The organism is uncultured Tateyamaria sp., assembly GCF_947494755.1.
Taxonomy (GTDB): domain Bacteria; phylum Pseudomonadota; class Alphaproteobacteria; order Rhodobacterales; family Rhodobacteraceae; genus Tateyamaria.
On record NZ_CANLVZ010000005.1, the window covers coordinates 54,057 to 107,039 of the forward strand.

Annotated in this window: 65 protein-coding genes (2 of these 65 running past the window's edge); 39 read left to right on the forward strand and 26 right to left on the reverse strand. The window is 61.3% G+C overall.

The annotated features are described in order from the left end of the window. The 10 genes from Q0908_RS07630 to Q0908_RS07675 all read left to right on the forward strand — a co-directional run. On the forward strand, positions 1 to 358 hold the final stretch of the coding sequence (locus Q0908_RS07630; RefSeq protein ID WP_299282537.1) for an acyl-CoA carboxylase subunit beta. Its footprint begins 1,175 nt before the window's first position; only the last 358 of its 1,533 coding nucleotides appear in the window; the start codon falls outside the window, past its left edge; its stop codon occupies positions 356 to 358. A gap of 62 nt (positions 359 to 420) precedes the next feature. Continuing rightward, on the forward strand, positions 421 to 681 hold the full coding sequence (locus tag Q0908_RS07635) for a Rho termination factor N-terminal domain-containing protein (protein ID WP_299282540.1): 261 nt from the start codon (positions 421 to 423) through the stop codon (positions 679 to 681). 9 nt (positions 682 to 690) lie between these two features. After that, on the forward strand, positions 691 to 1,089 hold the full coding sequence (locus Q0908_RS07640) for a RidA family protein (protein WP_299282543.1): 399 nt from the start codon (positions 691 to 693) through the stop codon (positions 1,087 to 1,089). Beyond that, positions 1,086 to 1,424: a hypothetical protein gene (locus Q0908_RS07645; RefSeq protein ID WP_299282546.1), complete on the forward strand. Its 339-nt coding sequence runs from the start codon at positions 1,086 to 1,088 to the stop codon at positions 1,422 to 1,424. The genes Q0908_RS07640 and Q0908_RS07645 overlap by 4 nt, the downstream gene beginning before the upstream one ends. A 131-nt stretch (positions 1,425 to 1,555) precedes the next feature. Then, positions 1,556 to 1,927 carry a DUF6497 family protein gene (locus tag Q0908_RS07650; protein WP_299282549.1) on the forward strand — a complete coding sequence of 124 codons (372 nt, stop codon included), beginning with the start codon at positions 1,556 to 1,558 and terminating at the stop codon, positions 1,925 to 1,927. 190 nt (positions 1,928 to 2,117) lie between these two features. Continuing rightward, the gene (locus tag Q0908_RS07655) at positions 2,118 to 2,264 is read left to right on the forward strand and encodes a hypothetical protein (RefSeq protein WP_299150546.1); all 147 of its coding nucleotides are present in this window, start codon (positions 2,118 to 2,120) and stop codon (positions 2,262 to 2,264) included. Positions 2,265 to 2,321: 57 nt separating this feature from the next. Continuing rightward, positions 2,322 to 2,681: a hypothetical protein gene (locus Q0908_RS07660; protein WP_299282552.1), complete on the forward strand. Its 360-nt coding sequence runs from the start codon at positions 2,322 to 2,324 to the stop codon at positions 2,679 to 2,681. 352 nt (positions 2,682 to 3,033) lie between these two features. Then, positions 3,034 to 3,237 (forward strand): hypothetical protein, encoded by a 204-nt coding sequence (locus Q0908_RS07665; protein WP_299282554.1) that lies wholly within the window; start codon positions 3,034 to 3,036, stop codon positions 3,235 to 3,237. A 102-nt stretch (positions 3,238 to 3,339) separates the two neighbouring features. After that, positions 3,340 to 3,543, forward strand: coding sequence for a hypothetical protein (locus tag Q0908_RS07670; protein WP_299282556.1), 204 nt, complete (start codon positions 3,340 to 3,342; stop codon positions 3,541 to 3,543). Positions 3,544 to 3,660: 117 nt separating this feature from the next. Continuing rightward, on the forward strand, positions 3,661 to 5,706 hold the full coding sequence (locus Q0908_RS07675) for an acetyl/propionyl/methylcrotonyl-CoA carboxylase subunit alpha (protein ID WP_299282558.1): 2,046 nt from the start codon (positions 3,661 to 3,663) through the stop codon (positions 5,704 to 5,706). 45 nt (positions 5,707 to 5,751) lie between these two features. Here Q0908_RS07675 and Q0908_RS07680 read toward each other — a convergent pair whose 3' ends face one another. Continuing rightward, a complete protein-coding gene (locus Q0908_RS07680) occupies positions 5,752 to 6,096 on the reverse strand; it encodes a DUF4174 domain-containing protein (protein ID WP_366868874.1) in 345 nt (114 codons plus the stop codon). Positions 6,097 to 6,367: 271 nt separating this feature from the next. On the opposite strand from Q0908_RS07680, the gene Q0908_RS07685 reads away from it, so the two are divergent. From Q0908_RS07685 to Q0908_RS07715, 7 genes are all read left to right on the forward strand, one after another. Further along, positions 6,368 to 7,303: a hypothetical protein gene (locus Q0908_RS07685; RefSeq protein WP_299282566.1), complete on the forward strand. Its 936-nt coding sequence runs from the start codon at positions 6,368 to 6,370 to the stop codon at positions 7,301 to 7,303. Then, positions 7,266 to 9,389, forward strand: a complete 2,124-nt coding sequence (scpA, locus tag Q0908_RS07690) for a methylmalonyl-CoA mutase (protein ID WP_299282569.1) — start codon at positions 7,266 to 7,268, stop codon at positions 9,387 to 9,389. The genes Q0908_RS07685 and scpA overlap by 38 nt, the downstream gene beginning before the upstream one ends. A gap of 170 nt (positions 9,390 to 9,559) precedes the next feature. Further along, positions 9,560 to 10,168: a VOC family protein gene (locus Q0908_RS07695; RefSeq protein WP_299282572.1), complete on the forward strand. Its 609-nt coding sequence runs from the start codon at positions 9,560 to 9,562 to the stop codon at positions 10,166 to 10,168. Next, positions 10,165 to 10,668 carry a GNAT family N-acetyltransferase gene (locus tag Q0908_RS07700; RefSeq protein ID WP_299282574.1) on the forward strand — a complete coding sequence of 168 codons (504 nt, stop codon included), beginning with the start codon at positions 10,165 to 10,167 and terminating at the stop codon, positions 10,666 to 10,668. The genes Q0908_RS07695 and Q0908_RS07700 overlap by 4 nt, the downstream gene beginning before the upstream one ends. Positions 10,669 to 10,677: 9 nt before the next feature. Beyond that, positions 10,678 to 11,358: a molecular chaperone DjiA gene (locus tag Q0908_RS07705; protein WP_299282576.1), complete on the forward strand. Its 681-nt coding sequence runs from the start codon at positions 10,678 to 10,680 to the stop codon at positions 11,356 to 11,358. Further along, on the forward strand, positions 11,358 to 12,359 hold the full coding sequence (locus Q0908_RS07710; protein WP_299283146.1) for an endonuclease/exonuclease/phosphatase family protein: 1,002 nt from the start codon (positions 11,358 to 11,360) through the stop codon (positions 12,357 to 12,359). The genes Q0908_RS07705 and Q0908_RS07710 overlap by 1 nt, the downstream gene beginning before the upstream one ends. Before the next feature lie 17 nt (positions 12,360 to 12,376). After that, complete coding sequence (locus Q0908_RS07715) at positions 12,377 to 12,739, forward strand: hypothetical protein (RefSeq protein WP_299282578.1); 363 nt, start codon at positions 12,377 to 12,379, stop codon at positions 12,737 to 12,739. Here the strand turns inward: Q0908_RS07715 and Q0908_RS07720 are convergent. The 4 genes from Q0908_RS07720 to Q0908_RS07735 all read right to left on the reverse strand — a co-directional run bounded on the left by Q0908_RS07720 (position 12,736) and on the right by Q0908_RS07735 (position 18,395). Further along, a complete protein-coding gene (locus tag Q0908_RS07720) occupies positions 12,736 to 14,283 on the reverse strand; it encodes a Ppx/GppA family phosphatase (protein ID WP_299282581.1) in 1,548 nt (515 codons plus the stop codon). The genes Q0908_RS07715 and Q0908_RS07720 overlap by 4 nt on opposite strands. A 136-nt stretch (positions 14,284 to 14,419) precedes the next feature. Next, positions 14,420 to 16,588 (reverse strand): RNA degradosome polyphosphate kinase, encoded by a 2,169-nt coding sequence (locus Q0908_RS07725; RefSeq protein ID WP_299282584.1) that lies wholly within the window; start codon positions 16,586 to 16,588, stop codon positions 14,420 to 14,422. Between the two features lie 40 nt (positions 16,589 to 16,628). Next, the gene (locus Q0908_RS07730) at positions 16,629 to 17,312 is read right to left on the reverse strand and encodes a DnaA/Hda family protein (protein WP_299282587.1); all 684 of its coding nucleotides are present in this window, start codon (positions 17,310 to 17,312) and stop codon (positions 16,629 to 16,631) included. Between the two features lie 3 nt (positions 17,313 to 17,315). Next, positions 17,316 to 18,395 carry an AI-2E family transporter gene (locus Q0908_RS07735; protein ID WP_299283148.1) on the reverse strand — a complete coding sequence of 360 codons (1,080 nt, stop codon included), beginning with the start codon at positions 18,393 to 18,395 and terminating at the stop codon, positions 17,316 to 17,318. A 235-nt stretch (positions 18,396 to 18,630) separates the two neighbouring features. On the opposite strand from Q0908_RS07735, the gene proS reads away from it, so the two are divergent. The 6 genes from proS to Q0908_RS07765 all read left to right on the forward strand — a co-directional run bounded on the left by proS (position 18,631) and on the right by Q0908_RS07765 (position 25,002). Continuing rightward, entirely contained in the window at positions 18,631 to 19,968 is a 1,338-nt protein-coding gene (gene proS / locus Q0908_RS07740) for a proline--tRNA ligase (protein ID WP_299282590.1), read from the forward strand. Between the two features lie 13 nt (positions 19,969 to 19,981). Beyond that, positions 19,982 to 20,488 (forward strand): DUF2937 family protein, encoded by a 507-nt coding sequence (locus tag Q0908_RS07745; protein WP_299282593.1) that lies wholly within the window; start codon positions 19,982 to 19,984, stop codon positions 20,486 to 20,488. A gap of 52 nt (positions 20,489 to 20,540) precedes the next feature. Next, a complete protein-coding gene (locus Q0908_RS07750) occupies positions 20,541 to 21,827 on the forward strand; it encodes a lipoprotein-releasing ABC transporter permease subunit (RefSeq protein WP_299282596.1) in 1,287 nt (428 codons plus the stop codon). Then, on the forward strand, positions 21,820 to 22,509 hold the full coding sequence (locus tag Q0908_RS07755; protein WP_299282599.1) for an ABC transporter ATP-binding protein: 690 nt from the start codon (positions 21,820 to 21,822) through the stop codon (positions 22,507 to 22,509). Before Q0908_RS07750 ends, Q0908_RS07755 begins: the two co-directional genes overlap by 8 nt. Before the next feature lie 81 nt (positions 22,510 to 22,590). Beyond that, entirely contained in the window at positions 22,591 to 23,952 is a 1,362-nt protein-coding gene (locus tag Q0908_RS07760) for a calcium-binding protein (protein WP_299282602.1), read from the forward strand. Positions 23,953 to 24,015: 63 nt separating this feature from the next. Then, entirely contained in the window at positions 24,016 to 25,002 is a 987-nt protein-coding gene (locus Q0908_RS07765; protein WP_299282606.1) for an Ldh family oxidoreductase, read from the forward strand. 4 nt (positions 25,003 to 25,006) lie between these two features. Here Q0908_RS07765 and Q0908_RS07770 read toward each other — a convergent pair whose 3' ends face one another. From Q0908_RS07770 to Q0908_RS07780, 3 genes are read right to left on the reverse strand one after another with little or no spacing between them, the layout of a single operon-like run. Further along, positions 25,007 to 25,441 (reverse strand): DMT family transporter, encoded by a 435-nt coding sequence (locus Q0908_RS07770; RefSeq protein ID WP_299282609.1) that lies wholly within the window; start codon positions 25,439 to 25,441, stop codon positions 25,007 to 25,009. A gap of 48 nt (positions 25,442 to 25,489) precedes the next feature. Further along, positions 25,490 to 26,170: a hypothetical protein gene (locus Q0908_RS07775; protein WP_299282612.1), complete on the reverse strand. Its 681-nt coding sequence runs from the start codon at positions 26,168 to 26,170 to the stop codon at positions 25,490 to 25,492. A 52-nt stretch (positions 26,171 to 26,222) separates the two neighbouring features. Further along, positions 26,223 to 26,633, reverse strand: coding sequence for a PaaI family thioesterase (locus Q0908_RS07780; protein ID WP_299282613.1), 411 nt, complete (start codon positions 26,631 to 26,633; stop codon positions 26,223 to 26,225). 530 nt (positions 26,634 to 27,163) lie between these two features. Here Q0908_RS07780 and Q0908_RS07785 point away from each other — a divergent pair. After that, complete coding sequence (locus Q0908_RS07785) at positions 27,164 to 27,754, forward strand: hypothetical protein (protein ID WP_299282615.1); 591 nt, start codon at positions 27,164 to 27,166, stop codon at positions 27,752 to 27,754. Beyond that, positions 27,754 to 28,104: a hypothetical protein gene (locus tag Q0908_RS07790; protein WP_299282618.1), complete on the forward strand. Its 351-nt coding sequence runs from the start codon at positions 27,754 to 27,756 to the stop codon at positions 28,102 to 28,104. The genes Q0908_RS07785 and Q0908_RS07790 overlap by 1 nt, the downstream gene beginning before the upstream one ends. Here the strand turns inward: Q0908_RS07790 and Q0908_RS07795 are convergent, their stop codons facing one another. The 4 genes from Q0908_RS07795 to Q0908_RS07810 form a co-directional block, all read right to left on the reverse strand. Then, on the reverse strand, positions 28,105 to 30,060 hold the full coding sequence (locus Q0908_RS07795; RefSeq protein WP_299282621.1) for a DNA topoisomerase IV subunit B: 1,956 nt from the start codon (positions 30,058 to 30,060) through the stop codon (positions 28,105 to 28,107). Between the two features lie 75 nt (positions 30,061 to 30,135). Further along, positions 30,136 to 30,798, reverse strand: a complete 663-nt coding sequence (locus Q0908_RS07800) for a hypothetical protein (RefSeq protein WP_299282623.1) — start codon at positions 30,796 to 30,798, stop codon at positions 30,136 to 30,138. A 67-nt stretch (positions 30,799 to 30,865) separates the two neighbouring features. Further along, the gene (locus tag Q0908_RS07805) at positions 30,866 to 31,732 is read right to left on the reverse strand and encodes an alpha/beta fold hydrolase (RefSeq protein ID WP_299282626.1); all 867 of its coding nucleotides are present in this window, start codon (positions 31,730 to 31,732) and stop codon (positions 30,866 to 30,868) included. Further along, the gene (locus Q0908_RS07810; protein WP_299282628.1) at positions 31,729 to 33,018 is read right to left on the reverse strand and encodes a dienelactone hydrolase; all 1,290 of its coding nucleotides are present in this window, start codon (positions 33,016 to 33,018) and stop codon (positions 31,729 to 31,731) included. The genes Q0908_RS07805 and Q0908_RS07810 overlap by 4 nt, the downstream gene beginning before the upstream one ends. Here Q0908_RS07810 and Q0908_RS07815 point away from each other — a divergent pair. The 3 genes from Q0908_RS07815 to Q0908_RS07825 all read left to right on the forward strand — a co-directional run bounded on the left by Q0908_RS07815 (position 33,017) and on the right by Q0908_RS07825 (position 36,199). Next, the gene (locus tag Q0908_RS07815) at positions 33,017 to 33,847 is read left to right on the forward strand and encodes a DUF1007 family protein (protein WP_299282631.1); all 831 of its coding nucleotides are present in this window, start codon (positions 33,017 to 33,019) and stop codon (positions 33,845 to 33,847) included. The two genes, Q0908_RS07810 and Q0908_RS07815, sit on opposite strands and share 2 nt — an antisense overlap. Next, entirely contained in the window at positions 33,835 to 34,725 is an 891-nt protein-coding gene (locus tag Q0908_RS07820; RefSeq protein WP_299282634.1) for a hypothetical protein, read from the forward strand. Before Q0908_RS07815 ends, Q0908_RS07820 begins: the two co-directional genes overlap by 13 nt. An 85-nt stretch (positions 34,726 to 34,810) precedes the next feature. After that, a complete protein-coding gene (locus tag Q0908_RS07825) occupies positions 34,811 to 36,199 on the forward strand; it encodes an MATE family efflux transporter (RefSeq protein WP_299282636.1) in 1,389 nt (462 codons plus the stop codon). A 40-nt stretch (positions 36,200 to 36,239) separates the two neighbouring features. Here the strand turns inward: Q0908_RS07825 and Q0908_RS07830 are convergent, their stop codons facing one another. Both Q0908_RS07830 and Q0908_RS07835 read right to left on the reverse strand, forming a co-directional pair. Next, complete coding sequence (locus tag Q0908_RS07830) at positions 36,240 to 36,650, reverse strand: hypothetical protein (RefSeq protein ID WP_299282640.1); 411 nt, start codon at positions 36,648 to 36,650, stop codon at positions 36,240 to 36,242. Between the two features lie 11 nt (positions 36,651 to 36,661). Next, positions 36,662 to 37,864 (reverse strand): pyridoxal phosphate-dependent aminotransferase, encoded by a 1,203-nt coding sequence (locus Q0908_RS07835; RefSeq protein WP_299282642.1) that lies wholly within the window; start codon positions 37,862 to 37,864, stop codon positions 36,662 to 36,664. Positions 37,865 to 37,969: 105 nt separating this feature from the next. Between Q0908_RS07835 and Q0908_RS07840 the strand changes: the two genes are divergently transcribed. From Q0908_RS07840 to Q0908_RS07850, 3 genes are all read left to right on the forward strand, one after another. Next, positions 37,970 to 38,371 carry a helix-turn-helix domain-containing protein gene (locus tag Q0908_RS07840; protein WP_299282645.1) on the forward strand — a complete coding sequence of 134 codons (402 nt, stop codon included), beginning with the start codon at positions 37,970 to 37,972 and terminating at the stop codon, positions 38,369 to 38,371. Positions 38,372 to 38,405: 34 nt separating this feature from the next. Further along, entirely contained in the window at positions 38,406 to 38,624 is a 219-nt protein-coding gene (locus tag Q0908_RS07845; protein ID WP_299283149.1) for a succinate dehydrogenase assembly factor 2, read from the forward strand. 85 nt (positions 38,625 to 38,709) lie between these two features. Further along, complete coding sequence (locus tag Q0908_RS07850) at positions 38,710 to 39,231, forward strand: winged helix DNA-binding protein (protein WP_299150455.1); 522 nt, start codon at positions 38,710 to 38,712, stop codon at positions 39,229 to 39,231. On the opposite strand, the gene Q0908_RS07855 is transcribed toward Q0908_RS07850, so the two are convergent. Genes Q0908_RS07855 through Q0908_RS07865 form a run of 3 tightly spaced genes read right to left on the reverse strand, consistent with a single transcriptional unit; the run spans position 39,228 to position 41,064 of the window. After that, on the reverse strand, positions 39,228 to 39,944 hold the full coding sequence (locus Q0908_RS07855; RefSeq protein WP_299282647.1) for a DUF1194 domain-containing protein: 717 nt from the start codon (positions 39,942 to 39,944) through the stop codon (positions 39,228 to 39,230). The genes Q0908_RS07850 and Q0908_RS07855 overlap by 4 nt on opposite strands. Further along, complete coding sequence (locus Q0908_RS07860; RefSeq protein WP_299282648.1) at positions 39,941 to 40,642, reverse strand: DUF1194 domain-containing protein; 702 nt, start codon at positions 40,640 to 40,642, stop codon at positions 39,941 to 39,943. Before Q0908_RS07860 ends, Q0908_RS07855 begins: the two co-directional genes overlap by 4 nt. Then, positions 40,636 to 41,064 carry a VOC family protein gene (locus tag Q0908_RS07865; protein WP_299282649.1) on the reverse strand — a complete coding sequence of 143 codons (429 nt, stop codon included), beginning with the start codon at positions 41,062 to 41,064 and terminating at the stop codon, positions 40,636 to 40,638. Before Q0908_RS07865 ends, Q0908_RS07860 begins: the two co-directional genes overlap by 7 nt. 326 nt (positions 41,065 to 41,390) lie before the next feature. Here Q0908_RS07865 and thyX point away from each other — a divergent pair, with 326 nt between their 5' ends. Then, the gene (thyX, locus tag Q0908_RS07870) at positions 41,391 to 42,296 is read left to right on the forward strand and encodes an FAD-dependent thymidylate synthase (RefSeq protein ID WP_299282651.1); all 906 of its coding nucleotides are present in this window, start codon (positions 41,391 to 41,393) and stop codon (positions 42,294 to 42,296) included. Between the two features lie 174 nt (positions 42,297 to 42,470). Continuing rightward, positions 42,471 to 42,767 (forward strand): hypothetical protein, encoded by a 297-nt coding sequence (locus tag Q0908_RS07875; protein ID WP_299282653.1) that lies wholly within the window; start codon positions 42,471 to 42,473, stop codon positions 42,765 to 42,767. Positions 42,768 to 42,813: 46 nt separating this feature from the next. Here the strand turns inward: Q0908_RS07875 and Q0908_RS07880 are convergent, their stop codons facing one another. Continuing rightward, on the reverse strand, positions 42,814 to 43,020 hold the full coding sequence (locus Q0908_RS07880; protein WP_299282656.1) for a cold-shock protein: 207 nt from the start codon (positions 43,018 to 43,020) through the stop codon (positions 42,814 to 42,816). Positions 43,021 to 43,198: 178 nt separating this feature from the next. Between Q0908_RS07880 and Q0908_RS07885 the strand changes: the two genes are divergently transcribed. Beyond that, entirely contained in the window at positions 43,199 to 43,513 is a 315-nt protein-coding gene (locus tag Q0908_RS07885) for an ArsC/Spx/MgsR family protein (protein ID WP_299282659.1), read from the forward strand. Here Q0908_RS07885 and Q0908_RS07890 read toward each other — a convergent pair. From Q0908_RS07890 to thrS, 5 genes are all read right to left on the reverse strand, one after another. Further along, complete coding sequence (locus Q0908_RS07890) at positions 43,510 to 44,067, reverse strand: DoxX family protein (RefSeq protein WP_299282662.1); 558 nt, start codon at positions 44,065 to 44,067, stop codon at positions 43,510 to 43,512. The two genes, Q0908_RS07885 and Q0908_RS07890, sit on opposite strands and share 4 nt — an antisense overlap. A gap of 3 nt (positions 44,068 to 44,070) precedes the next feature. Continuing rightward, entirely contained in the window at positions 44,071 to 44,829 is a 759-nt protein-coding gene (locus tag Q0908_RS07895) for a DNA-binding domain-containing protein (RefSeq protein WP_299282663.1), read from the reverse strand. A gap of 1 nt (position 44,830) precedes the next feature. Continuing rightward, entirely contained in the window at positions 44,831 to 45,691 is an 861-nt protein-coding gene (locus Q0908_RS07900) for a DUF692 domain-containing protein (protein WP_299283150.1), read from the reverse strand. A gap of 63 nt (positions 45,692 to 45,754) precedes the next feature. Beyond that, on the reverse strand, positions 45,755 to 46,060 hold the full coding sequence (locus Q0908_RS07905) for a DUF2282 domain-containing protein (protein WP_299282665.1): 306 nt from the start codon (positions 46,058 to 46,060) through the stop codon (positions 45,755 to 45,757). Between the two features lie 190 nt (positions 46,061 to 46,250). Continuing rightward, complete coding sequence (gene thrS / locus Q0908_RS07910) at positions 46,251 to 48,197, reverse strand: threonine--tRNA ligase (RefSeq protein WP_299282667.1); 1,947 nt, start codon at positions 48,195 to 48,197, stop codon at positions 46,251 to 46,253. Between the two features lie 249 nt (positions 48,198 to 48,446). Here thrS and Q0908_RS07915 point away from each other — a divergent pair, with 249 nt between their 5' ends. Next, positions 48,447 to 48,659 carry a hypothetical protein gene (locus tag Q0908_RS07915; protein WP_299282670.1) on the forward strand — a complete coding sequence of 71 codons (213 nt, stop codon included), beginning with the start codon at positions 48,447 to 48,449 and terminating at the stop codon, positions 48,657 to 48,659. On the opposite strand, the gene Q0908_RS07920 is transcribed toward Q0908_RS07915, so the two are convergent. The 3 genes from Q0908_RS07920 to Q0908_RS07930 all read right to left on the reverse strand — a co-directional run bounded on the left by Q0908_RS07920 (position 48,644) and on the right by Q0908_RS07930 (position 50,544). Beyond that, positions 48,644 to 49,108, reverse strand: coding sequence for a GNAT family N-acetyltransferase (locus Q0908_RS07920; RefSeq protein WP_299282673.1), 465 nt, complete (start codon positions 49,106 to 49,108; stop codon positions 48,644 to 48,646). The two genes, Q0908_RS07915 and Q0908_RS07920, sit on opposite strands and share 16 nt — an antisense overlap. A 188-nt stretch (positions 49,109 to 49,296) precedes the next feature. Then, a complete protein-coding gene (locus Q0908_RS07925) occupies positions 49,297 to 49,698 on the reverse strand; it encodes an MAPEG family protein (protein WP_299282675.1) in 402 nt (133 codons plus the stop codon). Positions 49,699 to 49,788: 90 nt separating this feature from the next. Then, a complete protein-coding gene (locus Q0908_RS07930) occupies positions 49,789 to 50,544 on the reverse strand; it encodes a helix-turn-helix domain-containing protein (RefSeq protein ID WP_299282678.1) in 756 nt (251 codons plus the stop codon). Positions 50,545 to 50,667: 123 nt separating this feature from the next. On the opposite strand from Q0908_RS07930, the gene Q0908_RS07935 reads away from it, so the two are divergent. The 4 genes in view from Q0908_RS07935 to Q0908_RS07950 are tightly spaced (at most 17 nt apart) and all read left to right on the forward strand, a layout consistent with a single transcriptional unit that may run on beyond the window. Beyond that, on the forward strand, positions 50,668 to 51,420 hold the full coding sequence (locus Q0908_RS07935; protein ID WP_299282681.1) for an alpha/beta hydrolase: 753 nt from the start codon (positions 50,668 to 50,670) through the stop codon (positions 51,418 to 51,420). Then, positions 51,417 to 52,403, forward strand: a complete 987-nt coding sequence (locus Q0908_RS07940; protein WP_299282684.1) for an alpha/beta fold hydrolase — start codon at positions 51,417 to 51,419, stop codon at positions 52,401 to 52,403. The genes Q0908_RS07935 and Q0908_RS07940 overlap by 4 nt, the downstream gene beginning before the upstream one ends. Further along, positions 52,403 to 52,831 (forward strand): VOC family protein, encoded by a 429-nt coding sequence (locus Q0908_RS07945; protein ID WP_299283152.1) that lies wholly within the window; start codon positions 52,403 to 52,405, stop codon positions 52,829 to 52,831. The genes Q0908_RS07940 and Q0908_RS07945 overlap by 1 nt, the downstream gene beginning before the upstream one ends. A gap of 17 nt (positions 52,832 to 52,848) precedes the next feature. After that, positions 52,849 to 52,983, forward strand: the 5' portion of a protein-coding gene (locus tag Q0908_RS07950; RefSeq protein WP_299283154.1) for a hypothetical protein. The gene runs 480 nt beyond the window's last position; the window shows 135 of its 615 coding nt (coding positions 1–135); its start codon is at positions 52,849 to 52,851; its stop codon lies beyond the right edge, outside the window.

Sequence of the window (52,983 nt, forward strand, 5' to 3'; positions counted from 1 at the left end):
CAAGGTCACGCTGATCACCCGCAAGGCCTATGGGGGTGCCTATGTGGTGATGTCCTCGAAGCATCTGCGCGGTGATTTCAACTATGCCTGGCCCACGGCCGAGATTGCGGTGATGGGGGCCAAGGGTGCAACCGAGATCATCCACCGCGCCGACCTTGGCGATGCGGACAAGATCGCCCAGCACACTGCGGATTACGAGGCGCGCTTTGCCAATCCCTTTGTCGCCGCCGAGCGCGGGTTCATCGACGAAGTGATCCTGCCCCGCAACACCCGCAAACGGGTGAGCCGGGCCTTTGCCTCCTTGCGCAACAAGTCGGTTCAGACCCCTTGGAAGAAGCATGACAATATTCCGCTGTGATCAAGTGATGCGGGCGGGAACGCCTTGGGCACCCTTTGTGTTCGCTTTCGAAGGAGAGCGACATGGCCAAGGACAGACCCAGCATCAAGGACGAAGAAACATACGAGGCGCTGCGCAAGGATGGCGCCTCAAAACAGAAGGCTGCGCGGATCGCCAATGCGCAAGCCTCCGACGATCAGGACCCCTCCCGGAAGGGTGGCAAGGCCCCGCCATACGAGGAATGGACCAAGGACGAACTGTACGAACGCGCGCAGGAACTCGACGTCGAGGGTCGCTCGGACATGGACAAGTCAGAATTGATCGAGGCTCTTCGCAATACCTGATTGTGGCTTATGTCTGAGCGACAGTTTCATATGGTGTCTGAGGGCCCGCGCCCCGTCGCTCCTTTCTCTCACGCCGTCGAAACCGACGGTTGGGTGATCCTGACCGGTCAAATGCCCACGGACCCTGCCGCCCCGGATGCGCCCTTGCCCGAGGGCATTGAGGCGCAGACGCGGCGTGTGATGGACAATCTGAGCATTGTCTTGGGGGGTGTGGGTCTTGATCTGTCGCACGTGGTTCAATGCCGCTGCTATCTGACCGCATTCGATCGTGATTACGCGGCATTCAACAACATCTATCAGTCCTACTTTCCCGAAGACCGCCGCCCGGCGCGCACCACGGTTGGCGTCACGGCCCTCGCCGTGGGCGCGCTGGTCGAAATCGACTGCCTTGCGCGGCGCCCCTCATGAGCGCGGCGTGGCATATCCTGCGAGACGGCGAGGCGGTCACTCTGTGTCGCCATCTGCCACCGCGCTTTGATGTGTCGGCGGACACGACGATCGAGGCAGGACACCCGGTCCGGCTGGCCCATCAGATTCGCCAGGATATGTGGCGCGCTTTGCAAAAGGTGCGCGGGTTCTCTCCGGTGGTGGAACTGCGCCCGAGTGAGGTCGGGTGGGCTGTCACCGCCGGTGGGCGCATGTCAGGCAGGCCGAGCGCACGTGATATACGGCGCATCCAGGACACCTTGGCCAACCCCGCGAACCGGACGCGCTGGCTTCGTCACGCAGGAGGTGCGCAATGAGCCGCCGCAGCAGGCAAACACCAGAATGCAGCACAGTGCGGTGGCCTATGGCCGTACGCACAGCAACCCCGGAGGGAGGAGCCTTGCGCCGGATACGGTCAGGGGTCCGGGGTTGCGCTGCTGCGTGTCTGATGGCGTCGCCTGCGGTGGCGCAGGAGCAACCACAAGCCATCCGCGAGGTCCCCTCGGGGCAGTCATTGCGCCTGAGCGAGGTGCTGATCGACACGGTCGGCAGCGACAACTGGTTGCGGTTTCGCTTTCTGGCACCCCAGATCGCGCGGGATGGCGGCGATGTGAGCTACAGCGCGGCGGAACCCGACTTCATGCATCTCTGTAACCGTTTCGCACGGCAGTATATCGAAGAGTTCGAGCTTGAGGCCGATGTGATTGCGATCTCGATGATGGACCGGCCCGTGCCCTTCGGACAGTCGGACGCGCAGGCCACGCAGTTTTTCGAAGTGTTCCGCATTGCCGAAGACAGCTGCGTCTGGGATGGGTTTTGAGCATGGACGGCTGTGGCACAATTCCACCGTCATATGCGGCATTGCGGCCACAACCTGCGCAACCGTGTGCGGGGGCGTATCTTTTGTGTATTAAATCACGTATATCGGCCCGGAGGGAACTCCAAGGCTCCCTTACCTCGCATATGGTCCGCGCATTTGTGGGCCAAAACGTTGACTACAGGAGAGACAGATGTCGAAGAACATCAAAGTGTTGGGCATGGTTAGCCTCATGGTTCTGGTTGCCGCTTGCGGGCGCAACAACAACGATGAAGAGTTTGTGGTTGTGGAGCCTGAGCCCATCAGCCAGGAACCTGTGCAAACTGGCAAGTTCAAGTAATCGAGCAGGGCAGGCGGTTGCGCCTGCCCTCGCACCCCTCTCCGCGGAGGGCAGCGCATGCTGAAACATCGCGGCTTTCCCGGTCGGCTGACCGGCACAGATTTCCAGTTCACAATCCGCAGACCGAACCCCAAGGGCGTTACTCCGCTGACCCGCCGCGAGCGGTTTCCGGACCGTCGCCCCGCGGACAAGCGCGCTGACGCGGCCTTTATGGCAGCCCTTTGGGTGCAGTTCGGGGATGAACCGTTTGAGCGGGGCAATCTGGACGCAGGCCGCCTGTCATGGCTGTTTGGGCGTGAGGTTCTGCCTGCCACGGATCCGTTTGATGTCGCCGACTATGAGGCGCTGCTGGTGATCAACGAACCGGTGGCCCGCGCGGCCTTTCCGGACGCCTTTGAAACGGAGTGGAACGGATGATTTCACCCCAAAGTGGCGCATTCCCGCTGAAAGATTCCCGCATGCGGCGAAACTCGGCTTATTTTTGCCTGTGCGAAAAGGTAGGCTTGGCGCTTTGTATCGCTGCGTGCAAACGTGATTTCACAGTGGCGGTTCCCCAGTTTTATCCCGTCACTGTGTACCATTTCCGTACCCCTTCCCCTGGCGGGCAGCAGCCGTTTCACAACGACATGCTGCCCGCCTTTTTTTCGGCCCCCTGTTCCAAGTGTTTCAACGTCTCACGCAAACGCGTCGCTATGTTTCAGGCTTGGGGGTTTATTTTGGACCAAATGGTTTCTAATTCTGTTTCAGACAACAGAAAGGAACCAAACCCATGTCGTTCAAACTTGTATCCGTCGCTCTTGCCGCCACCCTCGGACTTGCCGCTTGCGGTGACACCATCGGTGAACAAGCCCTGTCCGGTGCTGTCATTGGCGCAGCCGGCACAGCCATCTTTAACGGTGACGCGGGCACCGGTGCCGTCGTGGGTGCCGTTGGCGGGGTCGCATATTGCCAGATCTCGGATCGCTGTAACTAAGCGGTCACGTACACGCGCGCCCCTTTTTTCAAATGACCGGGAACCAGATCAACATCTTCGCGTTCACTCGAAGACACTTCGAATAAACAAAGGAACGCACTCATGTCTTTCAAACCGGTCATTCTTGCCGCAGTCGCATCCCTTGGCCTCGCCGCCTGCGGTGACAGCGTCGGAGAGCAAGCCCTTATCGGTGGCGCTGTCGGCGGTGTCGGCACAGCAGCCCTTGGCGGTAACGCCGTTGCAGGTGCAGCCGTGGGTGCAGGCGCGAACGTCCTCTACTGCGATCAGAACCCCGCACGGTGCTGATGCACTGACGCGCTTAACGCGCCCCGTTTTCATTCACACGCAAACGTCGTTGTGCCCTTCGGCACAGCGGCGTTTTGCGTTTCTGCGCCCTGAATTACGTCCAACAAGTGAGGCCCCATGTTCAACAAGCTGCTGATTGCCAACCGGGGCGAGATTGCCTGCCGCGTCATCAAAACCGCGCGCAAGATGGGGATTACCACCGTCGCCATCTACTCCGATGCGGACGCCAAGGCGCTCCACGTCCAGATGGCGGATGAGGCGATCCATATCGGCCCCCCCCCCGCCAACCAATCCTATATCGTCATCGACAAGGTGATGGAGGCGATCAAGACCTCTGGTGCCGAGGCCGTCCACCCCGGCTATGGCTTTCTGTCCGAGAATGCCAAATTCGCCGAGGCCCTAGAGGCCGCCGGCGTTGCCTTTGTCGGGCCTCCCAAAGGAGCCATCGAAAAGATGGGGGACAAGATCACCTCCAAGAAGATCGCCAAGGAGGCGGGCGTCAGCACGGTGCCCGGAAATATGGGCCTGATCGCGGACGCTGATGAGGCAGTCAAGATTTCCAATGATGTCGGCTATCCCGTGATGCTCAAGGCGAGCGCCGGTGGCGGCGGCAAGGGCATGCGCATCGCCTGGAACGACGAAGAGGCCCGCGAGGGATTCCAGTCCTCCAAGAACGAGGCGGCCAATTCCTTTGGTGATGACCGCATTTTCATCGAGAAATTCGTGACTCAGCCCCGTCACATCGAAATTCAGGTCCTGTGTGACGCCCATGGCAACGGCATCTATCTGGGTGAGCGTGAGTGCTCGATCCAGCGCCGCAACCAAAAAGTCGTGGAAGAAGCGCCGAGCCCGTTTCTGGACGAGGCCACGCGCAAAGCGATGGGCGAACAGTCCGTCGCACTGGCCAAGGCGGTGGGCTATGCCAGCGCAGGCACCGTCGAATTCATCGTGGATGGGGACAAGAATTTCTACTTCCTCGAAATGAACACACGCCTTCAGGTCGAACACCCGGTGACGGAGTTGATCACCGGTGTCGATCTGGTCGAACAGATGATCCGGGTTGCGAACGGCGAGCCGCTCAGCATCACGCAAGATGATGTGACGCTGACCGGGTGGGCCATCGAAAACCGGCTGTATGCCGAAGACCCCTATCGCGGCTTCCTGCCCTCGATCGGGCGGCTGACCCGCTATCGTCCGCCCATGGAAGTGGCCGCTGGCCCGCTGCTTGAGACCGGGAAATGGCAGGGCGATGCGCCTTCTGGTGCAACAGCCGTGCGCAATGACACCGGCGTCTATGAGGGCGGTGAGATCAGCATGTATTACGACCCGATGATTGCCAAGCTGTGCACATGGGGTCCGGATCGCGCCACGGCGGTTGAGGCGATGCGCGTGGCCCTCGACAGTTTCGAGGTTGAAGGGATCGGGCACAACCTGCCCTTCCTGAGTGCGGTCATGGATCACCAGATCTTTGTCGATGGTACCATGACCACCGCCTTCATCGAAGAGCAGTACCCCGACGGGTTTCAGGGGGTCGAATTGCCCGAAGGCGATCTGCGCCGTGTCGCGGCGGCCTGCGCGGCCATGCACCGCGTTGCCGAAATCCGCAGGGCGCGTGTTTCGGGCCGGATGGACAATCACGAACGCAAAGTGGGCGCGGATTGGAACGTGGCAGTGCAGGGCCAATCCTATGATGTGGCAATCGACGCTGATCATGACGGGGCCACCGTGACCTTTGAGGGCGGTGAGGCTTTGCGCGTGTCCGGGCCGTGGACTCCCGGAGATCAACTGGCCGAGATGATCGTGGACGGCGCGCCCCTTGTGCTGAAGGTCGGCAAAGTGTCAGGGGGCTTCCGCATCCGCACGCGTGGGGCCGACCTCAAGGTGCATGTCCGCACGCCGCGTCAGGCCGAGCTAGCGCGGCTCATGCCCGAAAAGACACCGCCCGACACGTCCAAGATGCTGCTCTGCCCCATGCCCGGTCTGGTTGTCAAAATCGACGTGGCCGAAGGAGACGAAGTGCAGGAAGGTCAGGCGTTGTGCACCATCGAGGCGATGAAGATGGAAAACATCCTGCGCGCCGAGAAAAAGGGTGTGGTCGCAAAAATCAACGCGTCAGGCGGCGACAGTCTGGCCGTGGACGACGTGATCATGGAGTTCGAATAGGGTTCAGATGATTGCGTGCGCTGACATATCTGGATTTGGGCGCGCTCAGGAATCGTTGGCGCGCCGCTCGCGGATTTCACGCTGCCGCATTGGCATCTTGTCGATGGTCCGCGTGATTTCGCGCACATCCCGCGGGAACGGTTTGCGCAGTTTGACCCCACCGTCCTTGCCGATCAGCACAAGCATAAAGCCGCGCGGGCGCAGTTTTTCGCGCAGCGCACTGTCCACCGACGGGTCCGTATCCGTCAGCACGATGACGTCGCGATCCACCAGATCCCGCTCGCGGTTCTCAAGATATTCCATCTGCAACCGAAAGTTCGGGTCGTTTGGACTGTCGGCAAAGACGATGATGGGCCGCTTTTCCCAGACAAATTCGTTCAAATCTTTCATGGGCTCCTCCAGAAAGATCGAGGGTTCTCGGGATGTCTCGCCTTCGGCGGCTGCAAGTGAACCCCCTAAAAGGCTTGCAAAAACAATGGGTAGTACGTGTTTCATGCGGTCTCCTGTTGAGACCAATGTAGCGGCTTTTTCCCCGATTGCGACGTCTGGTACCATCAATTTTAGCTTTAATCGCTCCTCAAGCCCTTTGGGCGCACGCTCTGGCCATAACCGCGACGCATTTCGTCGTCGGGGACGCGCCACAGCATGTAAAGGGATCGCGATGAAAGTCATTTTGCACATCGGGGCACACCGCACCGGAACAACCAGCTTTCAGACCGTTATGCGCAAGCGGTGTCGATCGGGCGTTGATCCAAGTGTCGGGTTCTGGGGGCCGATGCGCACCCGAAAGGGTCTGTTCACCGGTATCCAACCCACGCCGGGACTTGGCAAATCTGCGTCGCGGCGTGCGCGGGGCCGTATCCTTTTGCAGATGGAAAAGGCTAGGCAGGCAGGCGTGAAGACCCTCATCGTCAGTGACGAGAATATGATGGGCATGCCTGGCCTGAACCTGCGCACGGGGCATCTCTATTCCGACGTGGGCGAGCGGCTTGCGCGCCACGTGGCCGCCTTTGACGGTCATGTGAACAAGGTGGTGCTGTCGGTGCGCGCGCAGGATCACTATTGGACCTCGCTGGCGGCGTTTGCGATCACGCGCGGCCACAACGTGCCGGACGCGGCGCAGGCAGGGCGTATGGTCCACAGCCCCCGCACGTGGCGCGATGTGATCGCCGATGTGGCCTGCGCCGCGCCCGATGCGAAAATCGAGGTGACCCCGTTTGAAACGACCATGGGTCGTGCGGATACGGTGCTGGGGGTCTGCCTTGGCCATCGCGTTGACGATGCCGGTGAGGGCGAATGGCTGAACCGCCGCCCCGAGACCGGCGCATTGCGCAACATTCTGGCGGATCGCGGCGAGAACCCGGATCAAATCCCCGCGGATGCGCTGCGGTGGAGCCCATTTGACGAAACGGCCCGCGCGACCCTGCGCGAGGTTTACGCCGACGACATGCACTGGCTGGTGGCCGGTGCAAATGGATTGGCAACCCTGACAGAGGAATTGGACCACACACGCGCGGGGCACACCCCGCCAATCGGTCCGCTGAACAGAGGACAAGGACATGACATCGAAGAAAGACGCATGGCGCACCCTCGCTGAGGCGGAACTGCGCGGCAAACCCGTCGACGATCTGACATGGAACACGCTCGAGGGGATCGACGTCGCCCCGATCTACACCGCCGATGATCTGGCGGATGTGACCCATCTGGGCTCCACCCCCGGTGAGGCCCCCTATACCCGCGGCGTGAAGGCGACAATGTATGCGGGCCGCCCGTGGACCATCCGCCAATACGCGGGTTTTTCCACGGCCGAGGAGTCCAACGCCTTTTACCGCCGCGCGCTGGATGCCGGTCAGCAGGGCGTGTCCGTCGCCTTTGATCTGGCCACGCATCGGGGCTATGACAGCGATCACGACCGCGTGCAGGGCGATGTGGGCAAGGCGGGCGTCGCCATCGACAGCGTTGAGGACATGAAAATCCTGTTCGACGGCATCCCGCTCGACAAGGTGTCGGTGTCGATGACCATGAACGGTGCTGTCATCCCGATCCTCGCCAATTTTATCGTCGCAGGTCAGGAGCAAGGCGTGGATACCGCAGCCCTTTCCGGCACGATCCAGAACGACATTCTCAAGGAATTCATGGTGCGCAACACCTATATCTATCCACCCGAACCGAGCATGCGCATTATTGCCGACATCATTGATTACACCTCAAACGAGATGCCGAAATTCAACTCGATCAGCATCTCGGGCTATCACATGCAAGAGGCGGGCGCGAATCTGGTGCAGGAACTCGCCTTTACCCTTGCGGACGGGCGCGAATACGTGCGCGCCGCCATCGCGCGTGGCATGGATGTGGACAAATTTGCGGGTCGTCTGTCTTTCTTTTTCGCCATAGGCATGAACTTTTTCATGGAGGCGGCCAAGCTGCGCGCGGCCCGCTTTCTGTGGCACCGGATCATGTCCGAATTCGAGCCGAAAAACCCCAAATCCTCAATGCTTCGCACCCATTGCCAGACCTCGGGCGTCAGCTTGCAGGAACAGGACCCTTACAACAACGTTGTGCGCACCGCGTTCGAGGCGATGAGCGCCGTTCTGGGCGGCACGCAATCGCTGCACACCAACTCGTTTGACGAGGCCATCGCGCTGCCCACGCAATTTTCATCCCGTATCGCACGCAACACGCAGTTGATCCTGCAGAATGAAACCGGCGTGACCAATGTGGTCGATCCGCTTGCGGGCTCTTATTACGTCGAAAAGCTGACCCATGATCTGGCCGAGGCCGCATGGGCGCTGATCGAAGAAGTCGAAGAGATGGGTGGTATGACCAAGGCCGTCGCTTCTGGCATGCCTAAGCTGCGCATTGAAGAGGCCGCCGCCACCCGGCAGGCCCTGATCGACAAGGGCGATGAGGTCATCGTGGGCGTGAACAAATTCCGCCTTGAGAAAGAAGACCCAATCGACATCCTCGACATTGACAACGCTGCCGTGCGCAAGAGCCAGATCACGCGTCTGGACCGCATCCGGGCCGAGCGGGACGAGGCTGCTTGTTCGGCGGCCCTCGCGGCGTTGACCGAAGCCGCCAGGTCAGATGGCAACCTGTTGGAAAAGGCGGTCGAGGCCGCCCGCGCCCGCGCAACTGTCGGAGAAATCAGTATGGCTATGGAAGAGGTATTCGGGCGCCACCGCGCCGAGGTCAAAACCCTCGCAGGTGTCTATGGGGCCGCCTATGAAGGCGACGCAGGCTTTGCCGCGATCCAGAAATCGGTCGAGGATTTTGCCGAGGCCGAGGGCCGCCGCCCACGCATGCTTGTCGTCAAGATGGGGCAGGACGGGCATGATCGTGGTGCCAAGGTGATCGCCACCGCCTTTGCCGATATCGGCTTTGATGTGGACGTGGGCCCCCTGTTTCAGACCCCGGCGGAGGCCGCGCAGGATGCGGTCGACAATGACGTGCATGTGGTTGGCATTTCGTCTCAGGCCGCAGGCCACAAGACGCTTGCGCCCCAACTGGTGCAGGCCCTCAAGGACGCAGGTGCCGAGGATATCATCGTGATCTGCGGTGGTGTGATCCCGCAGCAGGACTATCAGTTTCTTTATGATGCGGGCGTCAAGGCGATCTTTGGGCCCGGCACGAACATTCCCGATGCTGCACAGGAAATCCTGACGATCCTGCGCACCCCCTGACTGACAGGCGGGCGGGCGCGCGCGGTGCGGTCTCGGGTGCATAAGCATTCAGCACCGCCCCCGCGCGCCCGTGATCTCGGCCTATATCCCTCTTCTGTTTGGCGAAATGACCTGCGATAACTGGCGCAGGCGGCGCGCGCTGTCCATTGACCCCATGACAGGAGACGCCAGTGCAGTTTGATCATCTTGTGGTGGGCGCAACTGCGCTGGACGAAGCGCAGGCCCATGTCGAGGACGCCTTGGGCGTCAAGATGCAGCCGGGCGGTGCGCACGGCGTCTTTCAGACCCACAACGCGTTGTTGGGGTTGGAAGAGGGACTCTACCTCGAAGCGATTGCGCCCAATCCCGCGGTTACCGCCCCACCGCGTCCGCGCTGGTATGACCTTGATCGGTTCGATGGGCCTGCGCGGCTGTCAAACTGGGCTTGCGCGGTCAAAGACATGTCACGCGCGCTTGAGGACATGCCGGAGGGTGCCGGCACCCCCGTTGATGTCAGCCGCAGTGCCCTGATCTGGAAAATGGCGGTGAGCGAGGATGGCACCACGCCTTACGACAACCTGTGGCCCGCGCTGATCGAATGGCCCGAGGGTGTGCATCCGGCCAGTCAGCTTGAGCCGACGGGCATCCGACTCAAACGCTTTACCCTGGTGCATCCCGATGCTGACGCGCTGGCTCAGGCGCTGAGCGTGCATCTGACGGACGACCGGGTGATGATCGAGGAGGGCGCGCTGGACATGCAGGCCGAGTTTGACACGCCGGACGGGGTCCGCGTGTTGTGATCAAGCCTGCGACGCCAGAGGATGCCCAATGGATCGCCGATCTGTGGAACAGCATCATCACCGACACACTGGTGACGTTTACCACGATCCCGAAGACGTCCGCCGAAATGACCAGCCTGATCACCGATGGCCCCGTTCTGGTCCTGCCGGACGCGCAAGGCTTTGCCACGTTCGGCCCGTTTCGATCCGGCCCGGGCTATGCCCACACCGTAGAGCACAGTATTTTTCTGGTCCCACATGCGCGCGGCAAAGGGCAGGGGCGGGCGTTGATGCAGGCGTTGATGGATGAAGCGCGAACAAGGGGCGCGCATGTCATGGTCGGGGCCATCAGCGGTGCCAACCCGCGCGCAGTGGAGTTTCACACCCGCGTCGGTTTTGAACGGGTCGCGTTAATGCCGCAAGTCGGGCGCAAGGCGGGACAGTGGCTTGACCTGATCCTGGTGCAAAAGATGCTTGAGCGTCCCACGGGCGCTACAACATCGCCGGCCGATACCGTATAACCAGCGCTGATGTCTCTCTGGTCCCGCATATCCGATGCCATTGCCGCCTTGTCCACGGGCGAGGGGCTCACGGCTGTCTTTGACAAATTGCGCGCGCCACCCGAGCGCAGTGTGGCCTTTGCGATTGCGGTGATTGCGCTTGGGGCCAAGATGGCCAAGGCGGACGGGCAGGTCACCCGCGATGAGGTCACAGCCTTTCGCGAAGTGTTTCACATCGCCGCTCAGGACGAGGCGGGGGCGGCCCGTGTGTTCAATCTTGCCCGGCAGGACGTGGCAGGGTTCGAGGAGTATGCAACCCGTATCCACGCCATGTTTTCCGCTGAGCCCGAGACTCTGACCGATCTGTTGGAGGGCTTGTTCCATATCGCGATGGCGGACGGGTTTTATCACCCGAACGAGGATGCCTTCCTTGAGCAAGTGGCCCACATATTTGCGATTTCCGACACGGATTTTCAGGCATTGCGGGCGCGCTTTGTGCCCGATGCAGTGCCTGATCCTTACACTGTCTTGGGTGTCCGGCCCGACATGTCTTTGGAGGATATGCGCGCGGCGTGGCGCAAACTGGTCCGCGAAAATCACCCTGACGCGATGATGGCCCGCGGCGTTCCCGAAGAGGCCGTGCGTTTGGCCGAAAAACGCATGATCGACATCAACCGCGCATGGGAAGATATCCGCGCCAGCCACGGCTGATGCGCATTGCCACCTACAATATCGAGTGGATGAATGCCCTGTTCGATGATGCAGGCGCATTGCTGAACGATGATGGCTGGTCGGCGCGTTACGAGGTGACGCGGGCGGCGCAAACAGCCGCGTTGGTGACGGTGTTTCGCGCGCTTGATGCGGATGCGGTCATTGTGATTGAGGCCCCGGATGGCAGCCGCAAACGCGACACATGCGCCGCATTGGAACGGTTCGCGGCCCATGCCGGCATCCGTGCGCGCCGCGCGGTGGTTGGATTTGTGAATGAGACGCAGCAGGAAATTGCGCTGCTTTACGATCCCGACAGTCTCAGCGCGCGCCATGATCCGCAGGACCACGCTGGCGCGCCCCGCTTTGATGCGGCGTTCAAGATTGATCTGGATGTGGATGCAACCGAGGATTTGGTGGTGTTTTCCAAGCCGCCGCTCGAACTGGCGATCAAGACGGCCTCTGGGGTTGATCTGCATATCATCGGCGCGCATTTGAAATCCAAGGCCCCGCATGGTGCGCGCAACCGCGATGAGGTCATGCGCATCTCTATCGCCAATCGGCGCAAGCAATTGGCCCAGGCGATATGGTTAAGGGCGCGCATTGATGCCCATTTGGCGGCTGGCACATCATTGATGGTCATGGGCGACATGAATGATGGCCCGGGTCTGGATGAGTATGAGGACCTGTTTGGCCGCTCATCGGTCGAGATCATTTTGGGCGATGCGGACCGCGCCCTGTTTGATCCGCACGCGCGTCTCGGTTTGCAGCGCCGCCTTGGCGCGACGCCTACGACGGCACGCTTCTGGATCCGCCCCGAGCGGCGGTTTTTGCAGGCCTTGCTTGATTATATCATGGTGTCACCCGATCTGGCGGCGCGGGGGCCCCGCTGGCGCATCTGGCATCCGCTCGATGATCCGGAGTGCTGGGCGCAGCCTGCCTTGCGCGATGCGCTTGTTGTGGCCTCGGACCACTTTCCCGTCAGCTTGGATATTGATTTCTGAGCCCCCATATTAGGGTCATGAAACACGTGATCCTGTCCCTTTGCCTGATCGGTGCCACCCCTGCGTTGGCGCAGGAGGCTGACCCTGGCCCCTCGCTGATGGAGCGCGGCGTGCAGATGCTCATGGAAGGGTTGATGCGCGAAATGGAGCCTGCGCTGGAAGACCTGCAAGGGCTTGCCGAAGAATTTGGCCCGTCTTTGCAAGGGTTTATGCAGGAAATGGGGCCAGCTTTGCGCGACATTCTGAGCGATGTGCAGGACTGGAGCGTCTATGAAGCGCCCGAAATGCTCGACAATGGGGATATAGTCATCCGGCGCAAACCGAGCGAGGACGCACCTGTTGACCCGCCCATCGACCCAGACACGCAGATCGAAATCTAGCGGCGGCGCTGTTTGATCAGCACCTGCGCCTCAAGTGAGGCTGCCAGCGAATTCAACCGCGCCTCGGCCACCTCACCAAAGAGCGGCATCGCTTCGGCGGTGAGGTGCAATTCGAGGATTTTCTTTTTCGGGAACCAGCGGAATTCACCCCGCTCGGCATCCTTTTCCATCCACAGCATTGCGCCGAACCGCATCGCTTTGCCAACGATTTCCGCGTCTTTCTGCGTCCTTTCGTCAATTAGATCGTAAAGGTTTTCGAAATGGGTGCCTTCGCGCTTGTTCGTGTAACGGTGCAGCAGCGACAGGCCCAGAAAGATGCGTTCGGAGTGTTTCAGCCCGCCCAGGTTCGCCCGCGTGGCGTTGTCAAAACACACCTCGGCCCGGTAGTCGGGATGGGCGCGCCAGCTGACGTCATGCAGCAGACAGGCCGCCTTGATCAGCCGTTTGCGGTGGAACGGCGCAGATTTGAACAGCGGTTCGATGAATTGATACAGCAGCTTGCCAAAGCCCGGCACGCGCGCGTCTTTGGCCTCGGCAAAGCGGCAGGCTTCGATCAGGGGGTCGCGGTCGCGCAGGCGTTGGGGCATCTGTTCATAGAGCATCCCCTCGCGGATGCCGTAGCTCGATACCGCAATGTCCTTGGGGCTGAAGGATTTGACCAGCCGCGTCAGGACTTCGGTGGCCAAGGGCACCAGCGCCATCCGGGTCGAAGAGATGCCGCAAGCGCTGCGCAGGGCTTCGTGGTCTGGATGGTTGGCGATGAATTTTGCCGTCTGACGCACCGATTTGGGCGACATCCGGTATTCGTGCAGTACATGCAGCGGATATCCACGCCGGTGCATATCGACCCGTGCAATGGCCCGCCACGATCCGCCCACAAGGAACAGGCGGTCGCGCTGGACGCCCATTTGATCCTGGAGTTGCTGCATCGTCGCCTTGATATGCGCGGTGCGCCCCTTTTTGCCGCCTTTGAGTGTTTGCAGCTTGAGCGGGCCAAGGTCCGAAGTCTCGCGTCGCCCTACGATCCCGCCCGAGATTTCGGCCAGTTCCATGGACGATCCACCAATGTCGCAGACAAGGCCGTAAGAGCCCGGCCAGCCGAGCAATACGCCTTGCGCCGAAAGCCGCGCCTCTTCCCGCCCGTCGATCGTGCGCACATACAGCCCCGTTTCGCGTTTCACGTCGGCGCAGAATGCGGGTCCGTCGCTCGCGTCGCGCACGGCGGCGGTCGCAACGACAGTGAGGTCTGGCAGGCCCATCCCTTCGGCCAGCCGTTGAAAGCGGCGCAACGCGTTCAGCGCCCGCACGCGACCCTCGGGGTTGAGGTGCCCGGTGTCGGAGAGGCCCGCGCCCAAGGCGCACATGATCTTTTCGTTGTAAAAGTAGGCGGGGGACCGCGCCGCCCCGTTGAACACCACAAGCCGGACCGAGTTTGATCCCACATCGACGACCCCGACGCGGGCCAGCGCGCGCGCGGACGGGTCTTCAAACAGGGCACGCCCAAAGAGGCCCCCCTCGGCATGTGTCTCGACCAAAGCGTTCATGGACCCCCCGCGGTGCATGTCCCGCATCAGTGATGGACCAGCGGTGGGGTTGCGTCAATGCAGCTTCGTGCCGATGGGTGGCTCTGTTTCGGCGTTGCCGAAAGGCGCCCACCCGCCGACCCTTGGGGCTGCGCCCTTAATCTTCGGTATGGGTGAGTTTGGGCACATCCGAGGCCCCGGCTGATCCGCGCCCCGACAGCGAAGGGTTTTCCATGAAGAACCTATGGCAGTTGAAGGCGAACGTGCCTTCGGGCACGTCTGGCCGTGTAAAGGTGCCATCAGGTGCCATCACCCAGCTTTGGGCCACATCCGCGAGGTTGGCGGCCATGACCTGGCTCACGATCTGCGCCTTGACGGTCGCATTTTCGATTTCGATCAGCGTCTCGACGCGCCGGTTCAGGTTGCGCCCCATCCAGTCGGCGGAGGAGATAAACACCCGCGCCTTTTTGGACGGCAGGTCGTAGCCATTGCCGAAACAGACGATGCGGGAATGCTCTAGGAAGCGCCCCACGATGGATTTGACGCGGATATTGTCTGAAAATCCCTTGATCCCAGGCCGTAGTCCACAAATGCCGCGCACTACGAGACTGATTTTGACGCCCGCCTGACCGGCGGCATAAAGCGCGTCGATCACTTCGTCATCGATGATCGAGTTCATCTTGGCCCAGATGACCGCAGGTTCGCCGGCGCGGGCGTGATCTGCCTCGGCAGCGATCATTTCCAGCAGGCGCGGTTTCAGCGTCGTGGGCGAAATGGCGAGGTTGTCGAGGCCTTCGGGGGGCGCATAGCCCGACAGGTAGTTGAACACTTTGGTAGCGTCTCGTCCCAGTTTGGCGTCGCAGGTGAACAGCGACACATCCGTGTAGATGCGCGCGGTGATCGGGTGATAATTGCCCGTCCCGTAATGGGTGTAGGTCACCAGCGTCTTGCCCTCGCGCCGCACCACCGTGCTGATCTTGGCGTGGGTTTTGAGGTCGAGAAAGCCGTAGACCACATGTGCGCCTGCGCGCTCAAGGCGGCGGGATTGGCGGATGTTGGCGGCCTCGTCAAAGCGGGCTTTGAGTTCAACAAGGGCCGTCACCGACTTGCCGTCTTCTGCCGCCTCGCACAGCGCCTCGACGATAGGGGACTTTTTCGACGTGCGGTAAAGCGTCTGCTTGATCGCCACCACTTTGGGATCGCGCGCTGCCTGTTGGAGAAAGCGCACCACCATATCGAAGGTCTCGTATGGATGATGCAGCAGCATATCCTTTTGGCGGATGGCGGCCAGCATGTCGCCATCAAAGTCGGTGACCCGCTCGGGGACCCGGGGTTTAAACGGGGGCCAGAGCAGATCGGGGCGGTCATCGAGCACCAGTTCGCTAAGATCCGACAGGCCAATCATCCCGTCAACCTCGACCACTTCGGCCTCGCTCACACCGAGCTCTCCCATGATCACGGCCTTAAGCGTCTCGGGCGCGCCCGCCGAATGGGTCAGTCGGACAACTTCGCCCCGCTTGCGTCGTTTCAGGGCGACCTCAAATTCGCGCACGAGGTCTTCGGCTTCTTCCTCGACCTCAAGGTCGCTGTCGCGCAGCACGCGAAATTCGAAATGGGCCTTGAGCTGATAGCCTGGAAACAGGCTGGGGATGTTTAGGATCAGCAGCTCTTCGAGCGGAAGAAACCGGTGGCCCGGGCCGGGCAGCGCGATGAAACGGTCGATCTGGGCAGGGATCGGGAGCAAGGCTTGCAGCGAGCGTTTGTCCGATGTCCGCTCCATCTGCAAGGCGAGGGCATAGCCGGTGTTGGGAATGAACGGGAAGGGGTGTGCGGGGTCGATGGCAAGCGGTGACAGGACCGCGAACACTTGCGACAAAAACACATCTTCGAGAAAGGCAACGTCTTCGTCGGTCAGTTCATTGCGGCGCAGCACCGAAATCTCGTGCACTTCCATCGCGTCATGCAAGGCGACCAGCACGCGTTGCTGCGCCATCAGCAGGTTGCGTGCGTTTTCGTTGATCAGCACCAGTTGCTCGGCAGGGGTCAGCCCGTCAGCGGCGGGGGTCGTGTTGCCCGCAATCGCCAGCTCGCGCAGGCCTGCAACACGCACAGTGTAGAATTCATCGAGGTTTCCGGCGGAAATCGACAGGAACCGCAGCCGTTCCAGCAGCGGCACGCGCGGGTTTTCCGCCTCTTCCAGCACCCGCCAGTTGAAGCTGAGCCAGCTCAGTTCCCGGTTGAAAAACCGCCCCGGCCCGTCAGTGTCGATGTCAGGCAGCTCAATAGGCTCGGGAAACGGCGAGGACAGGAAATCTGCGTTTGTCATGCGGGGCTTATGCCGATCCGGTGTGAAGATTGAGTGACGGTTATCCCTCAGACTCCGCCGCTTTGTCCAGCAACTCAGCCGCGAGGGCCCGTGTGACGGCCTTTTTGCGCGCAAGGCTGGCCGCGTCCAGCCGGGCCACGATATCGCGCGCGGCGTCAAAGCTGCGCTCCATATGGGTGACGAGGTAGGGGATCACGTCGGGGCGCGGGTTCAACTGGCGATCCGCAAACAGCTTGGCCGTCACGGCGGCAAGCAGACGATCATCGGGCGCGTCAAGGGTGGCATGGCCCGCCGCGTCCACCCGGCTTTGCAGGTCCGGCAAGGTCAGCCGCCATAGGGCCGGGGCCAGCTTGCCGGTCATGAGCAGCGGCTGGCCTGCCGTTTGCAGCGCGTTGTGCAGGTGGAAGAGGGCGGTCTGGGCGTCCGGGTTTGCGGCAATTTCGTCCACGTCCTCGACCGCGAGGGGACTATCCGCGAGGCTGAGCACCGAGGCGTCTGTCAAGTCGGGCGCGGCGATGATCCGCGCGCCAGCATCGCAGGCCCACACATGGGTGAGGTGGGTTTTGCCCGACCCGGCTGGCCCGCTGAGCACCAGTTTGGGCGGCGTCCATGCGGCCCATCTGTCGATCATGGCGACCGCCACCGCGTTGGAGGGCGCGACCATAAAGTCATCCCGCCCAAGGGCTGTGCGCGCGGGCAGGTTCAGTCCCAGCTGTTCGGCCACGTGTCAATCCTCGGGGGGTGTGTCGGTCTGCGCCGAGGTGCCTTGATAGAGGCGGCTGTCTTTATACTGCTCGATGATGAACCGCACGATCACGCCCAGGGAGGCGGCGACGGGGACGGCCACCAGCATACCCACAAAGCCAAAGAGCGCGCCAAAGACCGACAGTGCAAGGATCAACCAAACGGGATGGAGGCCCACGCTCTCGCCCACAAGTTTGGGGGTCAGCACGTTGCCCTCAATCACCTGACCGACCATGAACACGCCCGCAACAGCCGCAATCCAGTGCCATTCACCCCAAAATTGGAACATGGCCAAACCAATGGCGAGCGCGCCACCGACAAGCGCGCCGACGTAAGGGATAAAGGTGAGCAGCCCAGCCACAAAGCCGACGACCAAGCCGAATTGCAGACCCACCAGCATCAGTGCAATGGCATAATAGCTGCCCAGGATCAGACAGACCGTGCCCATGCCTCGGATGAACCCGGCAAGGGTTGCATCGATCTCCGAGGCGAGGCGGCGAATGGTGGGGGCATGATCAAGCGGCAGAAGTGCGTCGACCCGCGCAATCATTCGATCCCAGTCGAGCAGCAGGTAGACGGCAACGACGGGCACGATCACGAACAGCACCACGACGTTGATCAGCCCTGCCGCCGAGGTCAGCGCAGAGTTCAGCAGCTGTCCGCCCCGCTCGGAAATGGTCTGCCCGATGGAGTTCAGCGACTGGCGCACGGTCGACCCTTCATCAAGCAGGCTTGGGAACTGTTCGGACAGGAACGTGCCGAAATCGCGGGCCAGCTTGGGGGCGACGTTGAAAAGCTGCACGGCCTGCTGCACCAGCGCAGGGATCACCAGCAGCGCAAGGATCACAAAGACGATGATGGCCGTGATCGTGATGATGGCGGTGGCCAGCGCCCGGCTGCATCCCCGGCTTTCGAGCCAATCGGCGACCGGGTCGAGGAAATAGGCAATCGCGGCCCCCAGAAAGAACGGCAAAAGCTGGTCGCCAAGCGCATAAAGCAGGACGAAAAAGATCGCAGCCGCGATCCCCCAATATTTGAACTGATCACTGACGGGCAGGGACATGGACGCCTCGGATGGTTGGTTGATGTGACAGATGCGGTGTTTTGGTCCGCGCTGCAAGTCCCCTGCGTCCTTGGGCGTGACCTTGCGGAGCACTGGCGCGCACGCTTTTTTGTTTGTGGCTTCGCCCTGGGGCTGCCGCGTCTTCGCCGGGAAGTGGTTGATCGCAGACAGGGCCGTTGCCCATGCCTGTGCTTTGTCCTAATCAGGGGCTCAAACCTGTCTGGGAGTGCATCACTTGCGTTTGAGCCGTTATTTTCTGCCCGTCTTGAAGGAAAACCCAAGCGAGGCGCAGATTGTCAGCCACCGCTTGATGCTGCGCGCTGGCATGATCAAGCAGGCCAGTGCCGGGATTTATTCCTGGCTGCCTTTGGGCTTCAAGGTGCTGCGCAAGATCGAGAATATCGTGCATGAAGAGCAGCAGCGCGCGGGCCACATGCCCATGCTGATGCCCACGATCCAGTCCGCCGACCTGTGGCGCGAGAGCGGCCGCTATGACGCTTACGGCGCGGAAATGCTCCGCTTCAAGGATCGCCATGAGCGCGACATGCTGTTCACCCCCACCGCCGAGGAGTTGATCACCGACATCTTCCGCGCGCATGTGGGCAGCTACAAGGATCTGCCCATGACCATGTATCAGATCCAATGGAAATTTCGCGACGAGATCCGCCCCCGCTTTGGCGTGATGCGGGGCCGCGAGTTCTTTATGAAGGACGGCTATAATTTCGATCTGACCAAGGAAGACGCGCTGCACGCCTATAACCGTCATCTTGTGAGCTACCTGCGCACCTATGAGCGGATGGGCCTGCAGGCGATCCCGATGCGCGCGGATTCCGGCCCCATCGGTGGCGACGACACTCACGAGTTCCTTGTGCTGGCCGAAACGGGCGAGAGTGAGGTGTTTTATGACAGCGCCGTCACCGATCTGAGTTTTGGGGATCGTGAGATCGACTATGATGATCATGCCCAATGTGCGGGCGTCATGGAGGAGTTCACGAACCTCTATGCCCGCACGGACGAAACCCATGACGAGGCCCTGTTCAACGCCATCCCCGAAGAACGCCGCCGGATCGCCCGTGGCATCGAGGTCGGTCAGATCTTCTATTTCGGGACCAAATATTCGGACGCTTTGAATGCCGTTGTTCAAGGCCCCGATGGCAAGCAGGTGCCGGTGCATATGGGCAGCCACGGCATCGGCGTGTCCCGCCTGCTTGGTGCGATCATCGAAGCCAGCCACGACGACAAGGGCATCATCTGGCCCGAGGGCGTGACCCCGTATCACTGTGGCATCGTGAACCTCAAACAGGGCGATGCAGAGGAGGACGGGGCCTGTGATGCGCTGTATCAAAGCCTTACGGCCCTTGGTCTCGAGCCGCTCTATGATGACCGCAATGAGCGTGCGGGGGGCAAGTTTGCCACGATGGACCTGATCGGGTTGCCCTGGCGCATCACGGTCGGACCGCGGGGCCTCAAGAACGGTGTGGTCGAGTTGACCTCGCGCCGTACGGGTCAAAGTGAGGAACTGCCACCCGAAGAGGCGGTGAAACGCGTGGCTGGGATCTACGCAGCCTTATGACGGGGCGCGCGCAATGATCTTGCGTGTTCTGGCCCTGATCGGTGGTCTGCTCGGCGGGGCCTCCGCCTCACAATTCCCCGAGTTTTCGCAGCAATACACGCAGCGCCTCGGCGGTGCGGTGGATGCACTTGCCGAGGTGGTGGCGGATTTCGACGCCTCGGCTACGGCGGCGGGGCTCAGCCGGGCTGAGGCGCTTGCGCAGATGCAGGGCACCCCGTTTCTGGAGCGGCGGCGGGCCGATATGACCCGCACATTTCAGCGCTATGACACGTTGCGCACCGATTTGCGGGTGCTGAATGATGCGGGTCCCTTCATGCGGGCCTATCACGGCGCGCGGATGACCGACGCGGATGTGGCCCGGGCCGCGATGCAGGCCTATCAACCGGCACTGCCACTGAATTTTGCAGGCGCAGTTTTTGCCGCGACAGGCTTTTTCGCAGGGCTGATCGTGACGTCGATCCTTTTGCGCGTGCTGGCGTGGCCCTTTTCCCGCCGATCCCGCCGCCCTCGCAGGGCTTGACGCGGACCGTCGGTGCCGCCACTTGTGGCCAAACCCCGAGCAGGAGCCGAAAATGGCCAGCCAAACCACCCCATTTGCCCCGTTTGAGTGGATGATCGCATGGCGCTATCTGCGCGCCCGCCGGGCTGAGGGCGGCGTCAGCACGATGACGTGGATCAGCCTGATCGGGATCACGCTCGCCGTTTTTGCGCTGATCGCAACGCTCGCCGTGCGTTCGGGCTTTCGTGCGGAATTTGTCGATACAATCCTCGGGGCCAATGCTCACGTCACCGTCTACCAAATCGGCGAAGTGACCGAGACGGGGCGCATTGATCGCACCATCGCGGACTACGAGGCGCGTGCTGCTGCATTGCGCGAGGTGACGGGTGTGACCCGGACCGCGCCTATCGTGCGCGGGCAAGTCATGGCGAACCTGCGCAGCCAGAACGCCGGCGTGCAGGTGTTCGGCATGAGTGCCGAGGACCTTGCCGGATTGCCCCGCATCGCCGATCCCGAGACATCCGAGGGGGACATCGCGCGTTTCGGTGAAGGGGTCGCCATCGGGTCAGGCGTGGCGCGCGAGTTGGGCGCGCAGGTCGGGGATCGGATCAAGCTGATCTCGCCCAATGGCGTGCGCACGGCTTTTGGCACCTCCCCGCGCATCAACGCCTACGAGGTCACCTATATCTTTTCCGCAGGGCGCTATGACATCGACCGGGTGCGGGTTTATCTCCCCCTGGCCGAGGCGCAGTCATTCTTTAACCGCGAAGGGGTGGTGGACGAGATTGAAGTCATGGTGGAAGAGCCCGAAGAGGTGGCGGACTACCTTGACGATATCCTGATGGTGGCCGGAGAGCGGGCGCAGGTCTGGACCTGGCGCGACGCCTCGGGCGGTTTCCTGCGCGCGCTCGAGGTCGAGGACAATGTGATGTTCATCATCCTGTCGATCCTTGTGCTGATTGCGGCCATGAACATCGTGTCGGGCCTGATCATGCTGGTCAAGAACAAGGGGCGCGACATCGGCATTCTGCGCACCATGGGCTTGACTGAAGGGTCGATCCTGCGCGTCTTTTTCATCTGCGGCGCATTCACCGGCATCATCGGTACGGCGATGGGGGTGATCCTGGGCTGCCTGTTCGCGATCTATATCGACCCGCTGTTTTCCTTCGTGAATTACGTGATGGGGGGCGGGGTTTGGGATCCGTCGATCAGAGGCATCTATGCCCTACCGGCCGAGTTGCACCTTGGCGACGTGCTGAGCGCGGTGGCGCTGTCACTGGGCCTCTCCTTTGTCGTGACCATCTTTCCGGCGCGCCGAGCGGCCCGGATGAACCCGGTTGAGGCGCTGCGTTATGAGTGATCCGGTTCTTGAGCTCAGCGACATCACCAAGACCTACAACAAGGGCGCACCGAACGCGGTGGACGTGCTGCTGGGAATCACGCTGGATGTGGCCCCGGGCGAGGTCGTGGCGCTGGTGGCCCCCTCTGGTGCGGGCAAATCCACGCTCCTGCACATTGCGGGGCTGCTGGACACGCCGGACACGGGCACAGTGGCGTTGTCGGGCCAGAACCTCACCGGGCAGTCGGATCGGCGGCGCACCTTGGCGCGGCGTGCGGATGTCGGGTTCATTTATCAATTCCACCACCTGCTGCCCGAGTTCTCTGCGCTGGAAAACATCGTCTTGCCGCAACTGAGTGCGGGTGTGTCCAAAGCGGAGGCCGAGACCCGAGCGACAGCGCTGCTCGACAAGGTCGGGGTGGCCCACCGTGCCCATCACCGCCCCGCCGAGTTGTCGGGCGGCGAACAACAACGGGTCGCCTTCTGCCGTGCATTGGCCAATGGGCCCAAGCTGCTGCTTGCCGACGAGCCGACCGGCAACCTTGATCCAACAACGTCCGATCAGGTGTTTGGCGCGCTGATGACACTGGTGCGTGACACCGGGCTGTCAGCGCTGATTGCGACCCATAATCTCGAACTGGCGGGGCGTATGGACCGGATTGTGCGCCTGGATGCAGGACGGCTGAGCGCGGGCTCCACCTGACGGAGCCTGTGGTCAACAAGGGCATCTCGGCTTTACCCTCTGTTAGGGATTCATAGTTAACCCATTCGCAAGAGGTTTGTAATGTCTGCACTTTTGACACTTTTGCTTGTCGGGTTCAGCCCGTTTATCGCCATTATCGACAAGTCCGACCCGTCGGATGGTCCCGACGACGAAGTGGCCGATGCGGACGCCCCCGAAAGCGTAACGCCAGAAACCGAGCCGTCGATCCCGGACCCGGCAGCGATGGGCGTGGCCCTGACCGGCAGTGAAGAAAACGAGATGCAGATCGGCACCGTGTTGAATGACACGCTGAGCGGTCTTGGCGGTGCGGACACCCAGACCGGCAATGCGGGCGATGACCTGATTGATGGGGGCGACGGCAATGATGTGCAAAGCGGCAACGCAGGTGACGATACGCTTGACGGAGGGCCTGGCGACGACGTGATGGATGGCGGTCTTGGCCAGGATATCCTGTTTGGCGGGGCGGGTGCGGACGCAATTGATGGCGCAAGCGGCAATGACACCTTGTCGGGTGGTGATGCGGCGGGGCCAATGGACGGCGCATCTGACACGCTTGACGGTGGGCCCGGCCAGGATGTCCTGATCCTGTCGGATACGGATCAGGGGATTGGCGGTCTGGCGGCGGATCGCTTTACCCTTGGCGTGGCCGAGACGGGGGCGATCACCATCATCGATTTCGACACGGACGAAGACGTGCTGGCCATCGAACAGGACCCCGATGATCCGGTGGCGGTCGACAGCCAGACGGTGACGCCGGACGGGTTGCTGATCACCTTCGATTCCGGCGCGACCGTCTTGCTTGAAGGGGTGAGCGCGCCGATTGATGTGGCCACCATCGATTTTGTCGATGTCGAGGATGATACGCCCGACGTTGTCACCTTCGAGGGCAATGACGGGGACGAAATCTTGGGTGCCCCGGCACCCGGCCAATCGTTGAATGCCGATCTGGCGGGCGGGGATGATGCAGCCACTGGCGGTGATGGCAACGACACGATTGAGGGCGGCACCGGTGCAGACACACTTACGGGCGGCGCGGGCAATGATATCCTGTTTGCCACCAGTGCGGATACGACCGAAGCGTCTGATACGGATGTCGACAGTCTTGAGGGCGGTCTGGGCGACGACACGCTGGTTCTGGGCACGGCGGATATTGCCGATGGCGGAGCCGGGGCGGATACGTTTGTTTTGCGTCAGGATGTCAGCGACACAGTGACCATAGGCGACTTTGATGCTGCGCTTGATGCATTGGTGGTCGAGGCGGATGATACGGGCACTGTCTCGGTGACGGGCCAAGAGGTCGTGGCCGCCGGTCTGCTGATCACGCTCAGCACAGGCGGTGTGATCGAGTTGCGCGGCCAGACAGTGGCGCTTGACCCCGACGACATACGCATCGAGAGCCCCGGAACGTCCAGCGCGGCTTGACGGGTGCCCATCCTTTTGCTCTGACTGTGCGTCGCGGCCATCGCCGCCAGGGACGAGCAGCGCATGACACAAATCACTTCGGCAGAGATTGAACGGACCGTGCAGGCCGCATTGATGGGGCACGGGGCCGGGGCCTTTGCCGCGGCCGAGGTGGCCCGGGCCGTGGCGCGTGCCGAAGCGGCGGGCAACCGCATCTGTGGCCTCTACTACCTCGAAAGCTACTGCCAGCAGCTTGAGACGGGGCGGGTACAGGGCGACGTGGTCCCTGTTGTGACCGCGCCCCGCCCGGCAACGGTTCATGTGGATGCGCTGATGGGATTTGCGCAACCGGCCTTTGCCTACGGGCTGGCCCCGGCGCTTGATGCTGCGCGCCAGTTCGGGGTGGCCACACTGGCGGTGGGTCATGCGCATACCTGCACGTCCTTGGGCTATTTCACCGAGCAGATTGCGCGCGCGGGTATGATCGGGCTCGGGATGACCAACGCCTCGCCCATTGTGGCTCCCCCGGGGGGGAAGACCCGCATGATCGGGACCAACCCCATCGCCTTTTCCGTACCGGACGGAGAGGGTGGCCTCGCCATGCAGTTTGACCAGTCCACAACGACCGTGGCCTTGGGCAAGATCACTATGGCCAAGGCGGCAGGCCAGCCCATCCCGCTTGGCTGGGCGCTGGACAAGGACGGCGCGCCCACAACCGACCCCGAGGCGGCATTGGCAGGATCGCTGGTGTCGATGGGGGGGTACAAAGGCTGGGGCTTTGGGCTGATGGCCGAACTGTTGACCGCAGGGCTGGCAGGTGGCGTGCTGAGCCGTGATGTCAAACCGCTCAAAGCGCCTGACGGGCCGCCCCATAATCTGGGCCAGTTCTATGTCCTGATCGACCCAAGCACGTCCGGCGTGTTCACGGACCGGGTTGCGCAGCTGACGGAGATGGTGGGTGAGGACGAAGGCGCACGCCTGCCCGGTCAGAACCGGGTCCTGGCTGATCCGATCGAGCTTGATCCCGCCGCATGGGAACAGGCGCAGGCATTGGCAGCCAAAAACGCCTGAGGCGCTAGGCCTGCTGCGTCAGCCAGACTCCCGCCGCCATCATCGCGATACCTGCAATCCGAGCAGCACCAAGGGCTGTTGCCTGCGCACCGAACAGTCCGAAATGATCAATGGCGGCGGCACTGATCAACTGCCCGAGCAACACAAAGAACACCGCATTGCCGATCCCGAAATGGGGGGCGATATAGGTGATCGACAGCACGTAAAACGCGATCAGCGCACCGGCCAGAAACAGATGCTTGGGCGCCTCTGCCAGCCGCACAAGGCCCTGAGCGCCGGTGGCTGCAAATACAATGCCCGATGTGGTCAGCGCGACGAGAAACAGGACGGTTGCAGCCGCCGCAGGACTGCCAAGGCGCACCCCAAGGGCCGCGTTCAACGCCGCCAGGATCGGAATGCCGATCCCGGCCAGCAGCATGATCATCGCATAATGCGCCATCGTTCCCCTTTCTTCGCAGTGGCGGACGACACGTCCGCCTTACGGTCTCTATCCACAGATGCCGTCCAATTCGACCCCGTCCCAGGGCAGGCGCACGTCTTGCTGGCGCGATTGGGGCAGGGGGGCCACGGGCATGGCCCTGGCGATCAGGGCGTGCAGCCGTTTGGTTCGCGGGGCCTGCGGGGCCAGCGCACGACAGCAAACGAATTCTTCTACGATGGAGCCTTGCTGCTCGAACCCAAAGTCGCCGAACACCCGGTCTTCGGCGATATCAAAGAGGTACGGATCCGCCCCGATCTGATGCTCACGCGCGGCCCTGAGGGGGGAGTATCCGGTGGTCTTGCGGTTTTGCCACTGCCACACATGTGTCAGCTCGTGGGCCAGCAACATCGCGGCAATCAGATTGATCTCGTCGGGGTAGTCGGGCACGTAATCGTCCAGATACCAATCCTCATCGAACAGCACCGTGCGCCACAAGGCGACAGCCGCCGGCTTGGCTGTGACGATTTCGGAGGTGGGCGGGGGCAGGATCAATTCGCGGCAAGTCGTGCGGGGCCGGGCCTTGCGCCGAAAGGTGACGGCGCGCGTGGGGGCCCCGTCCACGATCCGCACCTTGTCGACGTTCAGCGCGTCCCCGTGGATGGTCGCCGAAAAGGCCCGTTCAGTCTCGGTCAGGGGGCGGCCACAGCTCACCAGAAGTGTCAGGATAAGGAACGCGCGCAAAAACATGGCCCCAGTAGGGGGCAGATCGGGACGGGGATCAAGTCGCGAATGCGTGTTTCTAGTCGGGCACCGCAAAGGTGGCCGTGGCCAGCGCCACCGCCTTGCCCATCGGCAACGCGCTGAGGGTGCAGCGGGCAAAGATCAGCGCCCGACCTGCGCGGGTGATCTCGGCCTCTGCCAGGATCGTATCGCCCGTCGCAGGGCGCAGGAACTGGGTGTCGAGCGTAACGGTCGCCACCGGGGCCAACCGCCCCAGATGCACCGCCGTGGCCAGGACCATCGCAGTATCCGCCATCGCGGTCAGCGCCTGACCCGACACGATCCCGCCCACCCGGGCGATTTCGGGCGTAATCGGCATATCCAGCGTCACCCCGTCGGGGCCTGCATCATGCACGGTCGGGGCCAACGCGAGGACCCACGGCGCAAAATTGTCCTCAAGAAAGTGTTGTATATCAGGTACGTCCATCATGGGGGCACCATGACGCCAAGCGACGGCGCTGACAAGATGTCGCGGCCCCGTGAACAGAGGTGAAGAAAGCGGGGTTTATGTGTCAGAGCGTCGCACCCACCTGTTCTTCATGATCGCAGGGGATGGCCCCCGCGGCACACACCGCAGGCCCCGGTTCAGACAACAGGGCCTGCTTGGAAAGGAAAAGACCGATGGAAAAAGTAATCATTCCGACCGTGTTTGGATTTGCCGCCATGATGAGCCTGTGGGCCGTGGTTGGCGTCGTGGCCTGAGGGTCCGACCAAAGGTTTCGCGTTGCTGGTGCCTGGACGTCCCGGCGTGCGAAAACAGCGGCGGCGGAGGGTCCTTCCGGTTCCCTCATCAGAGTTGGACCCCCGCCGCCATACCGTTGCCCCTGAATTGCCCCGCTTTGGTAAATGATCGTTAACGTTGGTGGTGGCATACCGAGCCTCGATGACACGCTGGTCGTTGTCATCCTAGTTTGGTGGAGAGTTTGAGCGGAGGCGAAAGCCTTCGCTTTTCTTCTTGAATTGCAGTTTAAACCAAGCTGCTGTTTTGTTGTTGAAGGCCATGGTTTAGTTAGCTATTTGGATCCGGTGGACACGCCAATCGATACTTCGCTTTTGCTTCAACTATATGCTTGGCCAGGCTATGATTTCTGGGGAGTGTTGCTTGCATTAGTAGGTTTTTCAGCCTCGGTTCTATTTTCGCGGTCAGCAAATTCGTCCGCAAAAGCAGCAAGGTTGGCCGCTGAGAACGCGTGGCAATCGTTTGGAGTAGTTGACGCAACTGGGCGACTGGGTGTTGTTCAGAAAAGTTTGACGGAAATCCGTTTGCGGGCTGAGCGAGGTGAATGGAGCCAAGCCTCCGAAAGTTGTGAGTCGGTCCGCATAGCAGTTGCAACACACTTAACCTCAGAAAGACTATCCCTTTCGGAGGAAGCTAAGAAAAGCCTAACAGGATTACAGAGCCAGATGGCTACACTTCAAAAAACAGCAAACGAAATTTTGCATAACCAAGCCGATTACGATCTTGTAAAGATTAAGACCATCTTGTCTAAACTTTCCGAAAGTGTCGCGAAGGTACTGACTGAGCTTCAAGAAAAGTTGGAGAGAAACTGATGTCCGAAAAGTGGGTTCAATTGGTCGACAGAGTGCTGGATTTGACAAACGCCGGAAAATTAGAATGGCAAGAGACCTCAGATTCTGACATCTATCAAGTTGTTCTTGGTAAGAATGTACTGGATTTTGAGTCTGAGATGTTTGGTAATGGGTATAGTTTTAAGTTGCGGGGCCCCCATGGCAATATTGTTGAAAGTTTCTCAGCAAATGAGTTAACAGATATTTCCAACAAGAACTATTTTGATGCTTCGCAAAAATTAGTAACTCTCATTGAGCGGCAGATATCTGGAAAAGATCAATTGCTGGACGAAGTAATTGCAGAGCTTGACAAATTTAGGGACAAATTTTAGCTAAACATCCAACTCCTCCACAAACCGCGCGTTTTCCTGAATGTACTGAAACCGCATCTCCGGTTTCTTGCCCATCAGCCGCTCGACCAGATCGCCCGTCTCGCCCGGTTCGTCTTCGTCAATCGACACCCGGATCAGTTTGCGGGTGGCGGGGTTCATGGTGGTGTCTTTCAGATCCTTCGCGTCCATCTCGCCCAGACCCTTGAAGCGGGACACGTCGATGCGCCCCTTGCCGCCCAGGCCCGTCTCCATCAGCGCATTCTTTTCTGCCTCGTCGATGCAATAGACCCGGCGCGCGCCTTGCGTCAGGCGGAACAGGGGCGGGCAGGCCAGATATAAGTGTCCGGCATCAATCATGGGCCGCATCTGGGTATAGAAAAACGTCATCAGCAGGGCCGCGATATGCGCGCCGTCCACATCCGCATCCGTCATGATGATGACCTTTTCGTAGCGCAGGTCATCGACATTGAACTTCGCCCCCAGACCAACGCCAAGGGCCTGGGTCAGATCGGAAATCTCGGCGTTGGAGCCCAGTTTCGAGGACGCCGCCCCGAGCACGTTCAGGATCTTGCCGCGCAGGGGCAGCAGGGCTTGGGTCTTGCGGTCCCGCGCCATCTTGGCCGATCCACCCGCGCTGTCACCCTCGACGATGAACAATTCGGTCCCTTCGCGAGTCTTGGACGAACAATCGGTCAGCTTGCCGGGCAGGCGCAGCTTTTGCGTGGCCGTCTTGCGCGAGGTTTCCTTTTCCTGACGTCTGCGCAGCCGTTCTTCGGCCCGCAGCACCAGAAAGTCGAGGATGGCTCCGGCGGATTTCGTATCCGCCGCCAGCCAGTTGTCGAAATGGTCACGGACCGAGTTTTCGACCATGCGTTGTGCATCGACCGTGGCCAGCCGGTCCTTGGTCTGGCCCACGAATTCGGGTTCGCGGATGAAGCACGACACCAGCGCGCCGGCCCCCGTGGTCAGGTCTTCGCGCGTGATCGTGCTGGCCTTCTTGTTGTTCACCAACTCACCGTAAGCCTTGATGCCCTTGAGGATCGCGGCCCAGAACCCGGCCTCGTGGGTGCCGCCTTCGGGTGTGGGTACGGTGTTGCAATAGGATTGGATGAAGCCGTCGCGCGCGGGCGTCCAGTTGATCGCCCATTCGACCTTGCCCGGCACTTTGAACTTCTCGAAGCTGACCGCCCCGGCGAAAGGTGCGTCGGCATAAGTGGTCGCGCCTGCCATCACTTCGTTCAGGTAGTCGGCAAGCCCGCCGGGGAAGTGAAACGTCGCCTCCTGCGGGGTTTCGTCGTCGTTGATCGCCGTCTTCCAACGGATTTCGACGCCCGAGAACAGGTAGGCCTTGGAGCGGGCCATCTTGAACAGGCGGGCCGGTTTCAGCTTGAGCGAGCCAAAGATGTCCGCATCGGGGTGGAAGGTGACGGCAGTACCGCGCCGATTGGGGGCGGCGCCGATCTTGGCGAGCGGAGCCTGCGGCACGCCGCGCGAAAACTCCATCGCGTAAAGCTCTCGGTTGCGCGCGACCTCGACCCGCAAATGATCCGACAGCGCGTTCACCACGGACGAGCCGACGCCGTGCAGACCGCCGGACGTCTCGTATGAGTCGCCCGAGAATTTGCCGCCCGCATTCAAGGTGCAAAAGATGATCTCGAGCGCGGATTTCGTCGGATCCTTGGGGTGCGGATCGGTGGGGATGCCGCGCCCGTTGTCGCGCACAGAGACATGCCCGTTCTCGTGCAACTCGACCTCGATCCATGTGGCGTGGCCCGCGACCGCTTCGTCCATGGAGTTGTCGATGATCTCGGCGACCATGTGGTGCAGCGCACGGTCGTCCTTGCCCCCGATATACATGCCCGGGCGCAGGCGCACATGTTCCATATCCTCGAGCACCTGGATCGAGGATGCGTCATAGTCGGAAGGGCTCGGTGTCCCGCTCAACAGGTCAGGCATGGCAGCTGCTCTTTTTATCGTTGGTTGGTGCAACTATGCCAGAGCAGCGGGGCCGGGGGAAGTGGGGATGGGCCCTTAACTCTCGGGCCAGCGTTTGCCCAGATGCCCGCCGGTTTGCTGTTCGTCTATGACGCGCTGGTAGTGCGGCATGCTGTGGTCGGGCCCGAACACGGATGTGCGCGCACGGGCGCGGTGAACCTTGCCCATATGGTGAAACGAGCCGGGCAGGTTGCACACGTTGTCATCATCCCGGTTGATGCACAGGCACAGATGCGAGTGTTTGATAGGGCCCTGGCTGCGTCGGGGACGGGGGGCGGCAAAGCCGATGCCCGGCACGCCGTAGGTGCGCACAAGGATCTGTGTGGCCGCCGCACCAAGCGAGTGCCCGATGATATATTTGGGCAGCAGCCGTTCGCGTTCGAGCCAGGCAAAGATCACCTGCGCATGGCGCAGAAACCCCTGGTGCCAGATGGTGCCGGAGGCGCCCTGCTCGGTATCCTCGTCGTTCAGGCGGTACTTCTTCCCTCCGATATTGAGGACGCGCAGGTTGAATTTGAGGTAATCCGCCACCGAGTTCGAGCCCGGGATCAGCAGAATGTCCCCCTTTAGGAACAGCGCCTGCACGTCGTCCTGATCCAGCTCCTTGCGCAGGGCGGTCGCGATAGAGGCGTGGTTGCGTCCGTCATAGGAGGCGCGGGCCATTTTTGCGGCCAGACCGATATCGTAACTGTGTGCCATGTGAATACGTCCATTTGGAATGCGCGACCACTATGGCGCGAAACGGGTCATTGGCAAAGCGAAAGCCTCAAGGGTGCCAGCCGCGTACCAACCGGGCCACCTGATCGGGCTGTTGATGCAAGACCCAGTGATCGGCGCCCGGAATTGTTTTGCGCGTCAGGTCGGGCGCAAACTCTTCCAGCCCTTCGGTCGAAACCGGCAGCAGTGCCGTGTCCCCATCCCCCCAGATCAGCAGATGGGGGCACTGGACGCGTAGCCGGTCCAGCGGCAGGGGCGGCATGTCGACGGGCTGACCGGGGTCGGCCACGATCAGCGGCGAGGCGCGATACCAGTTGATCATGCCGCGCAGGCCCGATTGTCGCCAGATCGCCTTTTGCGCCTCGAGCCTGTCGCCGGCCAGCCACGACATATCCATCTTGGCTGAAAACAGCTGTAGCAGCTTGGCATGATCATCCGCCGTCAACGCGTCTTCAGAGCCGGGGGCGCGCAGGTAGTTGATGTATTGCGACGCCGCCGATTGCGCGCCCCCTGCTGCCATCGCCCGTTGGAAAGGTACGGGATGGACGCCGTTTGCGATGATCAGACGCTCCACCAGATCGGGCCGAACCATCGCGAGCCCGTAAGCGACCGAGGCCCCCCAATCGTGGCCCATCACGGTGATCGGGCCGTCAGAGCCGATCAGCGCCGCCATGTCCCCGACCAGTTTCGAGGTGGTATAAGCAGCCACGTCATCGGGCGCATAGCTTGCCCCATAGCCGCGTTGGTCGGGCGCGATGCAATGAAACCGGTCTGACAAACGCAGGGCCAAGTCGTCCCACGCGCCACCATATTCTGGAAAGCCGTGCAACATCAAAAGCTTGGGCAGGCCGGGATCGCCCCATTCGCGGATGGTGAAGGCGTTGCCGTCAAGGGTTTGCTGCGTGACCAGCATCATTCGTTGCGCTGTTTGGTTTCAAACCGCAACCCTTTGGCCGTGCGCGGCGCGAAGCCGGTCCAATAGGTGTGATCCTCGGTCTGCGCGCCATTGTCATCGAGGGCGACAACCCCGTCATCCGCATCCGGCACAAGGTCAAAGAATGCGGCTTTGTCCGCATCCCCTTTCAGGTGCAGGTCCATAAAGGCTGTCGCAAAGTGCTGTGCGATATTGTTCATCCGCGTCGTGTCCCAGACCGCATCGCCGTAGTGATCGAACGTGGTCGTCCCTGTTGCCTCTGACACCTCCCAGCTTTCGGCGGGCGCAGGCATCGGGGCGGCGGCATTGTGGTTGGCGTGATCAAAGGTCAGCAGGTGCCGCGCAGTGCCTACGGCCCCGTCGAAAATCCCACGGATCGCGTCATAGATCGACACGTCATCCGCACCGCCGGCCATCAGCATCGTGGGCACACGCAGGCCAGCCAGCCCCTCGGCATCCCAAAAGCCTGCATTGTTGCCCCAGGGCCCGATGGCGATGACTGCCTTGATCCGCGGATCCATAAGCGCTTCGTGGGTGTCCGACATGGCCACATGCTGTTCCAGCAGGCTCGCAGGCGCGCCCCAACTGAATTCGGTCGAGGCTTGGGTAACGCCCGCCCCGCCAAAGATCAGCGCGCCGTAGCCCCCCATCGAATAGCCGATCACGCCCGTGGAGGAGGCGTCGATGATCGCGCCAAGCGGCCCCTCAAGCGTGGCCATATGCTCGACCACAAATGCCTGATCCAGCGGGCGGTTCAGCAGGGTCGACCCGAATGCGCCCTGATCGGCATAGGTGCTGTCCGTGTGGTCAATCGAGACGGTCACGTATCCTTTCGAGGCGAGGTTTTCGCCCAGATGGCTCATCAGGTAGCGGTTGCCGGGATAACCGTGGCTGATCACGATCAGCGGAAACTGCGCATCTTCGGCGGGTGCTGCGTCGCGCGCTGCCCGGCCCGTCAGGGTCACTTGCGTGACGCCGTCCCGCAGGTTGGCCCTATATGTGCCCCCCTGCGCTGTGCCAAGCGCTGCGGGATACCAGACCTCAAGCGTCAGCGGACGCTCGTAACGGGGCACGTCCTTTCCATCGACATTCAGCACATCAATCGCGTCCGGAATGCTGGTGCGCAGCGTTTGCACCCCGATTGGAAACAGACCGAAAGCCGCAAGCTCGGGCGCGTCAGGCCGGATCTGGTCAATGGGGTTGGCCAGCGCGGCCGGGGCCACAAGGGACAATGTGGCAGCAACGGCGAGGGCGGATTTGCGGGTCATGTTGAGGGTCCTTTTGGTCGGCATCTTGGAAACTGGAGAACGGACACAACGCGAGACAACAGATTACACGACCACTGTGACAGAGCAGCGGGCGGGATCAAGCGGTTACGGATCATCCCTTGGGCCGCGCGAATTCCGCCGCTGCGTCAATCTGGGGCTTGAGCGTGGCGGGCCTGCCGCCTACATCTTTGCCATGCGCATGCTTTCCAGTCTCACCTTGGCCGCGGCCCTTGGCACCATACCCGTCGTGGCCTCCGCCCACCCCCACGTCTTTGTGGACACGACCTTGCGCGTTGTGACCAGTGCGGATGGCATGCTTGAGGGGATCGAGGTCAGCTGGACCTATGATGACTTTTATTCGCTATTGCTGTTCGCCGATCTGGGGCTTGATCAGGACGGCGACAGCCGGTTGCGCCCCGACGAGGTGCGCCGTTTGGATGGGTTCGATCTGCAATGGATCGACGGGTTCGAGGGTGACGCCTATCTCTTGCGGGATGGCGCGCCGGTCGAACTTGGTCGCCCGGAAGGGCGCGGCACCTCAGTGGCGGACGGTCGCATCACCAGCACACATTTTCGCCCCGTCTCGGGGCGTGCGGATGGTGTGGTGATCCGGGCCTATGATCCGACATTCTACACAGCCTATACGCTGGTCGGCCCCGTGGTCGTCGATGGCCCCTGTGAGGCCGAGGTGATCCCCGTGGATCTCGATGCGGCCTATTCGCTGGCCGAAGAGCTGCTTTATGGCGGCGATTACGATCCCGAAACCGAAGAGTACCCGCCAGTGGGCGAAGCCTTTGCCGACACTGTGACCCTGTCATGCGCGGGCTAAAGACCGGGGTCCTGGCGGTCGGCGCAGCCCTGTTAATCTGGCTGTTTGCGTTTGGCGGAATAAGCGACATCGGCACATGGGCCGCCGCGCAGCAGCGCGAAACCCAGAATGCACTGGCCGGTGGTTTGCGGGCCGTACGGGCGGGAGAGCCGGGGGCATGGGCCGCGCTGATGGGGCTGTGTGCTGCCTACGGATTTTTTCATGCGGCGGGGCCGGGCCACGGCAAATTGGTGATCGGCGGATATGGCGCTGCGGCGCGGGTGACGGCGTGGCGGCTGTCGGGCTTGGCGCTGGCCTCCTCGCTGGCGCAGGCGCTCACGGCCATCGTTCTGGTCGCGCTTGGGGCGTTTGTGCTGGGATGGGGTCGGGTCCAGATGACCGAGACAACGGAACTGGTCCTTGCGCCTGCCAGCTACGCCGCCATCGCGCTGGTCGGGATCTGGCTGCTGGTGCGCGGGGTGCGCCGTGTGGTCGCGATCAAACCGCCCACCCATGACATTGACGATGACGGTCATTGCCACACTTGCGGTCATGCCCATGCGCCCACCCCCGAGGAGGCCGCAAATGTCACATCTTTGCGCGATGCGCTTGCCATTGTCGGCTCCATCGCCATTCGGCCCTGCACGGGGGCGGTGTTCCTGCTGATCCTGTGTTTTGGTCTTGGCATCCCGTGGGCCGGTATTGCTGGGGCCTTTGTGATGGGGCTGGGCACGGCCAGCGTCACTGTGCTGGTTGCGCTGGCTGCAGTTGGTGCGCGCCAGTCCGTTCTGGCGGATTGGACCGGGCCCGGTGCGGCGCGGGCGATGGCGATGATCGAGGTGGTTGCCGGTGGTCTGATCACGCTCGTCGCGTTGATGCTGTTGCTGCCCTTGATCTGACGACGCGCAGTCCAAGGGCGGCATCCCGTCCCCCTCGGGCAGACAGGGGCTTTCTTTGCATAAAAAGCAGGCGTAAGGGTTGGGCATGTCCACCCGTTTCATGTCCTATTCCGCCCATGCGAGGGCCGTCCTTGTCCTTGGCCTGCCGCTGATTGGCGGGCATTTGGGGCAGGTGGCCATTGGCGTGACCGACACGGTGATGCTGGGATGGTACGGGGTGGACGAGCTGGCCGCCCAGACCATGGCGGGGTCGTGGTTTTTTGTGCTGTTCCTGATGGGGTCGGGCTTTGCATGGGCGGTGATGCCGATGGTCGCGTCCTATCATGCGGAGGGCGACGAGGTGAACCTGCGCCGCGCCACGCGCATGGGGCTATGGCTGAGCCTTGGCTTTGCCGCCCTGTCGATGCCGTTGATGATCTGGTCAGAACCGATCCTGCTGGCCCTTGGGCAGACCGAGCAGGTGGCCCGGGACGGGGCCGCCTATCTGATGATCGCAGGATGGGGGATCATCCCGGCGCTGATCATCATGACCTTCAAAAGCTATCTGGCCGCGCTGGAGCGCACGCAGATCGTGCTGTGGATCACGCTTGTGGGGGCGCTGGCCAATGCGCTGGCCAACTACGCCTTTATCTTTGGCAATTGGGGCGCGCCCGAGATGGGGATTGCGGGGGCGGCTGTTGCCTCTCTTGTGACCCAAGGTGTGATGCTGGTCGGCATCGTGGGTTATGCCGTGGTGATCCTGCCCGAACATGGCATTCTCAACCGGCTGTGGCGTCCTGATTGGGAGATGCTGGGCCGTGTGTTCCGCCTCGGCTGGCCCATTGGCCTGACGAACCTGAGCGAGGTGGGTCTGTTTGCCGCCTCGGCGATGATGATGGGCTGGTTGGGGACCATTCCGCTGGCGGCGCATGGGATCGCGCTGCAACTGGCTTCGATCACCTTTATGGTGCATCTGGGGCTGTCTAATGTGGCCACGATCCGGGCGGGCAATGCCTATGGGCATGGCGACCTCGCCCATATGGTGCGCGGTGCGCGGATGGTGATTGCGATGAGCCTTGCGATGGCATTGATGACCATCGTGTTGTTTGTGGTCGTGCCCGAGCCTTTGATCGCGCTGTTTATGAAAAGTGACGAACCGGCCAAGGCGCAGATTCTGGCCATCGGTGTTGCGCTGATGGCGCTGGCGGCGCTGTTCCAGCTTGTGGACGGGGCGCAGGTGGTGGCCCTGGGGCTGTTGCGCGGGGTGCAGGACACCAAGGTGCCGATGATCCTTGCGGGTGTGTCCTATTGGCTGGTGGGCATGCCAGCCTCTTACGTGCTTGGATTTGTTCTGGGCTGGGAGGGTGTGGGCATCTGGCTGGGCCTTGTGCTGGGACTGGCCTGTGCCGGCGTGGCGCTGATGTACCGCTTTTGGCAGGTGTCCTTGCCCCGGCTTGAGCGGACGTCCGGGACGGACGCTGTTTCCGTCCCCTGAACGGGGCCGCAAAGACGCCCCGCCCGCCGTCCCAAGCGCGCTACTCTTTCGAGGTGCTCATCAGCCGGTCGGCTTTCTTGCGCACCAGAACCGAGCGCAGATCGTGCATCGCCAGCAGCAGCGCATCCGTCACGCTTTCAAGTTGCGCGTCGCTGGCCTTGGATTGCGCCCATTGGGTGGTGAGGTTGAGGTAGTCCACCGCCCGGTGGATGTCGTCGATGTCGCGGTGCGCCAGCACTTCGGAGCGTTCCGCCATCCATGCCTTGATCCGGTCAAGATCGGCCTCGGATAGAGTGCGATCCCCATGGGGTTTGATCTCTCCGTTGCGGATATTGATGACCGCGATCTGGTCCATCTCGATCCGGCGCTGACGGTTTTCGGTGTCGACCCGAAACACAGCGGCACCGTTTTCGCGCACGCGAAAGTAATACTCCGGAAGCTCAGCGCCCATATTGTCCCTCGTTACTTGAGCCCCGCACAGAAAGTCTGGATGCGGGCGCAGGCCTCTTTCAGGGCCTCGTCGGACGTAGCGTAGCTGACCCGAAAGTTTGGCGATAGTCCAAAGGCCGCGCCAAAGACGACGGCCACACCTGTCTCATCGAGCAAGGCCGTGCAGAATGCCTCGTCATCCGTGATTTCGGTGCCTGCCGCCGATGTCTTGCCGATGCAGCCCGCGATTGAAGGGTAGACGTAGAAAGCCCCGTCCGGCACGGGGCAGGCGATCCCGTCTGCCGCGTTCAGCATGTCGACCACCAGATCACGGCGGCGTTTGAAGGTCTCGTTGTTGGGTGCGATGAACTCCTGCGTGCCATTGAGCGCCTCGAGCGCCCCATATTGGCTGATCGAACAGGGGTTCGAGGTCGATTGCGACTGCACCTTGCGCATCGCCTTGATCAGATCCTCGGGGCCAGCGGCATAACCGATACGCCAGCCGGTCATCGCATAGGCTTTGGACACCCCGTTGACCGTCAGCGTGCGATCATAAAGGCCAGGTTCGACCTGAGCGGGGGTGCAGAATTCAAAGCCGTCATAGACGAGGTGTTCATACATATCATCCGACATCACATGGACATGCGGGTGGCGCATGAGCACCTCGGTGATCTCTTTCATCTCGGCCCATGTGTAGCCGGCACCTGTCGGGTTCGAGGGCGAGTTGAAAATCAGCCACTTGGTGTTGTCGGTGATGGCTGCCTCAAGCTGGTCGGCGGTCAGTTTGAAGCCGGTTTGCAGCGATGCCTCGGCAATGACCGGCGTGCCTCCGGCCAGCAGCACCATATCAGGGTAGCTGACCCAGTAAGGGGCGGGGATCACGACCTCGTCGCCTTCATTCAGGGTCGCCATCAGTGCGTTATATAGGATTTGCTTGCCCCCTGTGCCCACGGTCACCTGCGCTGTGGTATAGGTCAGGTCATTGTCGCGCTTGAACTTGTCGACAATCGCCTGCTTCAGCTCTGGAATACCGTCGACGGGGGTATATTTCGTCTTGCCAAGGGCAATGGCGACGACTGCGGCATCCTTGATGTTTTGCGGCGTGTCAAAGTCGGGCTCGCCCGCGCCAAGACCGATGATGTCTTTGCCCTGGGCCTTGAGCGCGGCCACCTGACCTGTCAGTGCGACGGTGGGGGACGGTTTGACGCGGTCGAGTGTCGCTGAAAGGAATGTCATTTTGGCCTCTGGGCGTTAGAAGGGGTGCGACCCTCATAGGGGTGTGGCGCGCGCCGATCAAGCGGACGGCGTGCATATTGGAAACGCTAAAACGGAGATTTGGGCATGGACGATACGCAAGACTGGTACAGCGCGGATGCAGCGACCTTCGGAGATCGTGTGTCGGGCGCGCGCGAGCAGGCCGGGATGACCCAAAAGCAGCTTGCCAAGCGTCTTGGTGTGCGGGTCGCCACCCTGCGCGCCTGGGAGGATGATCTGAGCGAGCCGCGCGCCAACCGTCTGTCGATCATGGCCGGGCTTTTGAATGTTTCGATGATGTGGCTGATCAACGGCGAAGGCGAGGGGCTGGATGGTCCGGCGGAGGCTGAACCGCTGAGCAACGAGATGCGCGATATTCTGACCGAAGTGCGCGACCTGCGCGCCGATCTGTTGGCCCGGGCCGAACAGGTGGGCCGTCTGGAAAAGCGACTGCGCTCGACGGCCATGGTGGACAGCGCCCGTGACTGAAGAACTGCATGAACATCGGCTGAAACGGCTGCACATGCGCTCGATGCGGCGCGGGATCAAAGAGATGGACTTGATCCTGACCGAATATGCGACGCGCAACCTTAAGGATATGGACGATGCGGCGCTGCACACCTATGACGCGATGCTGAGCGAGAACGACCAGGATCTGTATCGTTGGGTGACGGGACAAGAAGTCGCCCCGGATCAATATTCTGATTTGATTTCAGATATTTCCAAGACGTTCCAGAGTTAAGATTTGCGGCCAATTCACGCTTAACTGAATATTTCCGAATCACCGTCATCTTCTGGTCCCGAGCAGTCCAAGTCGGAGAAGGCGGATGAGCATTCAGGACCCGATCAGCCAGATGTCTGGCATGGTCGATACACCAAAGAAAGACGCCGGTTTCATGATCGGCTACCTTGAGGCGCTGTCACTTGTCGAGCGCCTGCACCGGCTTTTGCTGGATGTGATCAAGGACGAATTCGAACGCGTCGGCGTGCTGGAAATCAACGCGGTTCAGGCGCTCTTGCTCTTCAACATTGGCGACAACGAGGTCACAGCAGGCGAACTGAAAAGCCGTGGGTATTATCAAGGCTCGAATGTCAGCTACAATCTGAAGAAGCTGGTCGAGATGGGATATATGCACCATCAACGATGCGAAATTGATCGCCGCTCCGTGCGTGTGAAGCTGACCGAAAAAGGGCGTCATATCCGCGATGTGGTGGCAGAACTGTTCGAACGCCACGCCGAAGGGCTGCAATCCAAGGGCGTGCTTGGCCCCGAAGGGATCATCGACATCACCGCCTCCCTCAAACGGATGGAGCGGTATTGGACCGATCAGATCCGCTACATCTATTAAGGGCGCACTTGGCCAAGGATGATGGTTTCCAACTCGCGCTCGAGTTTGCGCGCCATGGCGATGCCGTAGTCTTCGAACCCTAGGGCGGTCTCGACGAAACTGTCCGAACCGACAATCACATTGGAATGGAAATAGGCGGATAGCCCCGAAATTTCCGCCTGGCGAGTGTCCCCAAGGGTCGGCGCATCCGCGCCAATCACAAGCGCATTGATTGTTATGCCAGTGGGCTCGATCTCGGGTTTCACATCAACCGGGCGGGGGCCAAGGTTGGATTTGCCGTCTCCGGACAGATCAAGGGTGCGTTTCCAACACTCGGGGCGCTCGTTCAGATGCGCCACGCCTTCACGCATCGCCAGACCAAGGGCGGTGCCGGGCGTTGCCTGACGCCGTTCGGTGGCCCGCAACGCCCCGATGATCGCATTCAGTGCAGGCTCATTCACCACCGCAGTCCACGGCAGAATGACCGCCGGGTCCTCGGGCCCACTCCATTCATAGACAAGCAATTCGACGGGCGTGTCGGGCATGATCAGCAGGGCCTGCCGGACTCTCGCGCTGTCAAGCGCCGCGGCCAGCCCATCCATCTGCAATCGGTATTCTCGGGCATCAACCGAACCCGACACATCCAGCCCCAAGGCAAGCGCCTGGCGGCAGGCTGCATTCCCCAGGCCTGCCCAAAGGCATAAGGCCAGGGCTGGGATCAGGCCGGTCCTCACCCTTTGATCCGGGCCGGGGGCAATGTGCCGATGACGGGCGGGGTCAGTTCCCGCTCCAGCTTGCGGCGCATCGCGCGCTCATAATCCTCAAACCCCTGCGCCACTTCCAGAAACGCACCGGGCCCCCAAAGCACCTCGCGCTTGTAGAAGTCGATCAGCATGGTTTCAGACGTGAACTCTGCGGCATTCACCACCAATCCGTTCACGGTGATGTCGCGGAAGGCAAACTCGCGGTAGGCAAGCTGCGGGCCGAAGCCTTCGTTGTTCTGACCGTCCCCGGCCATGTCGATGGTCTGGTAAAGGCAGGACGGCGCGCGTTCGAGCATCTGCGCGCCAAAGCCCAACGCGTACCCCATCGCGGTCGGGAACTCATTGTGCGACCGGGTGCTGGCCGCGACCTGTTCGGCGGCCGCCACCAGTGCCGCCGGACTGTCGATCAGGACCCAGTCGAGCACCACCTCCTGATTGTAGCGGCCGGACCATTCGTAAACACCCAAGGCCACGGGCGAGTCATTTGCGAAAAATGCGGCCTGCACCTCCGGGGCAATCAGCGCGGCGACCAATCCGCCGCGCTGCAATTGATCTTCGGCGGCATCCACCGACGACGACACATCCAGCGCCAACAAAAGCGCCAGACGACATGCCGCCGCTGGTGATGCCGCAACGCACGCGGCCAGAATGGCCGCTGACCTTACCAATGGCCCGTGTTTTCCATGCTGGCCCAAGGCTCGGCTGGCGCAAGGCTGTCGCCTTCTTGCAGCAACTCGATCGAGATGTTGTCGGGCGAGCGGACAAAGGCCATGTGCCCGTCGCGCGGCGGGCGGTTGATTGTGACGCCATTGTCCATCAGCGTCTGGCACATCTCATAGATATTATCGACGCGGTAGGCGAGGTGCCCGAAATGCCGGCTGTCAGAGGGCAGCCCCTCATCGCCGTCCCAGTTGTAGGTCAGCTCAACCGGGCATTCGGGCTGATCGGGCGGCGCCATGAAGATCAGGCTAAATCGCCCCCCCTCATTGTCCATGCGCCGCGTTTCCTCAAGCCCAAGCAGCTTGAAAAAGGCCATTGTCGCGTCCAGATCTTTGACGCGCACCATCGTGTGTAAATATTTGATAGACATTCATATTCCTTTGATATTGCGGCTGCGCACCGGGCGAAACCCGCCCCTGACTTGCGCAAACCGATCCGAGAGTGCGGTGCGGCCCGGGCAGGTCCGGCGCATCCTTGCCCTAACTCTAGAGGCAAATGCGCGACTGTCAAAACCCACGACGCAAACCCGCCATCAAAATACAGACTTGTCATTGTGGGCGGGCAAGGGGCGCGAAGGTCTGCAAGGCACGCCGGCCAAAAAACACTGCGACAGGCCCGCATATAGCGGTTCCCGTAATCCAATCCACCATATAAGGTGGAGACCTGAGAGATTCTGTGGATAAAAGGACGCGCCAAATGCCGCTTAGCCCTGACCAGCTTGCCGAGATCGACGCGTTGCGCGCTAATCCTCAACCGACATTGCGCGCGACCGTGCCCGGAATGGAGGCGCATCTTTACAAAGCGCAGCCCGTTCTGGATCACGGTTTTGTCCGCGTCATCGACTACATGGGCGACGATTCCGCAATCTGCCAAGCGGCGCGCGTGTCCTATGGCAAAGGCACCAAATCCGTCCAGAATGACGAGGGTTTGATCCGCTATCTCATGCGCCACTGGCACTCGACCCCGTTCGAGATGTGCGAGATCAAGCTCCATGTGAAGCTGCCGGTATTTGTGGCACGCCAATGGATCCGGCACCGCACCGCGAACGTGAATGAATACTCGGCGCGCTACTCCATTCTGGATCGCGAATTTTACATCCCCGAGCCGGATGCGCTGGCGGCACAGTCTGTGATCAACAATCAGGGGCGCGGCGATACGCTGCAAGGGGCGGAAGCGGCCCGCGTTCTCGAGATCCTGAAATCCGACAGCAACCGCGCCTATGACCATTATGAGGCGATGATTTCGGATGAGGGCCAGTCCGGCCTTGCACGCGAATTGGCGCGCATGAACCTGCCCGCCAACATATACACGCAATGGTATTGGAAGGTGGACCTGCACAATCTGTTCCACTTTTTGCGGCTGCGGGCAGATGCTCATGCGCAGTACGAAATCCGCGTCTATGCCGATGCGATTTGCGAGATGGTCAAGGACTGGGTGCCCGCCGCCTATGCCGCATTCGAGGATTACCGCATGACCGGCGCGCAACTGTCCGGCAAGGGCGTGGACTGTCTGCGCCGCATGCTGAAGGGCGAAAAGGTCACGCAAGAAACATCCGGCATGAGCAAAGGCGAGTGGCGCGAATTCATGAGCGTGATTGACTGACGGCGGCGCCAGGCGTGAGCGCCGTCATTGTTTCCGATGCCGATCCAAACAGCGCAATGTGCCCCAAAATGGTTCCAGACAGCCAGCTTAATGCAAATTTTCTGGACTTGTGCGCGCCTCAAAGGCAGGGTGCCCCCATAGATATCGTGGTGAGTTGATAAAACGAGGGAAGATATGCGTTTCACACGAGCGATCACAGCCGCAGCCGTCTTGACCGTGATGGGCACAGTGTCAGCGCTGGCCCAGCAAACGGCGGGACCTAAGATTTACGCCTACCATAGCAGCCACAACTTTTGCCCCGCCGGGTTACAGCCGGTGACGATGGACGGCACGATCTGTTGCGGTAAGCCCAATCAGGGCATCAGCTATCAGCAGGCCTTGGCACACCCGGTTGCGAAAAAGCGCCACGTGCACCGCGTGCGCAAACAGTCAAGCTGCCCCGTGGGCACCAAGGGCTGCACCTTCGACTAAGTTCAGGCGGTGCAGGGCTGATGCCCTGCGCCACTTCTTTTTGCGTTCAGAGCAGTTTCAGGTCGCCAGCCATCTGACGCCCATCGCGCCCTTCCAGCATCTCGAAATCGACCTTTTGGTTGTCCGCCAGTCCGGTCAGACCGGACCTTTCGACGGCTGAAATGTGTACAAAAACGTCCTTCCCGCCCTCATCCGGTGCGATAAATCCGTAGCCTTTTGTGGTGTTGAACCACTTCACGGTGCCAGTTGGCATGGTCCGTGCCTCCTTTTGCCTTGTCGTGCCGCCCCCATTGCATACGGGGGCTGTGTGACGCCCAGTTGACGTAGGGGCCACATCTTAAAACATTGCCTACTTGCACGGAAATTCAAGGTTTAAGGGGTGCAATCGCGCCAGCCTGCCGCATAATTGAACGCAAATGTGAGGGTCAGTTATGGAAATATACGGTTTGAAAACCTGCGATACGTGCCGCAAGGCGATCAAGGCGCTGCCGGAGGCGCGGTTCGTGGATGTGCGCGCCGACGGTGTGCCGGGCGATGTGATGACGGCAGCCCATGCCCAATTCGGGGCGGCGCTGGTCAACACCCGCTCCACCACGTGGCGCGGGCTGAGTGAGATTGAGCGCGCCGCGGACCCCGAAGAGTTGCTGGCGCAGCACCCAACCCTGATGAAGCGCCCCCTGATCGCGGACAGGTCTACGCTTTACCTCGGTTGGACCAAAGATGTGCAGGCGGCCTTGGGCGTTTAGTCCACCGCTTTGGGCCGTGCCAAGGCCCGATCAAAGGACAGCGGCCCGGCCCCTTTGACCACCAGCACGATGAGCAGGAACACCCAAAGCGAACGCTGATCCATGATCAGGCTGCCCGATGGCGCATCAAACCATGCGCCCATCACCAGCCCATCGCCCCATTTGCCGTGTCCGTTCAGATCGGTCAGCGATTGCACGATGATGAAGCCGATCATGCCAAGGGACGCAAGCCGCGTGAACAGCCCTGCGATAATCAGCAAGGGCAATACAAATTCGGCGATTGTGCCAAGGGTCACGACCGCCCAATGATAGGTGCCCAGTTGGCTCACATCATAGCCGACGGCCTCCATCGTGCGGGGAAAAATCTGCGCATAAGCGCCGAGCGAGGGTTGGAAGATCCCCAACACACCCTCCCCAAGTTTGGTCAGTCCCGAAATCCAGAAATAGACCGCCAGGACGGCCGCAAACAGAAACCGTGCCAGCGTGGGCAGGATCCAGTCTGCCCGGTCGAGCGGTGCGAAAATCGTGTCATGCAAGCGGGTCAGGGCAGTCATAGGTCAGTCCTTTGGGGTCGTGAAATTGGCAATTGCGTTGTTCTGGATCAAAAGTGTGAGAAGCGCGGACAGATCAAAGCCGGGATCAACGGCCATGGCGCTGTCCTGGGCTGCGACCAAGGTCGCGCCGTCCATGATCTTGGTCAGCCACGCCGCCTGAGCGGGGGTGAGCGGGTGCGGTTCGGGGTCAAATTCGGCCCGAGTGATCAGGACCGGTTGGGCCATCGCGCGCGGTTTGGGCGCGCCACTTTGAGTGTTGTAGCGCCATATATCAAACAGCGGCCAGACACTCGGGATCAGGATGGTCGCGGGGGCCAAGGTGAGGGTTGAGGCCATGATCCGATCAGCGTCAAGCCTGCCCAATCGGCTTGCGTCAAACGGGTCCATATCGGCGGCGTGATAGGATTGACGCAGCGCCAGCTCAAGCCGGGCCACATCGCTGAGATATTTGATGTGGGAGAGGGGGGGAAAGTCGCTCAGAAACGCAGGCATGTGCGCGCCGTAATGCATCATCAATGGCGACGTGGGCGGATGCGTCCGCACAAACAGCCGGGCCAGTTGATCAAAGCTGTCGCGGCCCAACAGGCTGACCAGCACTGGAAATGCGGTCTTCAGCGCCTCGGTCAGCGCGACGGTGACATTGTTGCGATAGACAGCAAAGCGTTTGGTCGTGGGCTGGCCCGCCCCGTCGGTCAACCCAACCGGCACCGGCAGGGTGGGGTCCAGCAGGGCGGTGCGGAACTGGGTTTGATCGGCTGGCATATCAGGGTGCAGTTGCGGTTGCCAACGCGTGCGCGGCCCGCTCGGCTTCGGCCCGCAGCGTCGCCCAATGGGGCACGTCATTGTCCCACTCGACCAGCACCGGGGCGGAGCCTGTCGCCGCCAGCGCGTGATCCAAAAGCGCCCAGACCGGATCGGCTGTGGCGCGCCCATGACTGTCGATGAGGAGCGGTGCGCCCGCATCATCGGCATCCGCATCGTGTCCACCGACATGGATTTCGCCGACAGCATGGATCGGATAGGCGTCAAGGTAGCCCTCTGGCGTGTAATTCAGGTTTGTCGCCGAGATGAAGACGTTGTTCACATCCAGCAGCAGGCCGCAGCCGGTCCGCTGGACCAGTTCACTCAGAAAGTCGGTCTCGGACATAGTGCTGTCGGCAAAGGCCAGATAGCTGGAGGGGTTTTCGAGCAGCATTTGCCGCCCCAACACGTCCTGCACCTGATCGATGTGGCTGGCCACACGGGCCAATGTCGCCTCGGTATAGGGCAGGGGCAGCAGGTCATCCAGAAACTCGGTCCCGTGGGTGGACCACGCCAGGTGCTCGGAAAAACTGGCCGGTTCCAGCCATGTCATCAGCGACTTCAGGCGATCAAGGTGATCCTTGTCCAACGGCCCTTCGCCCCCGATCGACAACCCGACGCCGTGGACCGAGATTGCGAAATCATCCCGCAGCGCGCGCAGTTGTGCGTGGGGGCGCCCCCCATCGCCCATGTAGTTTTCGGCATGTACTTCCAGCCAACCGATCGGACCCGGTGCGGCACGCAAGTCACTGAAATGTTGGGGTTTATATCCAACTCCGGGGGCACATGGCAGGCGGGGCGGTGTGCGTGTCGCATCCAGCATGTCAAAGCCTCCGGTGTTGCATATGGTGCGCATGGCCCGATCCGAGCCGTGCGCGGTCATGCGTTATGCGGGCAGGTCGCGGTCCAGCTCTTCGAGTGAGCCTGTGCGGGGCGACCCATCTGCCAGATCGGGCAGGTCGATTTCGGCGCAGGTGCCTGCGTCCACAAGCGTCCAGGCGTTGCCCTGATAATCGACAGTGGATGTGCCTGCGCATGTGGTGCCCGGACCCGCGGCGCAGTCATTTTCGCCCGCAAGCGAGATGCCATAGCATTTTTCCTTGGCAGCCGCGTCTGCTGGGGTCGCGGTTTGGCTGGCAAATGCGGCGGCAACTGCGCCCATGATCGCGACGGATCTCATTGTGTTCGACATCTCTAAGGTCCCTTTGGTTCGATTTCGTAGATAGCCTTGGACTTTACATAGGGTGTGACCCCCTCAGTTTAACACTCACAAGCTGGTGTGTCACAGAGCCGTTATCGGATGTCAGCAGCTGCGCCGGAATTTCGAGCATTCCGGCGCATTTCTTTCAAAACCGCGCGTGAAATATTGCAAATCCCTCGGCTCAAAGCTGATCGGGTGGGGTTGCCTCGATCCGCAGGGCCTCCACCAGTGTGGCCAAATCCTGCACGCCGGTTTGCTTTTCACCCAAGCGGCGGACGGAGACGGTACGGTCCTCAACCTCGCGCGCGCCCACGGCGAGGATAACAGGGACTTTGCCCACCGAGTGCTCGCGGACCTTGTAGTTGATCTTTTCGTTGCGAATGTCGGCTTCGGCGCGCACGCCAGCGGCACGCAGCGCATCGACCACCTCGGCGATGTACTCATCCGCATCCGAAATGATCGAGGCCACGACCACCTGCCGCGGGGCCAGCCAGAACGGCAGTTTGCCTGCGGAGTTCTCGATCAAGATGCCGATAAACCGCTCGAACGAGCCAAGGCAGGCCCGGTGCAGCATATAGGGGCGGTGCTTTGCGCCATCTTCGGCGATATAGGTGGCACCAAGGCGTTCGGGCAGGTTCGGGTCGACCTGAAAGGTGCCACATTGCCATTCACGCCCGATGGCATCCGTCAGTTTGAAGTCCAGCTTGGGGCCGTAAAACGCGCCTTCACCCTCATCCAGTGTGTAGGGGTGACCGGTCGCCTTGATCGCATTCTCAAGCGCGCTTTCCACGTGATCCCAGCTTTCCTCGGACCCGACCCGTTTTTCGGGCCGCGTGGCGAACATGATCTCAAAGCTTTCGAAACCGAGGTCTTTGTAAACTGAGGACAGGTAGGTGATGAACGCGGCACATTCCGCTTCGATCTGGTCCTCGCGGCAGAAAATGTGCCCGTCATCCTGTGTAAATCCGCGCACGCGCATGATGCCGTGCAGGGCACCCGACGGCTCATACCGGTTGCAGGACCCAAATTCCGCCATGCGCAGGGGCAGGTCGCGATAGGACTTGAGACCTTGGTTAAAGATCTGGACGTGGCAGGGGCAGTTCATGGGTTTGAGCGCATTGATCGCCTTTTCACGGGCGTGATCCTCGTCCACTTCGACGATGAACATGTGCTCTTGGTATTTGTCCCAATGGCCCGATGCTTCCCACAATTTGCGATCAACGACCTGCGGCGTGTTCACCTCGACATATCCGGCAGCACGCTGTTTGCGCCGCATGTAGTCCTGAAGTGTCGTGTAGACGGACCAGCCATTGGGGTGCCAGAAAATCTGGCCCGGGGCCTCTTCCTGCATGTGGAACAGGTCCATCTCGCGGCCCAGTTTGCGGTGGTCGCGCTTGGCTGCTTCATCGAGCATATTCAGATGGGCGCGCAGTTTCTCCTTGCCGGTGAAGGCCACGCCGTAGATGCGTTGCAGCATCGCGCGGTCGCTGTCGCCGCGCCAGTACGCACCAGCAATCGACATCAGTTTGAACGCGTCGCCCGGCACCTGGCCAGTGTGTTGAAGGTGCGGGCCACGACACAGATCCTGCCAGTCGCCGTGCCAGTACATGCGCAGCGGCTCATTGCCCGGAATGCCTTCGATCAATTCGACCTTATAGGGCTCGCCCCGGTCTTCGTAGTATTTGATCGCCACATCGCGGTCCCACACTTCGGTGCGGACAGGGTCGCGTTTGTTGATGATCTCGCGCATCTTTTTCTCGATAGTGCCGAGGTCTTCGGGAGTGAACGGCTCGGCCCGGTCGAAATCGTAATACCAACCGTCCTTGATGACGGGGCCGATCGTTACCTTGGTGTCGGGCCAGATTTCTTGCACCGCGCGGGCCATGATGTGGGCCAGATCGTGGCGCACCAGCTCATTGGCCTGCTCTTCGTCGGCCATGGTGTGGATCGCGATTTGGGCATCAGCGTCGATGGGCCACGCAAGGTCCCAGTGTTCGCCGTTCACGCTGGCGCTGATCGCCTTTTTCGACAGGGATTTGGAGATGCTTTCGGCGACACCGGCAGGGGTAATCCCGGCCTCGTATTCGCGCGCATTGCCATCAGGAAAGGTCAAGGAAATCGGGGCCATATCGGCACTCCTCGTCAGTTTGGCGCCCACGGAACGCCCGGTTGCGGGTAATTGTGTGCGGCCCATGTCGCAGGCGGCGCGCAAGGCGTCAAGTCTGCGGTGCCCATCTGAACGGGCTTGATAATCGTTATGCGCAGAATGCGACAAAACGCGCGGTTTTTGCGACAATTTGTGCTGGACGTGGGGCTATCAACCCCTATTTTAAGGGGCAGTTTACTATCGGAAACTTTTGATCTCAGAGGGAACGCCGTGCCAAAGTATAACACCAATTTCGAATTGAGTGTCGAGGATCTGGACCTGATCGAGACGGCCTTGCGCGCCACGAAGCTGGCCAAGACGCAAAGTGACATCAAAGCCCGCGCGGCGGACGAGGATGTGATGCAGATCCATGATCTGCTGGGGCGGCTTCACAATCAAAAGACGTTTTTCCGCCCCGCTGACGGCACTTACGTCGGCGGCTGATCGAGCCTGATCGAAAATCGAGGTCCCGGGCCCGACCGGGGTTCAAAGCCGCGCCGTTCGTAGAACCGTGCGGCTTTTGCGTTGTCGGGATGCGTGCCGACCGTCAGGACTGTGCACCCGACCTTTCTGCAATGCGCCTGCGAGGCGGAAACCAACGCCGCCCCGACCCCTTGGCCGCGCCTATGGTCGCGCACGAAAAGGTGGTGCATATCCATCCCCCGGGCACCGAATTGCAGCTGCCCGAGCGGCAAAAGGGCGGCGTATCCGATCAACGCTGCATCCTGTTCGGCCACCAGCACCGTGTACCACGGACAGGTCCCCAACACGTCGCGCCGCAGGTGCGTCGGGTTGATGTTGGGCGTGTCGCCGTGATGTGCGGCCAGCGCACAGATCATCATGTGGAGGGCCGGGATGTCGGCAGGGTCAACAGGTCGGATGGTGAAGGTCATGTGATGTCTCCTGCGCCTGCGGCAGGCCAGAGATCAGCACAGGACCACCGCAGGGCGCGGCGGGTGTGGGCGTGGGGTCAGACACAGCCACAGGCGCGCGAGATATGCGCCTGCGTATAATATCCTTGGTGAACTGCATGTGTCATGGCGCACAGATTGGCCCGGTCCGGCTGGCGGGTCAAGCGCGATCAGCCGACCAGCAACCGCACTGCGATAGCCAGCGTGCAGACCCAACTGAGCGTAAAGATGATGGGCCGCACCGGAAACCGCGCCACCCCCGACACCATCCCAATGGCATGTGCAAGCCGCAACCAGAAGAAGGCGGCGCTGGCCCAGATCGTGACGGGTCCCGAGACCTCGAGACTGTGTGCGACCAGCACGACCAGTCCGAATGGCACAGCGGCCTCGATCAGGTTCAGATGTGCGCGGTGGGCGCGATGCACCCAGGCCGGAAATCCCGTCAGCGGGGGCGGTCGTTCAAAGTCGTCGATCCCGGTTTGGGGATGCATGTTCACGCCCACGATGTAGGGGATCCACATGGAGGCCGCGAGGATGGCTGTCAGGGTTAGATAGGTCAGTTCGGGTGTCATAGCACAGCTTTCGATTCTGAGCGGGGAGGGGGCCAGTCCCCGTCGCATCCGCGACTCCCCCGGAGTTTGTCTGGCAAGATGAAGGTGGGATCAGGCGCTTGCGCGGCTTCCGAAATGTGTGGGCTCGCCGGTTTCGAGCCATGTTTTCAGGCCCGCCGCCCACCGCGCCCATCCATCAGCCACCCCTTCACCGGGCACGACGGGGAAGGTCAGGTCGTAATGTTCAACCGTCAGCTTGATGAAGTCCCCTTCGACCTCGATGAGGTAGATGACCCGGCTTGGCGCGCCGCCGCCCTCCCAATTGGGCTCGAACGTGCATTCTATCCGGGATTTGGGATCACTGGTCAAAAGGACGTTTGACATCAGTTCGGTGCCATCGGGCAGAAACATCGTGGTGCGTGCGCCCTCGCGCGTCGCGTGGCTGGCCATGAAGTGGTAATGCGCCACGTTGGTCTCGTCCGACAGGGCATCCCAGAGCCGGTCTTGCGTGGTCTTGATATAGGTTTGCATGACAAAATCGGGTTTCGACATGGGCGAGGTTCCTTCCAGTTGCGATTTCAGGTCGAGAACTGCTCGGGCCGCCGGTTTGACGAGCAAAGGCTCTATCCAGCGGTCAATGGCTTCCTGCAGGGGCAGGGCGTTGAGGTAGTGATGCTTGAACCGACCCACCCTTTTGGTGGTGATCAGCCCCGCGTCTTCAAGGACGCCCAAATGCTTCATCACCCCAAAACGGGACATGTCCAGACAGGGCTGCAATTGCTGCAGCGTCTGACCGTCCTGTTCACGTAACGCATCCAGCAGCGTGCGACGGGCGGGGTCGGCGAGCGATTTGAACAAGGCATCCATTCCGTCTCTATATGTGATTATACAGTCACGTGACAAGATGGTAACCTAATAAATCTGACCCACGCAGGATGGACAGCGCGGCGGCACCTGCCCATGATCCGCGCAAACTGCCAGAGGACTGCCATGACCACCGCTGACTTCATTGACACAGACCAAGGGCGCCGCCTTGCCTATCACCGCAGCGAAGGGACAGGCCCGTGGGTCGTCTTCCTGGGGGGGCTGAAGTCAGACATGGAGGGCACGAAAGCCATCCATCTCGAGGCGTGGTGCCGCGCGCAGGGGCGGGGGTTTCTGCGGTTTGACTATTCCGGGCATGGGCAAAGTTCTGAAGCCTTTGAAGATGGCTGCATCGGGGATTGGGCGGAGGATACCGCCTTTGCGCTCGAGGCGTTGACGACGGGTCCGCTGGTGATCGTGGGCAGTTCGATGGGCGGCTGGCAGGCGCTGCTGTTTGCGCGCCATCATTCGGATCGCGTGGCCGGACTGGTGACCATTGCCGCCGCGCCGGATTTTACGGAAGACGGCTATTGGGCCTCGTTCACCGACGCCCAAAAACAGGCGCTGGCGCGGGACGGGCGGGTCGAGATGCCGTCGGACTATATGGAACCCTACATCATCACGCAGCGCCTGATTGAGGATGGGCGCAATCACCTGGTGCTGCGCGCGCCGCTGCCTTTGCCCTTTGCGGTGCGCTGTCTGCAAGGCACGGAAGATACAGCCGTCAGCACTGAAACCGCCGTGCGATTGCTGAACCATGCTGACTGCCCCGATATGCGTCTGTTGCTGGTGCGCGGCGCGGATCACAGGTTTTCCGACGGGCCGTGTCTGGGTCTGATCGAGGATGCGATTGAGCAGGTTCTGGAGACGGTGGCATGAGGCGATTTGGCAAGATATTGGGGTGGGTCTTGCTGGGCCTGATTGTGTTGATCGGGGCCTCGTGGCTGTTTGGCCCCTACGAGGATGCGACCCTGACGCCGCGCCCGGAGGCTGTGATGATCGACGGCGATCTGGATGCCCATTTTGCGGCCGTAGAGGCGGCATATGAGGACATCACCCCCGGCGTCGAAAAGCGGGTGATCTGGGCCGGACAGGCGGGAGCCAAGACCCCTTGGTCGATCCTGTATGTGCATGGGTTTTCTGCGACTTCCGAAGAAATCCGGCCAGTGCCGGACGCGGTGGCCGAGTCCCTGGGGGCCAACTTGATCTACACGCGTTTGCAAGGGCACGGGCGCGGCCCTGAGGCGATGGCCGAAGGCACGGTGCAGGGCTGGGTCGATGATCTGGCCGAGGGGATCGCGGCGGCCCGGGTCGCTGGTGAGAAGGTGTTGATCATCTCGACCTCCACAGGGGGCACTTTGGTGGCCGCCACGGCGCAGAACGAGGCGCTGATGGAGGACGTGGCGGGCCTTGTCTTTGTCTCGCCCAACTTTGGGATCAACAACCCGCTTGCGACTTTGCTGACATGGCCAGCGGCGCGGTATTGGCTGCCCTCCCTTGCCGGTGAGCGGCGCAGTTTTGAACCCTCCAGCGAAGCGCACGGGCGGTACTGGACCACGGAATATGCAAGCGTCGCCGTGTTGCCGATGGCGGTTCTGATCCAGGCCACAATGGCGATGGATCACGGCGCACAGACCCTTCCGGCGCTGTTCTGGTATGCAACGGACGACCGCGTGGTGCGGCCCGATATCACCGCCGAAGTTGCAGCCGCCTGGGGTGGCGACGCGCAGGTTATCAATCCTGTTATGGGCGAGGGTGACGATCCACTCGCCCACGTGGCGACGGGCGATATCATGTCCCCCGGACAGACAGAGCGGGCCGTCATCGATATGCTCGCCTTCGTGCGGGAGCTTGATCCGTGATGGATCAACGGGTGTCGCTGATCACGCTCGGGGCGGGGGATATGGAGGCGCTGGCGGCCTTTTACGAGGCCATGGGCTGGGCGCGGGTGGAGAGCCCCGACGGGGTGATTGCCTTTGATTTGATCGGGCAGACACTTGGCCTTTATCCCCTTGCCGCGCTGGCCGACGACATTGGTGTTGCGGTCGCGGATTTGCGGGGTGGGGCCATGACCCTTGGGCACAACGTGTCTGACAAGGCAGATGTCGCCCGGCTACTGGACCGGGCCGAGAGTGTCGGGGCCAAAATCCTGAAACCTGCGCAAGATGTGTTCTGGGGCGGGCATCACGGCTATTTCGCCGATCCCGAAGGGCACATCTGGGAAGTGGCGTGGAACCCGTTTTCACCACTCGGCCCCGAGGGTCAATTCCAGTGGAACGGGGCCGCGTAATGCGCCGTCCGGCCAGCATGTGGAGCCTCGAAAACTTGGGCCGCGTGCGGTTGTCCAAGCACTTTTACATGCGGGATTTCCTTTATTCGGAAATCGGAAATTTCCATGAAGTCAGGAACCTGCCGCGTGATCCTGATCTTGCGATTGAACAT

What these genes read in the sequence shown, in the direction of transcription:
- Q0908_RS07780 (WP_299282613.1), bottom strand. Translation starts at nt 26,633, where the DNA reads ATGATGGACGTACCTGATATACAACACTTTCTTGAGGACAATTTTGCG.
- Q0908_RS07770 (WP_299282609.1), bottom strand. Translation starts at nt 25,441, where the DNA reads ATGGCGCATTATGCGATGATCATGCTGCTGGCCGGGATCGGCATTCCG.
- Q0908_RS07875 (WP_299282653.1), top strand. Translation starts at nt 42,471, where the DNA reads ATGCGTTTCACACGAGCGATCACAGCCGCAGCCGTCTTGACCGTGATG.
- Q0908_RS07755 (WP_299282599.1), top strand. Translation starts at nt 21,820, where the DNA reads ATGAGTGATCCGGTTCTTGAGCTCAGCGACATCACCAAGACCTACAAC.
- Q0908_RS07645 (WP_299282546.1), top strand. Translation starts at nt 1,086, where the DNA reads ATGAGCGCGGCGTGGCATATCCTGCGAGACGGCGAGGCGGTCACTCTG.
- Q0908_RS07830 (WP_299282640.1), bottom strand. Translation starts at nt 36,650, where the DNA reads ATGGGCGCTGAGCTTCCGGAGTATTACTTTCGCGTGCGCGAAAACGGT.
- Q0908_RS07935 (WP_299282681.1), top strand. Translation starts at nt 50,668, where the DNA reads ATGACCACCGCTGACTTCATTGACACAGACCAAGGGCGCCGCCTTGCC.
- Q0908_RS07705 (WP_299282576.1), top strand. Translation starts at nt 10,678, where the DNA reads ATGTCTCTCTGGTCCCGCATATCCGATGCCATTGCCGCCTTGTCCACG.
- Q0908_RS07635 (WP_299282540.1), top strand. Translation starts at nt 421, where the DNA reads ATGGCCAAGGACAGACCCAGCATCAAGGACGAAGAAACATACGAGGCG.
- Q0908_RS07655 (WP_299150546.1), top strand. Translation starts at nt 2,118, where the DNA reads ATGTCGAAGAACATCAAAGTGTTGGGCATGGTTAGCCTCATGGTTCTG.
- Q0908_RS07885 (WP_299282659.1), top strand. Translation starts at nt 43,199, where the DNA reads ATGGAAATATACGGTTTGAAAACCTGCGATACGTGCCGCAAGGCGATC.
- Q0908_RS07640 (WP_299282543.1), top strand. Translation starts at nt 691, where the DNA reads ATGTCTGAGCGACAGTTTCATATGGTGTCTGAGGGCCCGCGCCCCGTC.
- Q0908_RS07895 (WP_299282663.1), bottom strand. Translation starts at nt 44,829, where the DNA reads ATGCCAGCCGATCAAACCCAGTTCCGCACCGCCCTGCTGGACCCCACC.
- Q0908_RS07835 (WP_299282642.1), bottom strand. Translation starts at nt 37,864, where the DNA reads ATGACATTCCTTTCAGCGACACTCGACCGCGTCAAACCGTCCCCCACC.
- Q0908_RS07865 (WP_299282649.1), bottom strand. Translation starts at nt 41,064, where the DNA reads ATGTCTATCAAATATTTACACACGATGGTGCGCGTCAAAGATCTGGAC.
- Q0908_RS07795 (WP_299282621.1), bottom strand. Translation starts at nt 30,060, where the DNA reads ATGCCTGACCTGTTGAGCGGGACACCGAGCCCTTCCGACTATGACGCA.
- Q0908_RS07810 (WP_299282628.1), bottom strand. Translation starts at nt 33,018, where the DNA reads ATGACCCGCAAATCCGCCCTCGCCGTTGCTGCCACATTGTCCCTTGTG.
- Q0908_RS07680 (WP_366868874.1), bottom strand. Translation starts at nt 6,096, where the DNA reads ATGAAAGATTTGAACGAATTTGTCTGGGAAAAGCGGCCCATCATCGTC.
- Q0908_RS07710 (WP_299283146.1), top strand. Translation starts at nt 11,358, where the DNA reads ATGCGCATTGCCACCTACAATATCGAGTGGATGAATGCCCTGTTCGAT.
- Q0908_RS07820 (WP_299282634.1), top strand. Translation starts at nt 33,835, where the DNA reads ATGCGCGGGCTAAAGACCGGGGTCCTGGCGGTCGGCGCAGCCCTGTTA.
- Q0908_RS07890 (WP_299282662.1), bottom strand. Translation starts at nt 44,067, where the DNA reads ATGACTGCCCTGACCCGCTTGCATGACACGATTTTCGCACCGCTCGAC.
- Q0908_RS07750 (WP_299282596.1), top strand. Translation starts at nt 20,541, where the DNA reads ATGGCCAGCCAAACCACCCCATTTGCCCCGTTTGAGTGGATGATCGCA.
- Q0908_RS07675 (WP_299282558.1), top strand. Translation starts at nt 3,661, where the DNA reads ATGTTCAACAAGCTGCTGATTGCCAACCGGGGCGAGATTGCCTGCCGC.
- Q0908_RS07660 (WP_299282552.1), top strand. Translation starts at nt 2,322, where the DNA reads ATGCTGAAACATCGCGGCTTTCCCGGTCGGCTGACCGGCACAGATTTC.
- Q0908_RS07840 (WP_299282645.1), top strand. Translation starts at nt 37,970, where the DNA reads ATGGACGATACGCAAGACTGGTACAGCGCGGATGCAGCGACCTTCGGA.
- Q0908_RS07720 (WP_299282581.1), bottom strand. Translation starts at nt 14,283, where the DNA reads ATGAACGCTTTGGTCGAGACACATGCCGAGGGGGGCCTCTTTGGGCGT.
- Q0908_RS07735 (WP_299283148.1), bottom strand. Translation starts at nt 18,395, where the DNA reads ATGTCCCTGCCCGTCAGTGATCAGTTCAAATATTGGGGGATCGCGGCT.
- Q0908_RS07715 (WP_299282578.1), top strand. Translation starts at nt 12,377, where the DNA reads ATGAAACACGTGATCCTGTCCCTTTGCCTGATCGGTGCCACCCCTGCG.
- thyX (WP_299282651.1), top strand. Translation starts at nt 41,391, where the DNA reads ATGCCGCTTAGCCCTGACCAGCTTGCCGAGATCGACGCGTTGCGCGCT.
- Q0908_RS07685 (WP_299282566.1), top strand. Translation starts at nt 6,368, where the DNA reads ATGAAAGTCATTTTGCACATCGGGGCACACCGCACCGGAACAACCAGC.
- Q0908_RS07815 (WP_299282631.1), top strand. Translation starts at nt 33,017, where the DNA reads ATGTTGAGGGTCCTTTTGGTCGGCATCTTGGAAACTGGAGAACGGACA.
- Q0908_RS07790 (WP_299282618.1), top strand. Translation starts at nt 27,754, where the DNA reads ATGTCCGAAAAGTGGGTTCAATTGGTCGACAGAGTGCTGGATTTGACA.
- Q0908_RS07670 (WP_299282556.1), top strand. Translation starts at nt 3,340, where the DNA reads ATGTCTTTCAAACCGGTCATTCTTGCCGCAGTCGCATCCCTTGGCCTC.
- Q0908_RS07880 (WP_299282656.1), bottom strand. Translation starts at nt 43,020, where the DNA reads ATGCCAACTGGCACCGTGAAGTGGTTCAACACCACAAAAGGCTACGGA.
- Q0908_RS07800 (WP_299282623.1), bottom strand. Translation starts at nt 30,798, where the DNA reads ATGGCACACAGTTACGATATCGGTCTGGCCGCAAAAATGGCCCGCGCC.
- Q0908_RS07845 (WP_299283149.1), top strand. Translation starts at nt 38,406, where the DNA reads ATGCGCTCGATGCGGCGCGGGATCAAAGAGATGGACTTGATCCTGACC.
- Q0908_RS07940 (WP_299282684.1), top strand. Translation starts at nt 51,417, where the DNA reads ATGAGGCGATTTGGCAAGATATTGGGGTGGGTCTTGCTGGGCCTGATT.
- Q0908_RS07805 (WP_299282626.1), bottom strand. Translation starts at nt 31,732, where the DNA reads ATGATGCTGGTCACGCAGCAAACCCTTGACGGCAACGCCTTCACCATC.
- Q0908_RS07665 (WP_299282554.1), top strand. Translation starts at nt 3,034, where the DNA reads ATGTCGTTCAAACTTGTATCCGTCGCTCTTGCCGCCACCCTCGGACTT.
- Q0908_RS07850 (WP_299150455.1), top strand. Translation starts at nt 38,710, where the DNA reads ATGAGCATTCAGGACCCGATCAGCCAGATGTCTGGCATGGTCGATACA.
- Q0908_RS07760 (WP_299282602.1), top strand. Translation starts at nt 22,591, where the DNA reads ATGTCTGCACTTTTGACACTTTTGCTTGTCGGGTTCAGCCCGTTTATC.
- Q0908_RS07920 (WP_299282673.1), bottom strand. Translation starts at nt 49,108, where the DNA reads ATGACCTTCACCATCCGACCTGTTGACCCTGCCGACATCCCGGCCCTC.
- Q0908_RS07945 (WP_299283152.1), top strand. Translation starts at nt 52,403, where the DNA reads ATGGATCAACGGGTGTCGCTGATCACGCTCGGGGCGGGGGATATGGAG.
- Q0908_RS07900 (WP_299283150.1), bottom strand. Translation starts at nt 45,691, where the DNA reads ATGCTGGATGCGACACGCACACCGCCCCGCCTGCCATGTGCCCCCGGA.
- Q0908_RS07905 (WP_299282665.1), bottom strand. Translation starts at nt 46,060, where the DNA reads ATGTCGAACACAATGAGATCCGTCGCGATCATGGGCGCAGTTGCCGCC.
- Q0908_RS07930 (WP_299282678.1), bottom strand. Translation starts at nt 50,544, where the DNA reads ATGGATGCCTTGTTCAAATCGCTCGCCGACCCCGCCCGTCGCACGCTG.
- Q0908_RS07745 (WP_299282593.1), top strand. Translation starts at nt 19,982, where the DNA reads ATGATCTTGCGTGTTCTGGCCCTGATCGGTGGTCTGCTCGGCGGGGCC.
- Q0908_RS07775 (WP_299282612.1), bottom strand. Translation starts at nt 26,170, where the DNA reads ATGTTTTTGCGCGCGTTCCTTATCCTGACACTTCTGGTGAGCTGTGGC.
- Q0908_RS07825 (WP_299282636.1), top strand. Translation starts at nt 34,811, where the DNA reads ATGTCCACCCGTTTCATGTCCTATTCCGCCCATGCGAGGGCCGTCCTT.
- thrS (WP_299282667.1), bottom strand. Translation starts at nt 48,197, where the DNA reads ATGGCCCCGATTTCCTTGACCTTTCCTGATGGCAATGCGCGCGAATAC.
- scpA (WP_299282569.1), top strand. Translation starts at nt 7,266, where the DNA reads ATGACATCGAAGAAAGACGCATGGCGCACCCTCGCTGAGGCGGAACTG.
- Q0908_RS07765 (WP_299282606.1), top strand. Translation starts at nt 24,016, where the DNA reads ATGACACAAATCACTTCGGCAGAGATTGAACGGACCGTGCAGGCCGCA.
- Q0908_RS07650 (WP_299282549.1), top strand. Translation starts at nt 1,556, where the DNA reads ATGGCGTCGCCTGCGGTGGCGCAGGAGCAACCACAAGCCATCCGCGAG.
- Q0908_RS07925 (WP_299282675.1), bottom strand. Translation starts at nt 49,698, where the DNA reads ATGACACCCGAACTGACCTATCTAACCCTGACAGCCATCCTCGCGGCC.
- Q0908_RS07725 (WP_299282584.1), bottom strand. Translation starts at nt 16,588, where the DNA reads ATGACAAACGCAGATTTCCTGTCCTCGCCGTTTCCCGAGCCTATTGAG.